This window comes from Neorickettsia findlayensis (assembly GCF_009856525.1).
GTDB lineage: Bacteria > Pseudomonadota > Alphaproteobacteria > Rickettsiales > Anaplasmataceae > Neorickettsia > Neorickettsia findlayensis.
Genome location: NZ_CP047224.1, coordinates 805,517 through 863,187 on the forward strand (window position 1 = coordinate 805,517; position 57,671 = coordinate 863,187).

The 57,671-nt window shown below is 39.3% G+C and carries 56 protein-coding genes and 1 tRNA gene (2 of these 57 running past the window's edge); 26 read left to right on the forward strand and 31 right to left on the reverse strand.

Annotated elements, in window-relative coordinates; all coding sequences use genetic code 11:
• The 4 genes from GP480_RS03675 to GP480_RS03690 form a co-directional block, all read left to right on the forward strand.
• A protein-coding gene (locus GP480_RS03675) for a DsbA family protein (RefSeq protein ID WP_160095935.1) crosses the window boundary here: on the forward strand, window positions 1-713 show its 3' portion. Its footprint begins 61 nt before the window's first position; 713 of the gene's 774 nt are visible here — the last part of the coding sequence; its start codon lies off the left edge, out of view; its stop codon occupies window positions 711-713.
• Between the two features lie 310 nt (window positions 714-1,023).
• The gene (locus GP480_RS03680) at window positions 1,024-1,446 is read left to right on the forward strand and encodes a hypothetical protein (protein WP_237111344.1); all 423 of its coding nucleotides are present in this window, start codon (window positions 1,024-1,026) and stop codon (window positions 1,444-1,446) included.
• A 249-nt stretch (window positions 1,447-1,695) separates the two neighbouring features.
• Window positions 1,696-3,117, forward strand: a complete 1,422-nt coding sequence (locus GP480_RS03685; protein WP_160095937.1) for a hypothetical protein — start codon at window positions 1,696-1,698, stop codon at window positions 3,115-3,117.
• Between the two features lie 94 nt (window positions 3,118-3,211).
• Window positions 3,212-4,675, forward strand: coding sequence for a hypothetical protein (locus GP480_RS03690; protein WP_160095941.1), 1,464 nt, complete (start codon window positions 3,212-3,214; stop codon window positions 4,673-4,675).
• A gap of 281 nt (window positions 4,676-4,956) precedes the next feature.
• Here GP480_RS03690 and GP480_RS03695 read toward each other — a convergent pair whose 3' ends face one another.
• Window positions 4,957-6,261, reverse strand: coding sequence for a hypothetical protein (locus tag GP480_RS03695; RefSeq protein ID WP_160095943.1), 1,305 nt, complete (start codon window positions 6,259-6,261; stop codon window positions 4,957-4,959).
• A 1,209-nt stretch (window positions 6,262-7,470) separates the two neighbouring features.
• Here GP480_RS03695 and ychF point away from each other — a divergent pair.
• Window positions 7,471-8,523, forward strand: coding sequence for a redox-regulated ATPase YchF (ychF, locus tag GP480_RS03700; RefSeq protein WP_160095945.1), 1,053 nt, complete (start codon window positions 7,471-7,473; stop codon window positions 8,521-8,523).
• A 214-nt stretch (window positions 8,524-8,737) separates the two neighbouring features.
• Here ychF and GP480_RS03705 read toward each other — a convergent pair.
• The 5 genes from GP480_RS03705 to GP480_RS03725 all read right to left on the reverse strand — a co-directional run bounded on the left by GP480_RS03705 (window position 8,738) and on the right by GP480_RS03725 (window position 13,546).
• A tRNA-Arg gene (locus GP480_RS03705) sits at window positions 8,738-8,811 on the reverse strand.
• A 129-nt stretch (window positions 8,812-8,940) separates the two neighbouring features.
• On the reverse strand, window positions 8,941-10,254 hold the full coding sequence (locus tag GP480_RS03710; RefSeq protein ID WP_237111345.1) for a M16 family metallopeptidase: 1,314 nt from the start codon (window positions 10,252-10,254) through the stop codon (window positions 8,941-8,943).
• Between the two features lie 35 nt (window positions 10,255-10,289).
• The gene (locus GP480_RS03715) at window positions 10,290-11,603 is read right to left on the reverse strand and encodes a M16 family metallopeptidase (protein WP_160095949.1); all 1,314 of its coding nucleotides are present in this window, start codon (window positions 11,601-11,603) and stop codon (window positions 10,290-10,292) included.
• 12 nt (window positions 11,604-11,615) lie between these two features.
• A complete protein-coding gene (lspA, locus tag GP480_RS03720; protein WP_336603230.1) occupies window positions 11,616-12,149 on the reverse strand; it encodes a signal peptidase II in 534 nt (177 codons plus the stop codon).
• Window positions 12,150-12,190: 41 nt separating this feature from the next.
• The gene (locus GP480_RS03725) at window positions 12,191-13,546 is read right to left on the reverse strand and encodes a gluzincin family metallopeptidase (protein ID WP_160095951.1); all 1,356 of its coding nucleotides are present in this window, start codon (window positions 13,544-13,546) and stop codon (window positions 12,191-12,193) included.
• A 282-nt stretch (window positions 13,547-13,828) separates the two neighbouring features.
• Here GP480_RS03725 and GP480_RS03730 point away from each other — a divergent pair, with 282 nt between their 5' ends.
• Window positions 13,829-14,518, forward strand: coding sequence for a hypothetical protein (locus GP480_RS03730; protein WP_160095953.1), 690 nt, complete (start codon window positions 13,829-13,831; stop codon window positions 14,516-14,518).
• 38 nt (window positions 14,519-14,556) lie between these two features.
• Here the strand turns inward: GP480_RS03730 and rnc are convergent, their stop codons facing one another.
• The 5 genes from rnc to GP480_RS03755 form a co-directional block, all read right to left on the reverse strand.
• Window positions 14,557-15,225, reverse strand: a complete 669-nt coding sequence (gene rnc / locus GP480_RS03735; protein ID WP_160095955.1) for a ribonuclease III — start codon at window positions 15,223-15,225, stop codon at window positions 14,557-14,559.
• On the reverse strand, window positions 15,216-15,518 hold the full coding sequence (gene rsfS, locus GP480_RS03740) for a ribosome silencing factor (protein WP_160095957.1): 303 nt from the start codon (window positions 15,516-15,518) through the stop codon (window positions 15,216-15,218). The genes rnc and rsfS overlap by 10 nt, the downstream gene beginning before the upstream one ends.
• A gap of 408 nt (window positions 15,519-15,926) precedes the next feature.
• The gene (gene rsmH / locus GP480_RS03745; protein ID WP_160095959.1) at window positions 15,927-16,817 is read right to left on the reverse strand and encodes a 16S rRNA (cytosine(1402)-N(4))-methyltransferase RsmH; all 891 of its coding nucleotides are present in this window, start codon (window positions 16,815-16,817) and stop codon (window positions 15,927-15,929) included.
• A 130-nt stretch (window positions 16,818-16,947) separates the two neighbouring features.
• Complete coding sequence (gene trmB / locus GP480_RS03750; RefSeq protein WP_160095961.1) at window positions 16,948-17,601, reverse strand: tRNA (guanosine(46)-N7)-methyltransferase TrmB; 654 nt, start codon at window positions 17,599-17,601, stop codon at window positions 16,948-16,950.
• 92 nt (window positions 17,602-17,693) lie between these two features.
• Window positions 17,694-18,377 carry an outer membrane protein assembly factor BamD gene (locus GP480_RS03755; RefSeq protein ID WP_160095963.1) on the reverse strand — a complete coding sequence of 228 codons (684 nt, stop codon included), beginning with the start codon at window positions 18,375-18,377 and terminating at the stop codon, window positions 17,694-17,696.
• A gap of 22 nt (window positions 18,378-18,399) precedes the next feature.
• Here GP480_RS03755 and purD point away from each other — a divergent pair, with 22 nt between their 5' ends.
• Window positions 18,400-19,689, forward strand: coding sequence for a phosphoribosylamine--glycine ligase (gene purD, locus GP480_RS03760; protein WP_160095965.1), 1,290 nt, complete (start codon window positions 18,400-18,402; stop codon window positions 19,687-19,689).
• A 153-nt stretch (window positions 19,690-19,842) separates the two neighbouring features.
• On the opposite strand, the gene GP480_RS03765 is transcribed toward purD, so the two are convergent.
• From GP480_RS03765 to GP480_RS03775, 3 genes are read right to left on the reverse strand one after another with little or no spacing between them, the layout of a single operon-like run.
• The gene (locus tag GP480_RS03765) at window positions 19,843-20,607 is read right to left on the reverse strand and encodes a hypothetical protein (RefSeq protein ID WP_160095967.1); all 765 of its coding nucleotides are present in this window, start codon (window positions 20,605-20,607) and stop codon (window positions 19,843-19,845) included.
• A 23-nt stretch (window positions 20,608-20,630) separates the two neighbouring features.
• On the reverse strand, window positions 20,631-21,377 hold the full coding sequence (locus tag GP480_RS03770) for a hypothetical protein (protein WP_160095969.1): 747 nt from the start codon (window positions 21,375-21,377) through the stop codon (window positions 20,631-20,633).
• 48 nt (window positions 21,378-21,425) lie between these two features.
• Complete coding sequence (locus tag GP480_RS03775; protein WP_011452297.1) at window positions 21,426-21,560, reverse strand: ribosomal protein bL36; 135 nt, start codon at window positions 21,558-21,560, stop codon at window positions 21,426-21,428.
• A gap of 240 nt (window positions 21,561-21,800) precedes the next feature.
• Between GP480_RS03775 and dapA the strand changes: the two genes are divergently transcribed.
• The 6 genes from dapA (at window position 21,801) to GP480_RS03805 (ending at window position 27,064) form a co-directional block, all read left to right on the forward strand.
• Window positions 21,801-22,727: a 4-hydroxy-tetrahydrodipicolinate synthase gene (gene dapA / locus GP480_RS03780; protein WP_160095971.1), complete on the forward strand. Its 927-nt coding sequence runs from the start codon at window positions 21,801-21,803 to the stop codon at window positions 22,725-22,727.
• A gap of 687 nt (window positions 22,728-23,414) precedes the next feature.
• Window positions 23,415-23,936, forward strand: a complete 522-nt coding sequence (locus GP480_RS03785; RefSeq protein WP_160095973.1) for a cytochrome b — start codon at window positions 23,415-23,417, stop codon at window positions 23,934-23,936.
• 293 nt (window positions 23,937-24,229) lie between these two features.
• A complete protein-coding gene (locus tag GP480_RS03790) occupies window positions 24,230-24,874 on the forward strand; it encodes an HAD family hydrolase (protein WP_160095975.1) in 645 nt (214 codons plus the stop codon).
• A 70-nt stretch (window positions 24,875-24,944) separates the two neighbouring features.
• Window positions 24,945-25,712 (forward strand): uracil-DNA glycosylase, encoded by a 768-nt coding sequence (locus GP480_RS03795; protein ID WP_160095977.1) that lies wholly within the window; start codon window positions 24,945-24,947, stop codon window positions 25,710-25,712.
• Window positions 25,702-26,472 carry an MlaA family lipoprotein gene (locus GP480_RS03800; RefSeq protein ID WP_160095979.1) on the forward strand — a complete coding sequence of 257 codons (771 nt, stop codon included), beginning with the start codon at window positions 25,702-25,704 and terminating at the stop codon, window positions 26,470-26,472. The genes GP480_RS03795 and GP480_RS03800 overlap by 11 nt, the downstream gene beginning before the upstream one ends.
• Window positions 26,456-27,064 (forward strand): Tgt2/MlaC family protein, encoded by a 609-nt coding sequence (locus tag GP480_RS03805; RefSeq protein WP_160095981.1) that lies wholly within the window; start codon window positions 26,456-26,458, stop codon window positions 27,062-27,064. Before GP480_RS03800 ends, GP480_RS03805 begins: the two co-directional genes overlap by 17 nt.
• 58 nt (window positions 27,065-27,122) lie before the next feature.
• Here the strand turns inward: GP480_RS03805 and GP480_RS03810 are convergent, their stop codons facing one another.
• Window positions 27,123-27,425, reverse strand: a complete 303-nt coding sequence (locus GP480_RS03810; RefSeq protein WP_160095983.1) for a DUF2610 domain-containing protein — start codon at window positions 27,423-27,425, stop codon at window positions 27,123-27,125.
• Between the two features lie 324 nt (window positions 27,426-27,749).
• On the opposite strand from GP480_RS03810, the gene GP480_RS03815 reads away from it, so the two are divergent.
• The 3 genes from GP480_RS03815 to GP480_RS03825 all read left to right on the forward strand — a co-directional run bounded on the left by GP480_RS03815 (window position 27,750) and on the right by GP480_RS03825 (window position 30,763).
• Window positions 27,750-29,234, forward strand: coding sequence for an HlyD family type I secretion periplasmic adaptor subunit (locus GP480_RS03815; protein ID WP_160095985.1), 1,485 nt, complete (start codon window positions 27,750-27,752; stop codon window positions 29,232-29,234).
• 145 nt (window positions 29,235-29,379) lie between these two features.
• Window positions 29,380-30,510 (forward strand): iron-containing alcohol dehydrogenase, encoded by a 1,131-nt coding sequence (locus tag GP480_RS03820; protein WP_160095987.1) that lies wholly within the window; start codon window positions 29,380-29,382, stop codon window positions 30,508-30,510.
• Between the two features lie 4 nt (window positions 30,511-30,514).
• A complete protein-coding gene (locus GP480_RS03825; protein WP_160095989.1) occupies window positions 30,515-30,763 on the forward strand; it encodes an FAD assembly factor SdhE in 249 nt (82 codons plus the stop codon).
• A 75-nt stretch (window positions 30,764-30,838) separates the two neighbouring features.
• Here GP480_RS03825 and GP480_RS03830 read toward each other — a convergent pair whose 3' ends face one another.
• From GP480_RS03830 to rpsB, 6 genes are all read right to left on the reverse strand, one after another.
• A complete protein-coding gene (locus tag GP480_RS03830) occupies window positions 30,839-31,456 on the reverse strand; it encodes a phosphatidate cytidylyltransferase (RefSeq protein WP_160095991.1) in 618 nt (205 codons plus the stop codon).
• Window positions 31,457-31,652: 196 nt separating this feature from the next.
• On the reverse strand, window positions 31,653-32,345 hold the full coding sequence (uppS, locus tag GP480_RS03835) for a polyprenyl diphosphate synthase (RefSeq protein WP_160095993.1): 693 nt from the start codon (window positions 32,343-32,345) through the stop codon (window positions 31,653-31,655).
• Window positions 32,342-32,899, reverse strand: coding sequence for a ribosome recycling factor (gene frr, locus GP480_RS03840; protein WP_160095995.1), 558 nt, complete (start codon window positions 32,897-32,899; stop codon window positions 32,342-32,344). The genes uppS and frr overlap by 4 nt, the downstream gene beginning before the upstream one ends.
• A gap of 19 nt (window positions 32,900-32,918) precedes the next feature.
• Window positions 32,919-33,620: a UMP kinase gene (gene pyrH / locus GP480_RS03845; protein ID WP_160095997.1), complete on the reverse strand. Its 702-nt coding sequence runs from the start codon at window positions 33,618-33,620 to the stop codon at window positions 32,919-32,921.
• A 6-nt stretch (window positions 33,621-33,626) separates the two neighbouring features.
• Window positions 33,627-34,499 (reverse strand): translation elongation factor Ts, encoded by an 873-nt coding sequence (gene tsf, locus GP480_RS03850; protein ID WP_160095999.1) that lies wholly within the window; start codon window positions 34,497-34,499, stop codon window positions 33,627-33,629.
• A gap of 23 nt (window positions 34,500-34,522) precedes the next feature.
• The gene (gene rpsB, locus GP480_RS03855; protein WP_160096001.1) at window positions 34,523-35,419 is read right to left on the reverse strand and encodes a 30S ribosomal protein S2; all 897 of its coding nucleotides are present in this window, start codon (window positions 35,417-35,419) and stop codon (window positions 34,523-34,525) included.
• 187 nt (window positions 35,420-35,606) lie between these two features.
• Between rpsB and ubiE the strand changes: the two genes are divergently transcribed.
• From ubiE to thiD, 3 genes are all read left to right on the forward strand, one after another.
• A complete protein-coding gene (ubiE, locus tag GP480_RS03860) occupies window positions 35,607-36,299 on the forward strand; it encodes a bifunctional demethylmenaquinone methyltransferase/2-methoxy-6-polyprenyl-1,4-benzoquinol methylase UbiE (protein ID WP_160096003.1) in 693 nt (230 codons plus the stop codon).
• A 546-nt stretch (window positions 36,300-36,845) separates the two neighbouring features.
• Window positions 36,846-38,057 carry a pyruvate dehydrogenase complex dihydrolipoamide acetyltransferase gene (locus GP480_RS03865; protein WP_160096005.1) on the forward strand — a complete coding sequence of 404 codons (1,212 nt, stop codon included), beginning with the start codon at window positions 36,846-36,848 and terminating at the stop codon, window positions 38,055-38,057.
• Between the two features lie 204 nt (window positions 38,058-38,261).
• Window positions 38,262-39,026, forward strand: a complete 765-nt coding sequence (thiD, locus tag GP480_RS03870) for a bifunctional hydroxymethylpyrimidine kinase/phosphomethylpyrimidine kinase (protein WP_160096007.1) — start codon at window positions 38,262-38,264, stop codon at window positions 39,024-39,026.
• On the opposite strand, the gene GP480_RS03875 is transcribed toward thiD, so the two are convergent.
• Complete coding sequence (locus tag GP480_RS03875) at window positions 39,023-39,541, reverse strand: crossover junction endodeoxyribonuclease RuvC (RefSeq protein ID WP_160096009.1); 519 nt, start codon at window positions 39,539-39,541, stop codon at window positions 39,023-39,025. The genes thiD and GP480_RS03875 overlap by 4 nt on opposite strands.
• A gap of 90 nt (window positions 39,542-39,631) precedes the next feature.
• Complete coding sequence (locus tag GP480_RS03880) at window positions 39,632-40,579, reverse strand: malate dehydrogenase (RefSeq protein ID WP_160096011.1); 948 nt, start codon at window positions 40,577-40,579, stop codon at window positions 39,632-39,634.
• Window positions 40,580-40,837: 258 nt separating this feature from the next.
• Here GP480_RS03880 and dut point away from each other — a divergent pair, with 258 nt between their 5' ends.
• Together dut and gyrA are read left to right on the forward strand one after the other, a co-directional pair.
• On the forward strand, window positions 40,838-41,287 hold the full coding sequence (gene dut / locus GP480_RS03885; protein WP_160096013.1) for a dUTP diphosphatase: 450 nt from the start codon (window positions 40,838-40,840) through the stop codon (window positions 41,285-41,287).
• Between the two features lie 293 nt (window positions 41,288-41,580).
• A complete protein-coding gene (gyrA, locus tag GP480_RS03890; protein WP_160096015.1) occupies window positions 41,581-44,190 on the forward strand; it encodes a DNA gyrase subunit A in 2,610 nt (869 codons plus the stop codon).
• A gap of 177 nt (window positions 44,191-44,367) precedes the next feature.
• On the opposite strand, the gene era is transcribed toward gyrA, so the two are convergent.
• The 4 genes from era to acpS form a co-directional block, all read right to left on the reverse strand.
• Window positions 44,368-45,294, reverse strand: a complete 927-nt coding sequence (era, locus tag GP480_RS03895; protein ID WP_160096017.1) for a GTPase Era — start codon at window positions 45,292-45,294, stop codon at window positions 44,368-44,370.
• A gap of 66 nt (window positions 45,295-45,360) precedes the next feature.
• Window positions 45,361-46,296: an ACP S-malonyltransferase gene (gene fabD / locus GP480_RS03900; protein ID WP_160096019.1), complete on the reverse strand. Its 936-nt coding sequence runs from the start codon at window positions 46,294-46,296 to the stop codon at window positions 45,361-45,363.
• 77 nt (window positions 46,297-46,373) lie between these two features.
• Complete coding sequence (gene dnaG / locus GP480_RS03905; RefSeq protein ID WP_160096021.1) at window positions 46,374-48,113, reverse strand: DNA primase; 1,740 nt, start codon at window positions 48,111-48,113, stop codon at window positions 46,374-46,376.
• Window positions 48,114-48,154: 41 nt separating this feature from the next.
• Entirely contained in the window at window positions 48,155-48,520 is a 366-nt protein-coding gene (acpS, locus tag GP480_RS03910) for a holo-ACP synthase (RefSeq protein ID WP_160096023.1), read from the reverse strand.
• Window positions 48,521-48,684: 164 nt separating this feature from the next.
• On the opposite strand from acpS, the gene GP480_RS03915 reads away from it, so the two are divergent.
• Window positions 48,685-49,857 carry a hypothetical protein gene (locus GP480_RS03915; protein ID WP_160096025.1) on the forward strand — a complete coding sequence of 391 codons (1,173 nt, stop codon included), beginning with the start codon at window positions 48,685-48,687 and terminating at the stop codon, window positions 49,855-49,857.
• Window positions 49,858-50,471: 614 nt separating this feature from the next.
• Here GP480_RS03915 and dcd read toward each other — a convergent pair.
• The gene (gene dcd / locus GP480_RS03920; RefSeq protein ID WP_160096027.1) at window positions 50,472-51,029 is read right to left on the reverse strand and encodes a dCTP deaminase; all 558 of its coding nucleotides are present in this window, start codon (window positions 51,027-51,029) and stop codon (window positions 50,472-50,474) included.
• 459 nt (window positions 51,030-51,488) lie between these two features.
• Between dcd and GP480_RS03925 the strand changes: the two genes are divergently transcribed.
• The gene (locus GP480_RS03925; protein WP_160096029.1) at window positions 51,489-52,517 is read left to right on the forward strand and encodes a 5-(carboxyamino)imidazole ribonucleotide synthase; all 1,029 of its coding nucleotides are present in this window, start codon (window positions 51,489-51,491) and stop codon (window positions 52,515-52,517) included.
• A gap of 75 nt (window positions 52,518-52,592) precedes the next feature.
• Here the strand turns inward: GP480_RS03925 and GP480_RS03930 are convergent, their stop codons facing one another.
• Window positions 52,593-53,228, reverse strand: a complete 636-nt coding sequence (locus GP480_RS03930; protein WP_160096031.1) for an SDR family NAD(P)-dependent oxidoreductase — start codon at window positions 53,226-53,228, stop codon at window positions 52,593-52,595.
• A gap of 78 nt (window positions 53,229-53,306) precedes the next feature.
• On the opposite strand from GP480_RS03930, the gene terL reads away from it, so the two are divergent.
• The 3 genes from terL (at window position 53,307) to nadA (ending at window position 57,082) form a co-directional block, all read left to right on the forward strand.
• Window positions 53,307-54,704, forward strand: a complete 1,398-nt coding sequence (gene terL, locus GP480_RS03935) for a phage terminase large subunit (RefSeq protein ID WP_160096033.1) — start codon at window positions 53,307-53,309, stop codon at window positions 54,702-54,704.
• Window positions 54,705-55,110: 406 nt separating this feature from the next.
• A complete protein-coding gene (gene hemE, locus GP480_RS03940) occupies window positions 55,111-56,085 on the forward strand; it encodes a uroporphyrinogen decarboxylase (RefSeq protein ID WP_160096035.1) in 975 nt (324 codons plus the stop codon).
• A 52-nt stretch (window positions 56,086-56,137) separates the two neighbouring features.
• A complete protein-coding gene (nadA, locus tag GP480_RS03945; protein ID WP_160096037.1) occupies window positions 56,138-57,082 on the forward strand; it encodes a quinolinate synthase NadA in 945 nt (314 codons plus the stop codon).
• 30 nt (window positions 57,083-57,112) lie between these two features.
• Here the strand turns inward: nadA and coaD are convergent, their stop codons facing one another.
• Complete coding sequence (coaD, locus tag GP480_RS03950; RefSeq protein WP_160096039.1) at window positions 57,113-57,595, reverse strand: pantetheine-phosphate adenylyltransferase; 483 nt, start codon at window positions 57,593-57,595, stop codon at window positions 57,113-57,115.
• 3 nt (window positions 57,596-57,598) lie between these two features.
• On the reverse strand, window positions 57,599-57,671 hold the end of the coding sequence (locus GP480_RS03955) for a hypothetical protein (protein ID WP_237111347.1). It continues 491 nt past the right edge of the window; only the last 73 of its 564 coding nucleotides appear in the window; the start codon falls outside the window, past its right edge; it ends in the stop codon at window positions 57,599-57,601.

Genomic DNA, 57,671 nt, shown 5'->3' on the forward strand with positions numbered 1-57,671 from the left:
ATTGGTATTACGGGCGTGTCAAGGATTCTTATGCGGTCTCGCAAACGGAGAAGATCGTAGAAGAGTACATACAAAGAAATCCGGAGAAAATACTAGAATCTGTAAATCAGTATCGTCTTGCACAGTTTGAGGAACAGCAAAAACAAAAAGAGCAAGAAACAAACAAGTTGATAGCTCAGCACAAAAGTGAGGTTTTTGATGCCAACTATCCGTCCTTTGTTGCCGAAAATGCAAAGACTGTCTTGGTTGAGTTTTTTGATGCTTCGTGTGGTTATTGCAAGCTTGCCTCACAAATTCTACTGAAGATAAAGCGTGATTATCCAAATGTTACTTACACTCTGAGAAATTTGCCGATTCTCGGCCAGAGCTCGTTGGTTGCCGCAAAGTACGACACCGGTGTTTTTCTTTTTATGAAAGAGAAGGACATCCAGCATTTAAAGTACTCTGACTTTCATTCCAGGCTGATGGCTCATGAGGGTGTTTACACACCGGAAGTCGTCACGAAGATCCTTTCTGAAATCAACCTTGATCCGCAGGAAGTGTTGAAATTTATCGAGCAGAATGAGAGTGAAATTTCCAGTATGATTGAGGCGACCATACAGCTTGCACAAAAACTACGATTAGATGGAACACCTGTGTTTATCGTTGGTGATAAGATAGTACAGGGTGTGAGCGAAGCTGGGCTTCGTGAGATGCTTGAAAAGGTATCATAAGCGACCATTTACTTCTAATTGCGGGTTTGAGGCATTTTTGAACAATGCCGCGCCGCTCTTTAGGTCGAGCTTGCAGTTCTCTTTGTTTAAGCTTCGCTTGTGGCTTTCTTCATAAGCTTTTTACCATCTTGAATGCCACTAGGAGCTAGTTTGCACTGTTTCTCGCTCTCACGGAAGTCGCCGTTTCATGGGATCACTCCACAATAAACTTATAATTGAATAGTTATAGAGAATAAGTTTTTATATTTTTTCTGAAATAATTAACAGAATGTTCAACTTTCCGAGCTAGACTCTGGCCAGACAATTCTGCGTGGCAGGCAAAATTCAGCTGTTGGGCGGACTTTCAAGACAAAAAAGCAACTTCAGAAATAATAAATTGGAAAGGAGTACAAACATGATGTCATTAGAATTTCCTTTACATGACGATGATGCATTTGTTCACGTTGAGGGTAATATAGGAGAATTTAGTCTCATTTGTGACGGCAAAGAACTATCGCGTGAGCTTTCAAATCTGCAAAGAAAAGACGAAGTCTCATATGTTATAGACCATGATCCTAGATACAATGCGACTCTGATAGAAACAATAAAAGTTCTTGAACATGATAAAAAAGATGGCACGCTTCCAGAGGACAAAGACAGAACCGAAAACAAGGCAATCATGAATGTCTTGAAGCGTCTGGATGAAGAAGCAAGGAATGAAAAAGCAAAGTCTGCACAACCACAAAAGAAATAAATTAAAACTTAAGACCACCGACTGTATTTGTCAGATACAGTCGGGACCGAATTGAGCAGCGGATCATCACATCCTAACCGGTTTGCAATAATGCATACTGTATGATTCACATTTTCAGCATAAGAGGAATAAAATATTAAGTTTTATGATTTTTCGCAATAAAAATAGATATAAAATTCAGTAGCTTTAGATATTTTTCATAACCAAAGACTATCATCCTTGCATAAAATTCTTAAGACGAAAATTATTATGCCAGGCGATACACTTTTGAGCGTACTTTCCAATGACACATATTTTAATAGCTTAACTGATGAACTCCTCCTCAGCCTAATTAAGGACACAGTTTTCAATGGAATGATAAAAGGCGATGGAAAGATAGAATTAAAAGACATTCTTACAGATAACACCGGCAAATTTAGAGAGCTTGTAGAAAGTAGCAGTAAAGATATATTAAAAAGCATACTTACCGACAGCACAGGTAACTTTAAAGGGCTTATAGAAAGCGCAGGTAAAGAGAAAGTAAAAGCACTTCTCACAGATGAGAACTTTAAAAAATTATTTGAGGACGATACGAAAGCAAATCATGTAAAAGAGGTACTTACAGACACAAATGCTAAGGAAATCCTTACGGATCAAACAGGCAAAGAAGTCCTAAAAAACAGCACAGCTAAAGATATATTAAAAAGCACAAATGCAGCCGAGGTACTAAAAGACGCCAATGCTAAGGAAATCCTTACGGATCAAACGGGCAAAGAAGTCCTAAAAAACAGCACAGCTAAAGATATATTAAAAAGCACAAATGCAGCCGAGGTACTAAAAGACGCCAATGCTAAGGAAATCCTTACGGATCAAACGGGCAAAGAAGTCCTAAAAAACAGCACAGCTAAAGATATATTAAAAGACACAAATGCAGCCGAGGTACTAAAAGACGACACAGCTAAGGAAGTATTAAAAAACAGTAAATTTAAAGAAGCAATAACAGGTGCAGGTAAAGACATACTAAAAGACATTCTTACAGACAGCACCGGTAAATTTAAAGAGCTTATAGAAAGCGCAGGTAAAGAGAAAGTAAAAGCGCTTCTCACAGATGAGAACTTTAAAAAATTATTTGAGGACGATACGAAAGCAAACCATGTAAAAGAGGTACTTACAGACATAAATGCTAAGGAAATCCTTACGGATCAAACAGCTAAAGAAGTACTAAAAGACAGCACAGCCAAAGAAGTACTAAAACACACTAAGTTTAAAGAAGCAATAACAGGTGCAGGTAAAGACATACTAAAAGACATTCTTACAGACAGCACAGGTAAATTGAAAGGGCTTATAGAAAGTACAGGTAAAAACGAATTCAAAGATCTCCTTACTAATGACAGCTTTAAAAGCTTATTTGACAGCACAAATAGCGCCCAAGCTGTTAAAGCAATTTTTACCAAGAGTGAGCTTAAACCCCTACTTGAAACATGTAAGCAAAACGCAAACAAAGTGCAAGCACTCGAAGGAGCCTTGGAAAGCCTAAAAGGTTTACTTACAGAGAGCGACAGCAGCAAGTATGCTGAGAAATTACAAGCGTTTGGAAAGGAGCTTTGCACGAAAAGAAAGGAGTGTGATGGTGCTAGCAATTTAAGCTGCAGTAACCTTACAGTAAGTTGCTCTAGTACGTCTAGTAGTTGAGTATAGGGTGGGGTAAAACAACTCGGCCCAAGTGAAATTACATAGGAACCCTTCCCTCTTTCACTGAGGTTTTGGGATTTATTTTCACATTGTTATGACAGACGATACACTTTTAAGCGTACTTTCCAATGAAACGCATTTTAGCAACTTAATTGATGAATCCCTCCTAAGCTTAGTTAAGGACGCAATGTTCAACCAAGTAATAAAAGGTGAGGGAAAAACAGAATTAAAAGACATACTTACGGATAGCACTGGTAAGTTTAAGGAGCTTATAGAAGGCACAGGTAAGGATATACTAAAAAGCATACTCACAGACGGCTCAGGCAACTTTAAAGGACTTGTGGAAAGCAATGGTAGGACAGAGGCAAAAGAGGTACTCACCCATGGGAAATTCAAGGAATTATTCAGTACTTCTGACAGAGCTGGTGTTACCAAAGAAGTCTTAACCGCAGAACAATTTGAAAAGCTACTTGAAGGCAGCGGTAAGACTCAAGCAAAAGAGGTGCTCACAAACAAGAACTTTAAAAAATTATTTGATACTGCCGACAGTGCTAAAATTGCTAAAGAAGTGCTTACGGCAGAACAATTTGAAAAGTTACTTGAAGGTAGCGGTAAGACTCAAGCAAAAGAGGTACTCACAAACGAGAACTTTAAAAAATTATTTGATACTGCCGACAGCGCTGGTATTGTTAAAGAAGTGCTTACCGCACAACAATTTAAACAATTGCTCAAAGGTAGCGGCAAGACTCAAGCAAAAGAGGTGCTCATAAACGAGAACTTTAGTAAGTTATTTGATACTGCTGATAGAGCTGGTATTGCTAAAGAAGTTCTCACTGCAGAACAATTTGAAAAGCTACTTGAAGGCAGCGGTAAGACTCAAGTAAAAGAGGTTCTCATAAGCGAGAACTTTAAAAATTTATTTGAAAACGGCGCTAAAGATAAGGTAAAAGACCTCCTTGTCGACAAGAAGTTTAAAGAGCTGTTTGCCGATGCAACAAAAGCTGACTATGTAAAAGAAATACTCACAGACAGCACAGCTAAGGAGATACTTACAAACCAAACAGCAAAAGAGGTACTGAAGAATGATACAGCTAAGGAAGTACTAAAATGCGATAAATTTAAAGAAGCAATAGCAGGTACAGGTAAAGACATACTAAAAGACATTCTTACAGACAGCACGGGTAACTTTAAAAGGCTTATAGAAGGCACTGGTAAGGAGAAAGTAAAAGAACTTCTTACTGATGAGAAGTTTAAAAAACTTATGGAAAGTACAGCCAAGGATGCGGTAAAAGAAGTTCTTACAAATGAGAATTTTCAAAAATTATTTAACCAAGTTATCAAAGCTGGACATGTTAAGAACGCACTAATAAACGAAAACTTCTGGAATTTATTTGTAAAGGGTGAAAAAGAATGGAGTAATGAATCATCATTTGTAAAAACCATAAGTGAACTGAAAGATCTAATCCACTGCGAAGATAGTCAGCATGAAGAAAAACTAAAAGCCTTTGGAGATAAGCTGAAGAAGGCAAAAAATCCCAACCAAAAGAAAGAAAAGTAGCAGAAAGTAAAGTATCCTACTCTACTCACACTAAACAACAAGAAAGATTTATATAAACTCTTTTTCCTGCTGCTAGAATATAGTACCTACCCTCACCGGAACTGCTCTGAAGCCAACTCCTGTCGCATAGGGACAACATCTAGCCGTCATTATGATTTGTGTTATGGCACGTCCTCACATTTGAAACTTGTCCCTCTATCTTCCGGACTTGTTGCACCAACTTCGGTTCGAGCGTAGGCTAAGCTCTAGTTTGTTTTGTCGGTGGTGCCTCAATGGGGTGTTTATTTTATTCGTGCTATTATTCCTAGCTCCACAAGTTTCTTGGCGAAGCTAGTTGCGTCTTCCAGATTGTCATTGCTAAATAGCTCTCTTAGTGCTGAATTAGTGAGTAATTTTTTCAAATTAGCAACTGCTTCATTATTTTCAAGAGATGCTTTGAAGTGAGGAGAAGTTAAGATTTCGGTTGCGTGTCCGGCTGTTGTTTCGTTTTTGAACAGATTGGTAAAATGTTGATTGTTTACCAAGTCATTTAATTTGCCGTGTTGAAGAAGTTCTATAAAGTTATCATTAGTAAACAGATCTCCCACACGTTCAGCCTTTACTGGATCGCTAAATAGTTCTTTAATGATTGGCCTAGTGAGAGTCTCTTTCAATTTTTCGGCGCTTTTTTTATTCTCGAACGATAACTCAAAATTTTCGTTAGTAAGTATATCTTTTATTTCTTCATTACCTGGACTTTCGAACAACTTTTTGAAAGTCTGATTTGTGAGCACATTTTCCACTTTATCTTTTCCCGCACATTCAACGAGTTCTTTGAAAGTGCCGGTGCTATCTGTGAGGATGTTTTTTATTGTGTCTTTGCCTGCACCTTTTAGAATTTCTTTAAACTTGCTGCTTTTTAGTACTTCCTTTGTCGTCTCATCTTTTAGTATTTCAGCCACAGTGCTGTCCTTGAGTAACTCAGCTGAATTCGCGTTCTTTAGAACTTCTTTAGCGGTATCATTCATTATAACAGCACTGGCCGTACCATTGGTAAGAACACCTATTGCATTTTGGTTAGTCAGTATGGTTTTTGCGCTGCTGGCTTTAGCTTGATCTTCAAATAGTCCCTTAAAATTTTCATTGGTTAGTAGATCTTGCAACTCAGCTTTACCTTGTGTCTGAAGCAGTGCCTTGAATTTATCACTTTCCAGTACTGCCTTTGCTGCTGAGTCTTTCAGTACTGCAGCTACATTTTGTGCTTTAGCTTGATCTTCAAACAGTCCCTTAAAATTTTCATTGGTTAGTAGATCTTGCAACTCAGCTTTACCTTGTGTCTGAAGCAGTGCCTTGAATTTATCACTTTCCAGTACTGCCTTTGCTGCTGAGTCTTTCAGTACTGCAGCTACATTTTGTGCTTTAGCTTGATCTTCAAATAGTCCCTTAAAGTTTTCGCTAGTGAGTACATCTTTCAATTCTACCTTACTCACGCCTTTTGATGCACTGGCAAAATTCGGATCTTTAACCAAGCTGAGGAAGATTCCATCTATTAGATTTTCAAAGTGTGTTTCATCGGAAAGTACGCTTAAAAGTGTATCACCTACCATAAAAATTATTTATCTTAAAAGATTTATTAAGGGATGGTAGCCTTAAGTTATAAAAAATATATAAAATTATAATGTTTAAAATTGCTAAGTTTTACATCTATTTTTTGTTGTAGAAAATTGCATAAAGCCTTATTTTTTCTCTTTCATGCTAGAAGATTCAAAGTTTGCATATAGATTGCCTAATGTAAAATTAGGATATAGCAACTCACAGGAATTATCGGAGCGCAGCGGTGTCAATTTACGTACGTTTTGATTATTGACACTTCCGACCTATCTTCTACGTTGTTGTGCTAAGGATGAGTATTTTTGTCTGGGACTCTATAGGGTATAAGTTATTTTGGACTGTTCCTTTGATGTGTGTTATCAAAACTAGAGCTTAGCCTACGCTCGAACCGAAGTTGGTGCAACAGTCCGGAAGATAGAAGGACAAATTCCAAATGTGAGGACGTGCCATAATACAAATCATAATGACGGCTGAGCATTCATAAACATATTTAGTGCAAGCGCATTACCACAATAAGATTACTATCCATATCAGACCTTTAGAAAAGGATTATCCGCATACCTGAATACTAACGATATATGTTGTCCCTATGAGATTAAAGGAATTTCGTGGGCTAACACAAAACTCACGAAAAAACTATCCCTGTCAATACAGGACCATAGTGAAGTACTTGTAGCATACCTTTGCACCTGTTTAGATCAAGAGAAGCTTATAATCGATGGCAAATCAAACGTTCAGCATTAAGTATACAAACAAATTGACACAAAGAACTGTGGATGACATATCGCTACAGCAACTACACAAACCCACCCGACACAGTAAACTGAAAAACGGTGCAGAAAATCTACTATCAGAAGTCTAGCAAACATAAAAAAGTACAACGGCTGCAGGGACATTTATCCTATACAAACCACATAATAAACTACAGACCACCACAGTCAGCACTAGTGAGTCTCAAAAACACCAGATTAAAACAAAGTAACACCCGCAATATGTATAAATATCTTCTAGAATGGGATAAATTCCCCGGGTTTCCAGTAGATAAAAACCTTACTAGAGTAATTTCTCATTAGAAACACGGCTATTTACACAAAAAACTTATGAAGGTTTTTTTAGGATAAAGCAATTCACTATGTCTTTCATTGCTAAAAGTTGCGTAAAAACAGCAAAAAGTGTAGACTCCCACCAGGTGGTGAATTCTAGATATGGGCTTAAAGTGCGGAATCGTCGGACTTCCAAATGTCGGAAAGTCGACTCTATTTAATGCGATGACGCAAACGCAAGCAGCCGAAGCTGCAAACTATCCTTTTTGTACAATAGAACCAAATATTGCTAAAGTACCAGAATATGATGAACGCCTCGTTCAAATAGCCAAGATTTCGGCGGCACAAAAAATTGTATTCAGCCAATTAGAAATCGTTGATATTGCGGGGCTAGTTAAGGGAGCGAACAAAGGTGAGGGGTTAGGTAATAAGTTCCTTTCCCACATAAGAGAAGTAGATCTTATAATACACGTTCTGAGATGTTTTCCGGATGACAGTATAAGGCACGTCCATGGGAAGGTAGACCCAGTGTACGATGCAGAAATCATAAGAACTGAGTTGCTCCTCGCAGACATTCAGAGTCTAGAAAATCGTCTTAAAAAAAGCAAAACCTCTAGTCAGATGATAGAACAAGCGCTGGAGATATTAAATAAAAAAAATCCTCTCCCATGTGATCTAATGGATCAAACGTTTAGAGAACTGCATCTATTAAGTGCAAAACCGGTTCTATATGTGTGTAATGTTCCACAAGAAGATGTCATCTCAGGAAACGATTTCAGCAAACAGGCAGAAAAATTCGCACAGGACAATATGTCCGAAGCAGTTAAGGTTTCCGCAGCAATAGAAGCGGAAATCTCTCTGTTAGACTCACCAGAGGATCGCAAACTTTTTTTGAATGAACTTGGCTTAGAAGAATCACAACTAAATAAGGTGATCCAGACAAGTTCAAGGCTTCTTGACCTTGTTGTCTTTTTCACTGCAGGAGAAAAAGAAGCAAGAGCTTGGCCTATAAAAAGAGGTTCTACAGCTCCTCAAGCAGCCGGAGTCATTCATACAGACTTCGAAAAGAAGTTCATTAAGGCCGATATAATAAGCTTCACAGACTATATCACTTTCGGTGGTGAGCAAAAATGTAAAGCACTCGGCAAGATTCGTTCAGAGGGCCGCGAATACATAATACAAGACGGAGATGTAATCGTTTTTAAACACGGGTAATGCTATGTCAAAGATTAGTAAGGACGTCTTAGCAAAGAGACTTAGGGAAAACATACGGAGACGGAAAAAACACAAAGACAGCGTGTCATCTAAAGCTAGCCGCCTCAACTCCCAGCAAGAAGCAAACCCACCTACAAATACCGCCTTAGAGCACAAAAAAACCGGACTACCAGCCTGTACTGAAAATCAGCACCCAAAAAACCAAGGTTACACAAGCACCCTAGAGGATTCGAACCCCTGACCTTCTGATCCGTAGTCAAACGCTCTATCCAGCTGAGCTAAGGGTGCACACAAAGCCAAATTTTACACTGGAATTAAAAAAAAGCTAGAACCGCCACCGAGTTAACGTGACTAACACATTATGTATAGTAAGAATCACGTTTATTTGTACAGCAAAAGCCTATAAATATATTTTTATTACTTTGGACAAACCTTTGCACCGGTAGTTGATGAAACATTTGCGCCAACACTAACAAAGAGTACAGACTGAGGATTCAAAAAATCTTTTATAAATAGGTTTAGATTTTCGACTTTCACCTTGCGTATTCCTTCTAAGTATTTTTCCATGTAATCAATTTCCAAACCTTCCTGTTGCATTTGCACAAGCATATCCAACATACTAGCCGACTTATCCATTTTCAGGACAAAAGTATCCAGTAAATGGCTTTTAGCTTTCTCAACCCTAGCAGAGGTTAACCCAGAACGTTTTAACTCATTCAACACGTTTAATATTTCCTCTCTCACCTGAGGAGCACTATCATTGCTTGTTGTAGCAAAACCGAACAACAAGTTAACCGCCGAATGCATTATCTGCGTGTATATACCATAAGTATGGCCTCTGCGTTCACGAATTTCTTGCATCAACAACGACTCAAGCCCACGACCTCCAAGAATGTGATTTAATACCACCAGGTTGTAGAAGTCCTTGTCTGTTGGACTCATTCCGCTGTGCCCGAACAAAATAATATTCTGAGGGATGCTTTTTTCGACTGAAATACACTCACCTGAGGTGCGGAAAACAGGCTGTTCAGGCTTTTTGACCTCCATCATCGTTAAAGGGAACTCTATGAGATAATCGTCTAACACGGACTTAATATCATCAGCGTGCGTGTTTCCAAGGACTGCAATCCTCATGTTGATTCTGTTGAAAACGTTGACGATTTTCGTCTTTATATCCTCCGCCTTTATTGCCCTAATCGTTTCAACGCGTCCCCAACGGACATTTGAATAGCCTGAATCTGGGAACGCAATCTTGAAAAATTCTGTCTTAGCAATAGACACCGGATCACCTTCATCTCTCTTAAGTTGTGAAATTTGTCTTTCTTTCACTTTTGAAAGAGTTTCATCGTCCAATTTTGGTTTTGCTATTGATGCACAAAAAAGCTCAATTGCCTGCCTTATAGATTCCTTTGGAGCACTCACAGTTACTACAAGATCATTTGTTCCAAGGTCATATACTATTTTACCACCTATTTTTTCGAGACTTTTTACAAAATCTCTGTTGGTTGTACCACTTATACCTTCGTTAAGAACCTCCACAACAAGGGCTGCCAACCCGAGTTTTATTTTTGGATCATATGCATAGCCCCCACCTTTGAACACAAAACTGTAAAAGACCAATGGAACATCATCTTTATGAACAAACCACGCTCTCACACCATACTTACTCTCAACTTCACTAATCTTGAATAAGGTCTGAGAATCAACTGCATGGGAAAATCCACACATCATAAAAAATAAAACAAGGACAAGACCTCTAAGCATATCTATTTATCTAAGTACCCGATTACTTTCTTCGCATTCACCAATTGCATAATTGCATCGTTAATTTGTTCCGGTGTTACAGCTGAGATACGTTCTGCCAATCTCTGAAAGTGGTCAAAATCAGCACCTACAGACAAGGCAACAACGTGACTAATGCCGCGAGCATTGAAACCGTCTAAAGCTTTCATTAAGGAGACTTTCAGCGTCATTTTTGCAGCTTCAATATCTTCAATATTGACACCATTCTTGATAACCTGTGACATGATACCCGAAACACCCTTCTCAAGAACTTCTAACTTCACGTCGGGATTCAGCGGAGTAATAACTATTTCGACAATCCCCTTACGAAGAGTGAAATAATCATAATCCACCGAGACATTGAGTGCGAGCCCGAGATTGTGAACAAGCTCCATACCCAATATACTTGTCTTGCCACCCGCTAATACCTGAGAAGCCACTAACATCGCAGCATGTTCTTCAGTTGAAACATTAGGCGCCGGAAAAAAGTATATTAGAGCCCTGTCTTCTGTTTTATGATTAACCATTCTGACATTTATGTCCGAATGATGTGCTGGTTCTACAAACTTACCAAAACACGAACGCCACCGAGAAGATGAATTTTTCAAGACACCATAATACTTCTCTATATATCCCTTTACTTCAGCAACATCGATATCTCCAAGAATAAGAAGTACCGCATTTGACGGCCGGTAGCATGCATTATACATTCTTTGCGCCAGCGCAGCATCAAAAAGTACAAGCTCTTCCTCCCAACCTATAACATTCCAACCTGTTTCATTTCGATAAAAGGCCGCCATCATCTCTTCCTCGAGTTTTACAACTGGGTTGTTGTCTACTCTCATTTTGCGCTCTTCTATCACGATTTTGCGTTCCAACCCCGCAGCCTCATCACTGATCACAAGATTCTGCATTCTTTCAGCCTCAAGACGAACGACTTTCTCCAACTTGTCTTTATGAAAAAGTTGATGGTAAACCGTGTGATAATCTGAGGTAAATGCGTTGTACAAAGAATGCAATCCATCTATCTCCTTACTAATACTTGGAATATTCTTCGACCTTCTGAACATTAGGTGCTCCAGATAATGGGCAAGCCCAGAACCACCCCTAGGATCGCTTGCACCTCCAACTTTATAAAGTAGAACATGTGAAACAATGGGCAGGGAAGTATCCTTTATCAGATAAACATCCAACCCGTTACTCAATGTATAGTGAACACGCTCATCTTCTTTTGAATGCCCCAGACTCAAAAAGAGAAACAAAAAAACACAGAGCAAACAAGATAAAAACTCCTTCATAATATTTCTCATCTAATTGATGCTACGATCTCCCTCAGACAAAGAGATCCTACTGCTGGTTGAATAAAAGAGCACAAACACAACACCAAGAAAAATCGCCGCATCAGCAACATTGAAAACCGGCCAATGAAAATCTAAAAAATGAAAGTCAATAAAATCACGCACAGCACCAAAACGCACCCTGTCAGCAAAGTTAGCAATGGCACCTCCAAGAATAAAACCCCACGCTACACAAGCAACCAGTCTTCTTTCACGAAGAGAAAAGAACAAGACAAACGCTACTGCGGGCACACTGACAAGAAGGAAAAAAAGGTTCGAGAACTGATACCCACCAAAAAGTCCAAAACTCACACCAGTATTATATACCCTGACAAAATTAAGGACGGGAAAAAGTTTTACCTCTGTAACACCTTCCAGCATTAAAGCGCACAGGCGCTTCGTATACAAGTCTAAGGAGGTCACACAGCACCCAACCAGAATCACTAAAACCTGTCGAAAGAAAACGGACCCCCTCAAACAACTTCTTTCGCAATACACAACCCACACCCTGTAAAGCGCACCCTAAAAAGAAAGAACTGAGGAACAACCTACTGGTCAAATTTCTTGAAAAATCTGCAGTCAAGCGGCTCGCCAGTAAGCTTAGTGATTAACTCGTCCATGGAACAACGCGCTCCCTTAGTATACACATTAGAACTTAACCACGCAACTAGTTTCCTTATTAACGATTTTTCCTCTTTTAACCCAGGACATTCGGACTTCAACACGTGGAATATCTGGCCAGACGCAATTATGCCCTTCAAGTAAGAAGGATAATAGCAAAATTCACCAAAAAACCAATGATGATTATCAAGAATACTTGCGTGCGGATCGTTTAAACCGAAATAATACGAAAGATCCTCAACAAAAAGCTTCTGAATATCATCAACAGAAACGTCACCATTTATGAGCGACTTCTCGATTGAGAATAGTATCATCAAGTGTGTAAGCGCAACAAACTTGTTCGCACCCATAATTGAACTCGAATACTCAGACTTCTCTTCTACACCAAGAAACTGAGCAAAGTTTTTCTCTTCAAAAAGAAAATGAGAGAACAGAAAACCCTGAACCGCATACATAGAGATACTGGTTGGATTGCATATCGGCTGCGTCCTCCATTTGTCGTATGGAAGATTCCTTATGTACAGTCCCTGCCCTAAAAGGAACAATAATGTCGGAAAGAATGCGCTCCCACCTTCTTGCATAATCAACTTGAGCCCATTTTCTCCACCTGAGAGGTGAAAATGATCCGAGTAAAAAACTCTAACCACATTCTTTGGAAAAAATTTCTCAACGACGCGTTTATGATTACACTTAGCATCTCCTTTCTCTTGAGGCTTATTCAAGGAAATTTCTCCTAAACCCTGGACTTTTCCTTTCAACAGCGGACTTACACCTATACAGAGCTGTTCAAGATGGTCCGGGTCGATCTGATAAGCCTTCAACAGAGCTGAATATCTATCCACACTAGAATCTTTTGCATACAAAGCCGCTATCTGCGCAACCACCTCAATGAGTTTTTTAAACTCCTCCTTTACGAGAGAAAAATCCTTTGCCTTTCTCGCTGCTGCATAAGCCGACCTACAAGCAAACGAGGCCTCTGTGAAACTTTCTACAACGTCAAATGGTATTCCCCTTCTCCTAGCACAGAAATCCTGCATAAACCCAAAGTTGACTCTCTGCCAATCGTTCAAGTCTTTTGCCTTAAGCTTTGCCTGCTCAATCAGGAAATACACCTCGTCACTTGTCGCAACATCGTGAATAATCTCCTTCAGCGTGATTACTTGGGTTAACTTCTCATTCGCAGATTCACTATGGAGCCTTACATCGAAATCAAGAAAACACAAAGTCTTTTGCAGGCTGTCAATTCTTGCAAATATTTTTTCTAACTTTTCATACTCTTCCATTGTTTTGTGAGCCTCTCTCCTTGGTTACGGCACGTCATGCCGGCAGACCAAGCCACCCGGCAATTGTATACGATACGGTAGCACCATTTCCACCCCAATTGTACAAAATATTCACTATGGCTTAACGAGCTTTACAAAAAAGTGATCAACTTATTGATTTTACCACACTAAGCATTATAGTTGCTTACATAGTTATGGCATGCGAACTTCTAAACTGGAAGTATACCAACTGCCAGTACTTCTCCGTTGAGTTTTGTTTTTTATTGTTCTCTTGAGTGTCATATGAAGAAATCGTTTATCGCGTCGATCCTGTTGTTGCAGATGTTTATTCAGCCATCTTATGCTGATGAGTCGGATGGTCTATCTGGTGATCTTTCCAACGCTTCTGTCACCTTGTCTTATAGGTCAGCTGTTGCAGGAAACCACGATTCTCTTAGCAAGTATAGCGCCTTTAATCACGGTGGGAGCCTAGGGGTCTACTACCCAATACCCGGACTTGCAGATATAGGTGTAGAAGTTGACGTATTAAACCCAAAAGATCTTTTTTTGGATCGTGAGAAAACAGAAGCTGATATGCTCACTTCCCCAATTTTATATTCCGGAATCTTGAAATTGCAGAAAAGAGTTGCCTTGGCAGATGATCTTGGGTTGGTTGGTGGAATCGGCTTGGGCCCCACATATGTTGTATTTGATACACCAACAAGCAAAGATAAAAAACCTTTTGAAAAAAGGGAACTCTCCTCTAAGTGGAGCCTTGCTGCTGTCGGTGATTTATCGCTCTCTATCGCGCTTACTGAATATGTCTACGGTACCATTGGGTACTCATTGCAATATTCTCCACTTGGTAAAGTTGCATTTGAAGAAACTGATAGCAAGGGAAAACCAGCAAAAGTGGAAGTGGATGCTTCGGCTCTTTTTGCCCATGCACTTAAAGTTGGTATTTCAACTACCTTCGGGGCATTCCTCGCGTGAGGATAGTGATGGAAACTCGGGTTTGGAACATTTTGTTCCTACCGGGTTTCCGCTGTTAGATCCTCAAGCATTTGCTTTGCCGCGTTTTCCTCGGCTGCTTTTTTGCTTGTGCCGGTGGCCGTGTTTCTTTTTCCGTCTGCGCAGATTTCTACTTCAAAAATGGGTGAGTGTGCTGGGCCCAGTTTATTGATGATACTGTAAGTAGGTGGCTTCATTCCTTTTGCTTGAAGCAGCTCCTGAAGCGCACTTTTTGGGTTTGCCTTAATGGAGTCCGATTGGACAGCTAGACCGTACCAATGTTTCTCAATGAAGCAGGCAGCTGTTTCAAAACCCGCCTCCAGGAAAATGGCTCCTATAAGGGCTTCTAAAACATTCTCTAGATTGCTTATCTTCTCACGTCCACCACAGGCTTCCTCGGAATTTGAAAGGTAAATGTAACTACCCAAATTCATCTGGCGAGCAAGCATCGCGAGAGTGTTCTTACAAACAAGTGCACTCTGTCTTTGAGAGAGTCTACCTTCAGGATCACCGGGGAAAAGAGAGTAGAGCATCGAAGCAACAACCAAATTTAGCACTGCATCTCCAAGAAATTCTAATCTCTCGTAAGACGGACATTTTTCAACACTTGGATGCGTTAAAGCCTCGATAAGTAACTCTTTATTTCTAAAATGTACTCCAATTGAAGATTGCAGTTCTTCTAGTTCCATAGAGCGTCTACTTCATAATATTCCCTGACATCATCCTTGAAGATATGTACTATCACTTCACCCATGTCGATAAGCACCCAGTTACCTAAGTCGTAGCCTTCGGTCTTCACAGATATTCCTTTTTCTTTGCTTAGCTTCACGACAAAGTCAGCCAGAGTTTTTACATGCTTGTGTGAATCAGAAGAAGCAACAACCATGCAACCTGTTATACCTCTTCCACCATAAATCTTAATATCTCTCCCCTTATGGACAGACAAACTTTCCAGGATTAAAGAAACTATTTGGGATTCCATTCTTGTATACGTAGAGAGGGTACTAATCATTTTACAGAAAGCTGTCACAATGCGAAACCCTGAAAAACTTATTCATTCAGGAGTGATTCTGACTGATGAGATTCCTGGTAACATAAAAGTATTGATAATTGGACGATCGTGGAACATATTCCACTGATCCATGCATCTGTTCGCCGTCGAGGAGATAACTTCCACTACCCGGAATTGAGCGAGTAAAATTCGAGGTCCCTATGCAGGTTTCTGTGTATAAATTGAATTACGCTGTTAGTGTTAACATACTACGCATAGCACCGTCCTGTTCAATTTATGCGCGATTTACAATACTGAAAACCAAGAGCTAGTACAAAAACAATTTTAATACGCACATAAGATCTGAAATTGTACTTCATGAGCACAATGTGAGCTCTTTTATACCTTTTCTATCACCCTCATTCTTGCAGAACGGGAGCTTGGATTCTCTCTTACTTCTTCCCTACTTGGAACAACAATCTTCTTCGTGAGCAGATTAAACCCGTGTCCATGAACACTTCTAAACAAATGTTTGACTATTCTATCTTCAAGAGAATGGAAGCTAACAACAACTATCCTACCTCCAACCTTCAGCATCGTCAGCGCTGCTCTCAGTCCGCATGCGAGAGCACCCAATTCATCATTTATGAAAATTCTTAGAGCCTGGAAAGTTTTTGTTGCTGGGTCTATCTTATAGTGCCTTCTTGGAAAACAAGATCGCACGATTTCTGCTAGACCGTTAGTCGTCGTGATTCTCTTTTTGCGTCTTGCATTAACAATTGCATGAGCTATCTTTCTCGACATTCTCTCCTCACCAAATTCGTAGATAATGGAGGCGATTTTCACTTCGGTGTAACTGTTAACAACTGTCTCAGCTGTTAATAGAGTACTTCTATCCATACGCATATCTAAAGGACCCTCGTGAAGAAAAGAGAACCCTCTATCAGCAACCTTCAATTGCATTGTTGAAACACCTAAGTCAAACACAATCCCGTCCACCTTCACTTCGCCTAGTAGAGCCTCAATATTCATGAAATTATCATTTATAAAGTTCGTACGTCCGGCAAAATCATTCTCTATGACCTGGAAGAATCGTTTTACTGTCTCATCACGATCGATGGCATACACGAAACAGTCGACACTACTCAAAATAGCCCTAGTGTAGCCCCCTGCACCAAATGTTGCATCTACATAAAGACCACCATTCTTTGGAGCAAGAAATTTTATAGCTTCGCTCAAAAGCACCGGCTTGTGTAATATCTCATCTTTCAAGCTATCAGTAACACTCATTTAACCACTTAAGGACGCTCTATCCAGTTGATAATGCAGCAAAAAGTCTTGGGAAGTGCTCCCCTAGCTCCGAAATACAACTAGTGCGCGTTCTACTCACAAATCAGAGAACAGAGCTAAACGAAAAAACTCATGCATCAGTTGCATTATATACCATCCTGTAACCGAATATTCTGTTACTTGCTTTCGAGGCGAAGCGTGTAGCACTCTTTGGTACCTCAGTATCTTCAACTTTAGAAAAGACTTTCAAAGCAGATTGATATATTTGCTGAGCATAATCTTGGTCGTCAGTCGCGATAACAACTTCAGCTAATGTGTGCAAACTACGACCTAAGAGCTGCAAAAACGATACATCTACAATTCTCCGTTTCTTGTGCTTTTTTTTAGGCCAGGGATCAGGAAAGAGTATGTATACCTCACGAAAAACTTTACAACGTAACTTTTCCAAAAGAAGACGAACATCGTTATTCCAAATTAGAACATTTGATAGTTCATGAAGCTTCACTTGCTCCAGGAGCTTGGCGACACCATTTACGTACACTTCAGCGCCGACAAATACTTTATCCGGGTGATCTATAGCCTTTTTTAGTATGTGTTCACCAAAACCAAAGCCAACCTCCAACACGATCTCACTCTTGAGATTTTCAAGTTTCTCACTAGACGCAAGAAAGCTTTCTAAGTCGATGAGCTTATTCTCGCTAAAATTTCGACCACGACGCCTCCCATAAGATCTGAGAAACTGTTTTTTTTCCAGCCCTAGATTTAGTGTATTGTGCTCAGACACATCAACCCAAAGATCAGCCAAAAAACGAAAGGGCAATATCCAAAAAGAAGTGTAATGTTCATACAATCCATCATTATTCCGTCCAAAATCTCCTACGATGAGGAGATATCTATGCCGAGCATTTTATATGCTTCAGCTCTCTTCGAGAGAGCTGAAGCATAGAGTTTTGTCCCAGAATAATCACGAACCAATTCATCGAATCTAGCTATGGCAGCATGGTAATTCATTTCTCTGAAATAGAAGGACCCTATAGAAAAGATTTTTTCTGCCATGATTTCATTTATCTCGAGTAGTTTCTGATGTGCGTCAGTAACGTAGTCAGAGGTAGGAAACGTATCAACTAAAACCGCAAAAGCATTTCTAGCTTTATCCGCGAACTCACCACTATTGCTACGACCCTTTGACATCTGAAAGTAAGCATTCCCCTTTATGCTGAGAACTTGATCCATCCTAGCACCGCCTGGATAGTTTAAAAGATATCCTTCGGCACTACCCGCTGCAGCAGCAAACTTTCCCTCATCGTAAAGTATCTTAGTGTAAGATGCCTTTGCTTCTTCCCCTATGGAAGAAAAAGGCGCAATGTCAGCTACCTTTTCGAAAAGTTCCTTTGCAGTCTTGTAGTTTTTTTTCTTAAGTGCCAGAACCGCATTGTTATACATCGACAGTTCACTTTCTCGCATTTTACTGCTCAAAACTTTCTTTGATTGCCCAACATCACAGCTAGAAAAAACACAAAGAAAACAGATAAGCAAAAAGTTACACAGCTTTCTTCTCATTCGGGCGATAACAAACTACAATATGACCGTTGATTATAATCTGACAATGCAATTAAAAAAAGTTCTTGTCGTCGGAAACGGCGCTAGGGAGCACGCTTTGATCACGAAAATTAAGGAATCGCCAATGCTTGGCAAGATTTACACTACAAACTTGAACTTTAGTCGGTTCGCAGAATATCTTGATATCAACTTGGAAAACTACTTGTACACGTCGTCTACTTGTAAGGCGGAAGGAATAGATCTGGTAGTTATAGGACCAGAAGAACATTTGGCAAGGGGTATAACGGATGCTCTTATGGCTGAAAGCATTTCTGTTTTTGGACCCACAAAAAATGCAGCAAAATTGGAATCATCAAAGTTTTTTGCCAAAGAAATAGCAGAAATGAATGGTGTACCCGTGGCTAAGTACAGTTTTTGTTCATCCATCAACAACTTAAAAAAGCAAATTGAAAACGTTGGAAGCTTCCCTTTAGTTATTAAGGCTGATGGACTTGCATCTGGAAAAGGTGTCATAGTGTGCAAAACCATGGGAGAAGCACTAGAGGCAGGTGAGGCAATGCTGAATGGTTTGTTTGGCGAAGCAGGCAGAAATATAATAATGGAAGAGTTCTTATATGGACAGGAATTAAGTTATTTTGTCCTGGTTGATGGGCAGACAATCCTTCCAATTGGCCATGCAAGGGACCACAAACAGATTTCATACAATGGGAAAAAGTACAATACTGGTGGTATGGGTGCTTACTCGCCTGTTCCGCTCCACAAAAAAACTGAACAAGAAATACTCGGGAAGATTATATATCCAACTATCAATGCGTTGTCAGCAATTAACGTTCAGTACAAGGGGGTCCTTTTTGCGGGACTCATGCTAACCAACTCTGGACCTAAGTTATTGGAATATAATGTCCGATTTGGTGATCCAGAAACCCAAGCAATACTACCACGCCTAAACGCTGATCTACTTGATCTTATGCTCAAAACATTAAATGGAGATCTTGATAGAGCTACAATCTCTTTCAAGAAAGAAGTATGTCTGTCTGTCGTCCTTGCTACCCGCGGGTATCCAGTCTCTTATGAAACCGGATACCCGATAGATAATGTAGAGAAGGCACTACAAAACGTTGAAGGGCTACAGATTCTCAACGCTGCTGTAAGGTACGATGCAGAAGGACAGATGATTTCCAACGGTGGTCGGGTCCTCAACTTAGTGGTGGGTGCCCCGACTTTATCAGAGTGCAAACATAAAATTAGACGTGGTTTAGAATTAATAGACTGGAAAGAAGGGGTCTATTTAGATGAATTAGTCTTAGGGTAAACCTGGAGTGTTTTCCCACGGCAACGTTTAAGCAAAACCTCTACAGCATGCTTTCTACGAAATTCTTGAGGTCGTTCCCCCACCGACACAATCAGAAATTCCAGCAATAAAGGAGCCTGCTAACCCAGTTGCTTTGTCGAGCAAACCATTATCTTAAGAGTGAAAAACAGCTTCGAATGCAAACATTGTAAGGAGGGTCACAAGCGTGAACATGGCTATTTGGATCACCCTTATTATAGTACCGTACAGCAGATATTTCGCATCCTCTTTACCAAGAAACACCGCCCAAACACATGCTAGGACTCCATGTCTCACATGAGCACCACAATTCCTGGTTGCTACTACGTCAAGAGGTATAGAGAGTAACGCAGCAAATATCCCAAAAATAAGACCGACAGCTGTTCCGCTCAACAGGCTCATGTGATACGCAATTGAAATCTCATACGAGACCACAGAAGCAGACCAGAAGATCATGTTACGCACAAGTATTGGTAACGCGACACCTCTAAGAGTTGCTTTATTTTCCATCAGTGTTCCCTTATTTCTGCTGATTTCACATATTTCCGCCCATATAGAAAATAGTGTTTCCAAAAGCCCTCCAAGCATGGAACGAAAAAGTACAACGAAAAGTATAGTAGGATGAAAAAATGATTTCAGTGCAATAGCGGATATAGCCTCCGAAATCCCAAAAGACATGGAACTCAGAAAATTCATTACTGCATATGGAAGCGCACCTCTAAAAAAGGGAGCCAAACCCCCATCAGATAAAGTATCTAAAGCTATCTTCCGATACGAAGATCTTGTCTGTTGCCTCATTATTTTTAGGAACTGTAATGGAGACATCAGCACAGCTGCAACTGCAGAAAATGAACCGAAAAATACTCCGCCTAAAATAACATCATAAAGTTGCAGGAACATATACTATTTCGAATGCGTCCAAATTAAATACCAAAATATCTTAGAACAAACGTCGTCGAAACGGTCACAGCAGTGTAGATACTAATTTGTAATATCCTGATCGTACTGCCCAAAAAAAACTTACTACTAGAATCGGTTGCCATTAGAAGGACGCGTCTTATCAACGTCAATTCTTCTCTGGCAGCACAATTCTGTGTTACCAGTACATCTAACGGAATAGAAATGACGCCGAAAACAAGGCCTAGAACAACTGATAAAAAGAGGGACTTATCCAGGCTCAGAAACAGCCTGGTCGAAATTTCATAGGACGAAGTCGCACCTAACCACGCAACTGAGTTCCTCAAGAAAGCTGGAAAAAGTATACTCAATACCCGACCTTTACCAGAAGCAAGATGTCCTTTGTTCCTGACAATTTCACGCACCTCAGGATATATAGTAAATAAAGTCTCTATTGCTCCTCCGAGGAATGCTCTAACGAAGATGCCGACCAGAATACCGTACTGGACTGGAAGGACGATCTCGGAAATCCTGTCACTCAAACCAAACGAAAGATTAGCAAGAAAGTTCATCGTAACGTAGGGAAGCGCACCCCCGAAAAAAATCCCTAGCGCTGCTCCGCCTTTTTCAAATGCACAAAAAAAAATGGAAGTGTAAGAAGATGCAGTTTCCTGACGAATGATCTTCAAGTACTGCAACGGTGCAATAGCGAATGCAACGATAGCTGCAAAAGACGCATACACAAGGGGAACCAAAAAGAAAGACAGCAACATAAGTCAATGCCAGAGACCAACTAAAGGCTACAGCAAACTCAAACGGAGCTACTTGGACCCTTGTCTCACATTACAACGCGGATTTTTTCTATTGTACACGTATATACGCTTACCCCTTTTGGCAACATACGAATTGCGAGCATCACGTTTTTTCGCTGACTTCAAAGAACCTATTACTTTCATAAAACACCCACTTAGCCCGCAAATGGTTTACAACCTCAGGCAGGAGATTGTACCTTAAAAAAAGTCTACGAACAACCTCAACTGGTAAACATATATAAAGCGAGTACAAGTCTCCCTAAAACTAGCACCAAGGCTTAATTCAATATTCTGGGACATATCCCCTTTTCATTAATGAAAGTTAAAATTTTATTTTTTCAAGTAAGATGATACTAATAATTTAGTTGCGAATTCATCTCGGGAATGCAGGGATCCAGATCAACCATAAAAGGAATTTTTACAGCAATAATCACGCCTTTTAAACGCAACGCAATAGATATAGAAAGTCTAGAACAATTAATCGAGGTTCAAATAGTGAGTGCCGTAAATGGCATTGTAATAGCTGACTCAACTGGAGAAGGACACTCATTATCTCAATCAGAATATTACGCCCTGGTAAAAAATGTAGCAGCCGTGCTTAAAAATAGGATACCTCTGGTTGTAAGTGTGCCACATTGCTCTACAACACAGGTTATCGATGTAATAACTCGCCTAAAAAACAAAACAATTGAAGCATTCCTTGTTGCAGCACCATACTACCTGCGCCCACAACAAGAAGGAATCTTTGAGCATTATAGGCAGATTACAAACAAAACAAAGGCAAACATTGTCATGTGCAACATACCATATAGGTGCTCTATCAATATAGAAAACGCAACAACACTCAGAATTATGGATCTGCCGGGTATATCAGCGGTTGTTGATTTATCTGGAGATCTTGAATATCCAACAATACTGCGTGACGGAAATGACCACGTACCTATACTCACAGGGAATGATACAACGTATGCAGCCCACAGACTCAATGGAGGAGATGGAATAGTATCTACACTGAGTAACCTGATTCCAAAAGAAATGGTCGCGTTAGAAAGAGCAATCTGTGAAGGTGACTATAAAAATACCAAAAAGTTACATAAACTCATTTTCCCACTTGCCAAATCTATGTCCTGCGAGACTAACCCAGTACCTTTAAAATACGCCATCAGTTGCATCTACAAATACGTCACACCAAATGTTAGGCTCCCACTGACAGATGCAACTACGTCAACTAGGCAGTTAATACATACTCTTCTCAGGAAGTTTGAAAGGGAAAAGCAAGAACACGAAATTTTATCCATAACACAAACTTGATTAGATAAAACAATTCGATTCTGACAAATACTGAAATACTCTCCGGACAAGATCTTCGCATCTATCCGCTTTCCCAGCCAGGTATCTTCCTCTATCTGGTAATTTTGCTCAGGAGAGTCTGTTTATCCTGCACTTACCAGGACGAAATCGGTAAGTATTCCAATTCAGCGTTTAGCTTTCTAAATACACGGACAATTGAAATGACCACATACAATAACCAGAATTGTCACATCGTATCTGATTGCTAGGAAAAGAAAACAAAGCCATAACGAACTAGACTCAATTGCAAAAGGGCAATCGACTGCAACGCAGGAATCTAATGAAGGAGTACTTCTTTAACAGAACTGAACACACCGGTATTTAAAAGTTTGTATAGGGAAATCAATTATAGATTAGACTGTACATACAACTTGGTGGATTAATAGGAATACGGTTTCCCCAAAACAGAATAAAATTAACAGTATCACGAGATGTGATAAAACAGTTTAAACAGACCGAAAATTCATATTTATTCTTGTGACATAAGCAACTTCAAAGCAGATAGTGTAAGAAATATCTGTGAAAACAGCGAAGTATCCGCACTGCAAGAGTCTCAGGAACAAAATATAAGAGTACAACTCAATGCTCGGTAGACAATGACATAGGATTATTTTACTATGGCATTAGTTCATTCTGAGTTTGATAAATATGCATAATCCGGGAAAGTATAATTTATCCCTGAGGATCTTACATTGGGTTTTGGCCTTTGCGATAGTCGGCGCACTTATAAGCGGCTTCGTTATGACCAGTTATCTGGTTCCACCTTTGAAGTTCGTCGTTTATGGAAAGCACAAGGCGATTGGCATGACTATCGGTGCTTTGATGCTCATAAGGCTGGTAATTCGCATGTTTTTTGGCGCCCCAAAAAGCCAGTTTTCCAGACTAGAGACTATCTTGTTGCATGTTGTACATTCTTTACTTTATGTTTTGACTATTGGAGCTGCTTTCTCAGGGTACTTAATGTCTTGCAGTGGAGGTAAAGCTGTTTCCTGGTTTGGGATCTTCGAATTCCCATTGTTGTTTCCACAAAACCCAGATATCGCGAAAACAGCACATGACGCACATCAGGTCATCATATATTTACTCGCTTGCCTGATTGCACTTCATATTTTAGCAACCCTAAAGCATCTAATTATTGATAGGGAGAACATTTTCAGACGAATATTTTAGCATGGGTCCCGGGTCTTATGCATATTGTGAGATTTTTTGTGTGCTAGGCTTTTTGTTGATTGGTTTGTTTTTCGTCAGGTATCAAGACGGAGATCTTTTCCCCGGATCACATTTCTTCCTTCACATCCGTACTCCGGAGTCCTGTTAGACCAGCGTGTGACATCAAATGAGTGATCACAAATATATCTGTGTCGCTGTGACAAATAGCGTAGCCAAAACTTTAATAAGTTGTGATGAAATGTTAGCAAGGAATCATGTGAGAGCACATAATATCAACAGTCGCACCCAGTGTAATGAATGAAAAATCGAACACCAAAGCAACGGTAACTCCTAAGGCAATATTATTTGATTGGGATGATACTATTGTCGATACACGACTCATGATTCTAAATGCAGTCAACAAAACACTGAGTTACTTTGGCAAACCAGTCCTCGACAAGGACATGAATGCACCAGAAAGAATGGATTTCTTCAAACAGATTTTCGGAGAAGAGTGGGTCTTCGCTTATTCAATATTTAGGGATCACCTTAAATCTGAGAATCCAGAACCGTTACGGATATTTCCAGGATTCACATCGTTTTTGAATTTAATAGCTGAAAAGGGTATATTCACGGGTGTAGTCAGCAATAAATATAACGAATTACTTAAAAAAGAGGTAGATTCTCTTGGATTAACGGATCGATTCAATGTCGTGGTTGGCTCGGGCGATACAGATCAGGATAAACCTTCTGCAACACCGCTACTGTACGCTCTCTCGAGAGGCAATATTATCCCCTCGAAAGAAACTGTTCTTTTTATCGGTAACAGCGCAACAGACATGGAATGCGCAAGAAATGCGGCCGTACGTGGTATTGCATATCGAGCAACCCCAATAGCAGGATTCGAGAATATACCAATAATACGGCATTACGACCAAGCAAGGACTTTAATATTCTAAGGATATACCCGGTCCTATTGACAAGGACCACTTTAATGTAATCAAATGGCACTAGTTTTATCTTATCCGCATGCATATCAAGTCGAGTCGTCTTATGATCCTTAAATTCTACGATAGACTCGGAATAGAGACTACGACCACTGATATTCCTTCGTCTAACCAAGCATCTATCACACAAGTTGGCGCAATGCACATTGATACGAAAGAGTTTGCTGAAAACACAACCTGTAAGTACCAAACTCTAGAAAGAGATCTGACATTCGTAACAACTCTCGACGAACTCAGGACACTCCTCTTCAGTTTTGAAGGCTGTCAGCTTAAAAAGGGCGCTAAAAACACAGTTTTCTGTGATGGCAATCCGAACGCAAAAATTATGCTGATTGGCGAGGCACCTGGAGAACAAGAGGATAAGCTTGGGATTCCTTTTTGTGGCAGGAGCGGTAACTTACTGGACAAAATGCTTCAAGCCATAGGACTGGATCGAACCAAAGTATATATAACAAACGCAGTTTTTTGGAGACCACCCGGAAATAGACGACCAACACCCGAGGAGATACAGATTTGTAAACCATTCTTGGAACACCATATACGACTTGTATCACCCAAGTTGATCGTGCTACTTGGTTCCACAGCTGCTTCTTCGGTTTTAAAAAGCCAAGACAGAATTTCTATGTTGAGAAATAAATTTTACGAATATAAAAACCAGTTCATTCACGAAGGGATTAGTACGACCGTAATGTTCCACCCATCGTATCTCTTGAGGCAGCCTGCTCAGAAAAAATTAGCCTGGGAAGATTTAAAACTCATTCGTTCATATATCGATGCCCATGGTCTTTAAATTCGGTAGGATGAATAGGTTCTTTCTCACTTTTTTTGCACTCGTGTCTCTAACTCTTCTTACACCGTGTCTGGGAAAAACAACAGAAGAGCTCGACACACTATTCTCTTACCCCAAAACAACGGGCACAGCGGTAACGAAAGTCTACGATCCTATGGAGAAACTTAATAGGAGGATATTCAAAATGAATAGCCTACTTTTCAAATACCTAAAATCTTCTGCTAATAAAAAACTTTTCCAAGGAACAAGTCCAAGAAAGTCTCAGACAGGTCAGAAAAGTGCGAACTCTGCAAAACATTTATTTCTTAACATTGTAGATAACCTTTCTGAACCAAGTTATGTTATTAACCATCTTTTACAAGGTAATCCAAAAAAGGCTGTAATAGAATTCTGGCGGTTTTTTATTAATTCTACGCTTGGTATACTCGGAACATTCGATATAGCGCAAACTCTAGGTCTAGAGAAAAAAGCAACTTCCTATAGAAAGACACTTACCATATATGGAATGAAAAATGGCCCATTCATAATGTTTCCATTGTTCGGTGCAACATCACTCAGGAACAGTATTGCTGCTTTGCTTGAGATTCTTACAAATCCATTGAATCTCGTGACACAACACAAATTTATACCATTTATAGTATACAACTATTCCCGAATTGCGAGAGAAATTGATTATTACAGCATAGTTTTTGAAAACAGCATTGACCCATATGTAAAATCACGCACATTCCTAATAAATTACGATGCTACGTCCGAATAAAACAAAGTGGCTAATCTGGCTGCTGTTTGTAACGCTCCTTTCTTCTTCAAAGACTTTTGCAGAAGACTCTACAGGCGAGTTTATCTCGTCTCTATACACAAATGTGACAACTATCAACAGCTCTAATATCTCAGAGCTAGATAAATTACAGCATATGACGAAGCTAATTGAGGAAAACATTGACTTCCAGAAGGTTGTGAGCTTCGTACTGGGGAGAAACATAAGTAAGCTATCACCCGAAGAGCTACAAGCGTTCACCGAAGGCTATAAGAAGATTACTTCCCTCAAATACGCAAAACTCATGACTAAAAAGCTTAAATATTATAAAATTCTGCGCGAAGAGGACTTAGGCAATCAAAGACATCTAGTCCAAACGGTCCTACAAGAAAAACTTGAGAGCAGCAGTGTACCGCTAAGAGTAGACTACCTAGTTACAGTGGAAGATAGAAAGTACAAAATTCTCGACATAATTGTTTCCGGAAGTATAAGTATGGCAATGGCAGACCGAGAAGAAATAGACACCTTTCTCCAAGACAATACGCCAAAAGGACTTTTAGCAATCGTAAAAACGCGACCATACAACGAAGCATAGGAAGGTCCATAAAAAAACCCCGCTGGCCTTGTTTCAGAAGCGATTATGCCTCGTGGAGTTACTCGTCGGACTGTTTATCGTTAAAGGAGAATTCTTCTTCCTTATGCTGGGTTTCTTCTTGCTCAGCTACTTTCAGTGCATAAACACATAAATCCTCAAAGGAAACGTTGTTCTCCTCGGCAAGTTCTCTTAATTTTGAGAGACTATCCATGACCTTCTGAGGGACAACTCCACCACGTTCTTTTGACAACCATGTAGCCTGATTGTAAATGGGATGCGTATCCCGCCTGGGAGAACCAATATATATGGTAAAAGGAGCCGTCTGAGGGCCAAACTGGCAAGGTACTGTAAACTTCTTCATGTCTTATGGATATGATCTCCACAGAGTGTACCACCGGACATTAAAAAAAAGCCATATAAGAATAACTCACAACTACAAATTAACCTAAGGTCGCTAAATCAATACTAAACCGGTATAAAAGCATAAATGTGAAGTGTACTTGGATGGCTGGATACGGTCAAAAGTAATTTTAGAAAATTATCTCTTTGTAGTGATCACGTTAAAGCAGCTACATTCTTGATATAAAGAAAAGGAAATTAAAATAATTTAAGCTTACTGACCTACAAAGTAGAGTGATTGTGTAATAGGATTAGCCAACTGGGGCAACGTCTGTGTATCAGAAAAATGATAAAAAAAATTACTGATTCTGCAAAGTCCGGAAAGTTGAAAATGTTAGAATTTCTTACCTCTGGGATCAGGAAAACGCTTCACAGCAGTGTGAAAATTGTTGATCAGGGTATTTCATTTTTTCAAAACAAGGAAACCGATAAACTCAAAGAACTCACCAAAAACGCGCGAATTGCTGGTACAGTCGTTCTTATAGGCTTCTTTGGAATCTTTGGAATGTGGGCGATCTTTGCACCAATTGACGGTGCAAGTCTTGCAATGGGGGAAATTGTTATCAGCTCTGATAAGAAGTCTATTCAACATCTTGAAGGTGGAATAATAGATGAGATCTTTGTTCACGAAGGAGATCGTGTTACAGAGGGACAGATACTCATGACCCTCAAAAACGTCGGCAATAAGGCACAACTTTCAATACTCGAGGAGAATCAAATTTCGCTTCTGGCAACCGAAAAGAGACTCTTAGCACATATAGGCAGAAACACAAATATGGAACTCCCTAGTATAGAAAAATTGGAGTACGTGACTGAAGAGAAGAAAAACGACACCATCAAAAATCAACTGTTACTATTTGAATCCAATAAAGAATCTTTTGCTAATCAGGTTAGAATCATAGACAAAAAAATTGGCCAGATACAAAATGAGGTCCTTGCATTGAGCGCACAACTGGAATCAGCTGAAAAAAGTGTCCAGCTTCTCGAAGAAGAACTTGAAGCAAAGAGATCTCTGTACGATGAACACGTCATAGACAAAACCAAGATCGTATCTTTAGAAAGGGAAAGAATCTCCTGGAACGGCAAAATTGCTGAATATAAAGCTCTGATAGCTAGAGGGGAACAACGCGTCACAGAAGCCGAGCTGGAGAAAATTCAGGCGGAAAATAGGTTCAATAGTGAACTTGCAGCACAACTCAAAGAGGTTTCGCATGCTATTCATGAAAATACGCAGAAACTCAACACAGCGCGTGATTTAATGCTAAGGACAATTATAAGGGCTCCACAATCAGGTGTTGTGACCGGTCTTCGCTCATTGAGTATCGGTGGCGTGATACCTCCAGCTATATCGCTAATGGAAATTGTCCCTGAAAATGAAGATATGTTTATAGAAGCAAGGGTTGCACCAAATAATATTGAGGCAATAGCATCTGCGAGACTCGTCAAGAAAAATCTTAGCGAAGTTGACGGTTATATAGGGGTAAAGACGAGAGTAAAAATCACAGCATTTAACTCGAAGAAAGTAGGAATATTAAAAGGTGTAATGACATATATTTCCGCAAACACAATTTTGGATCCACGAACAGGAATGCATTATTACCTTGCACACATAAGGATTCCAAAATCGGAAATAGCTATGATAAATGCCAGAACCAAGCTTTATCCGGGAATGCCAGCTATTGTTTTTATTACAACTGAGTCTAGAAGTTTTCTTTCGTATCTACTGGCACCCATTATAGGAACCTTTGATACAGCCTTTAGAGAACGTTGAAAAACAAAAAGTTTTGTTCAGTGGGAGTGTCTAGTACAAGCTTTCCAGAGAAACTTCGTTATCAAGGGATCTGGTTCGAAAAATTGCATGCGACAGTGAGTTACATGTGATACCATTCGTTCTTACCTGATTAGGTTTGATACCTTTGAATTATAAACTTGCTGGTATAAAGGAAATCGTATCTGGGGATCGCCTTATAACGAATTTGCAAGACCTTATACAATTTCGCGAGGCACTAGTTGTATGTGATCAAAACACGTTTTGTTTTTTCCCACCGTGGGTAAAGGGCGAAAAAAACTTCAAATTAATAGTCCTACCAAAAAATGTGAGGCCTTACGAGGCACTGGTGAGAAAACTAGTTGTACAGGCAAGAAATTGTGAACTAATAGTCGCATTGGGTTCGGGGACAATAACCGACATATGTAAATATCTTGCACACTTAACTACAAAAGAACTCGTTATTTTCCCATCAGCACCTTCTGTCAATGCGTACACATCACCCACGGCTTCAATTATAGCTCTAAAGACGACACGTAAGGTCTCCTTGAAGGCAAAAATACCTAGATACCTATACTTAGACCATACAATTTTAAAAAGTACCCCACCACGAATGATTTTAAGCGGCCTCTATGATTTAGTATGTTCAAGGACTGCTAAAGTGGACTACTTTATCGCGTCAGTAGCCTTAAAACATTCTTATATTGGCGAAATCTTCGAGGAATTGCTTCCATATGAGGAAATCCTATTAAAACACAGTAAACTTCTCATGAAAGGTGATACTACACTGGTGAACATGCTCATGCATGCTTTAAATCTTTCTGGCCTTGGAATGTGGCTTAATGGTGATAGTAGAAGCGCGAGTCAGGCAGAACACATGTTAGCTCATCTTTTAGAAAAAGTGTCCGGAAAATATTTTTTACACGGAGAAATGGTAGCTTCAGGTATGCTGGTAACCTCGCTGTTGCAGGAGAGACTTTTCAAAAAAGAACGAAAAATTAAGCTCAATGTACAGGTGCTCAACAAATATGTAATGTTAAAGGGATTATATCCATCACAAATTGATGACTTTGCAGAAGCTTTTCAAAAATTACACCCGTTATCACCGATATTGAGTTTCATGGTTAGTGAACATACACAACTAAGAAAGCACATTGGCAATACTGCCATAAACTTACCAAAAATACGTGAGCTGCTCCATGAAACAATATCCTTAAAACGTAATTTCACCTGCCTTGATATAGCATATTTAGCTGGCTACCACACAATTACTTTGTAAGAAAATGAATATTGACCTAAGAAAAAAAAGAATCCTATACAGAAGTACACATCGCGGCTGTAAAGAAATGGATATCTTACTTGGAAGTTTTATAACGAAAAATCTAAGTAGATTAACCGAACAAGAAATAGAACAAGTGGAACGCATCTTAGAATTGTCGGATTCTTTTATTTTTGACTGTTACCAACACAAGTCAGAACCACCTGAAGAACTCCCTGTATTAAAACAGATGGTGCGGGAAGAAGACAAATAAAAAACAGAAGTTCCAGACCAACACAATGCGTGGCATTACTCTGTACAAATAAAGGCACTAGAAGCTATACACACTTCAAAGACAAAAAAACAAGAAAGGTGCTGAAAAAATAAACCCGTCAACACGGTCTAGTATACCTCCGTGCCCTGGTAGCAGCGTTCCACTGTCTTTAACTGAGCACGTACGCTTTATAAACGATTCGAATAGATCACCTAGAGTCGCTAGAATAGCAATTGGAATGGTCAAAAGAACAAAATTCATACTCAGTCCAAGAACTATGGCAAAAGTCGAACCACAAACAAAGGTAGACAGAAGTCCTCCAAGAAAACCACTCACAGTTTTATTTGGACTGATACTCTTGCAAAGTCTGACACCACCTATAACGCGTCCGATAAAATAGGCACCCACGTCATTACTAACAACACAGACTATCAACCAAATAAGAATCTCTACATCTTCAACATGTATACCTATGAGCGCTGCATTAGGCAGAATTGCTACAAATAAACCAAGATATCTCAACACAACCCCTCTATCTGCCGTCATATCACGCCATTCCTGATACGAAAGTACCGCTAAAAGCAACACAACTGAGCATACAGCATAACTACCACCGTAGATTGCTAAGGTGCATAAAAGAAGCAGTAATACTGCAGAGAGAACCCTGACCTTCAAATCGCAATAATGTTTCATAGAACTCCCATTAGATAGGCAAACCGCAGCCAAAGGTTAACATAAAAAATACCTGGAACACATACCCAGCTCTGAAACCCCGGTTTAGGTATAAGAACAGAACACCTATGCAAAAACAACACCCCAGAAGTACAGGAAAAGTGTTCCGCGCAGTAGACACACCAACTCTAGATCATGAGAAATAAAATGTAAAAATCTATTTCCCATATTTGCGACACCTAGCTTGATAGGCTTCTATAGCCATCTCCAAATCTTTTTCCGCAAAATCCGGCCAAAGCGTATCACAGAAGTACAACTCCGAATATGAACTCTGCCATAAAAGAAAGTTGCTAAGTCGTTTTTCACCAGCTGTCCTGATAATCAAATCTGGATCAGGCATTCCACCTGTATATAAATAGCTCGCAAATTTCTGTACACTCACTTCCTCAGCTCTGAGGCCATCATTTATCATCCTTGAAGCCGCACTTACGATCTCAGATCTGCCACCATAGTTTATGGCAAGACATAAATGCATACCACTATTATCTGCTGTTCCGGCCTCCAGGTTTTTTATCACCTTCCTTGCGCTTTGATCCAAACCTGTCCGCTCCCCAATGACTTTCACTTTTATATTGGCATCACATAGTTCGTTCAACGCGCTAACACTAGCTTTTTCAAAAATGCTAAAGACAAGACGCACATCATTCGGATTTCTATTCCAATTCTCAGTCGAAAAAAGGAAAAGCGTAAGGTAAGGAATTCCGACATTACAAGACGCTCTTACAATTGAGAATGCCGCCTCGACACCCATCTTATATCCATCGGAGTTACATAAACCTTTTGCCCTAGCCCATCTTACGTTCCCATCCATTATTATGGCAACGTGACCGGGAAGCCCTTTTCCAATCATACCTTTAAAATGTCGGCTTCCTTTTTGCTCACAGCCTCATCAATTCTGGCATCTTCTTCGGAAATAATTTTATCTATTTTCTTGAGCAGAGCATGCATATCATCTTCTGATATCTCCTTCGCTTTTTCCAAAACTTTCACCTTGGAAACAGCATCGCGCCTTATATTTCTAACGGCTACCTTAGCTCTATCACCATACTTTCTGAGGACTTTAACTAGCTCCTTACGACGCTCCTCCGTAAGGTCAGGAACAGGCAAACGCAAGACTGATCCTTCAACTATCGGATTCATGCCGAGATTAGAAGCCAAAATCGCATCTTTTACAGCACCAACTATGGATTTGTCCCATACTTGAACAGACAGCATCTTATTATTGACTACTGAGAGACCAGCAACTTGATTCAAGCGCAGCTTACCCATGTGGGTTGATACGATCACGCCATCCAAAATACTTACACTAAGAGACCCTGACCTAATACCTTTCAAATCAGAGAGAAACACCTCATGCGAAGAACGGAGCCTGTCATTCGTTTCCTTGATTACATCTTCCATCATATCCAAAAAACATCTTAACTCATTCACCTTCTATGGTACTGTAGCCACGCTGTTTATTGATCACCTCATAAAACGCCATTTCGCTATCCAATGAAAAGATTACCACCGGCATGTTATTATCTCGCGCAATTGAGACAGCTGAAGAATCCAATACCCTCAGCTTTTTAGAAAGCACATCTGTGTAGGAAAGACTAGTTATTCTCTGCGCATTAGTGTTTGTTTTGGGATCATCAGAATATATTCCATCCACAAGTGTACCTTTAAGCATTACTTCACATCCCATTTCGACAGAACGGAGTACCGCAGCTGTATCGGTTGTGAAAAATGGATTGCCTGTTCCCGCTGCAAATATTACGATCCGGTTTTTCTCCATGTGACTGATTGCTTTCTGACGTATATAGGGTTCACATATAGACCTCATAGGAATAGCAGACTGCACCCTCGAAACTACACCCAAGTTATTTATTGCACCTTGTAAAGCAAGGGCATTAATAACAGTTGCAAGCATCCCCATATAGTCACCAGTAGCTCTGTCTATATTCGGAAGACCACTACTTCCTCTGTAAATATTTCCACCACCAACAACAAGGCACACCTGTATACCCATCTCATGCACTCTCTTTATGCCTCTAGCAAGCATATCGATGACCTCACCATCATGAACAGAAAGACCACGTGCAGCTAATCTCTCCCCCGAGATTTTTAGCAGAACCCTCCGCATAAAAGCTCAACCAGCATCTCCAAGAACAAACACTTCATACCAGACAACACTAATCTTAGTTGAAGATTCCATTTCTTTGTCAGAAATATATTGCCTTACGGACCTCTCAGGATCTGAAAATAGAGGCTGTTCTAGAAGGACAACTTTCTTATAGAATTTACTCACTTTGCCAGCAACAATTTTTTCAGCAATCGAAGCGGGCTTTCCCTCGACCTCCACGTTGTATTTTTGCTTTTCAGATTCAAGAAGCTCCGCTGGTATACCAGCAACATCGATTGCCTGTGGGCACTCGGACATTACCTGAATAGCGATATCCTTTGCGACAGAAGAAAGAAAAGAAGGGTCGGCCTCCGATGCCAGCGCAACTGCAACACCTATCTTACCAAGATTTTCGACATACTTGTTGTGAACATAAACACCCAACAAACCATTCTGGGGGACCTCGTAAGCAACGCATCTGGAGAGAATTATGTTCTCCCTAAAAACTGCAATTTGCTCCACTATTGCGTCGCGGACTTTCTGACCTCCTGGTAACAAAACATCAAGACACTCATCAACAGACTTGGCTTTAGCAGCACACGCAGCTTCAAGCACCGACTGTGCAAATTGCTGAAATTTCTCATTACGTGCAACAAAGTCTGTCTCGCAATTCATCTCAAGCATTATCCCAAACTTTCCAGAAGAAAGGGCCCCAACGACACCATCTCGAGCACCTCTATCGGCCTTCTTCGCAGAAACCGCATGCCCCAATTCCTTTAGAATTTCCTTTGCTTTAACAAGATCACCCTGCGCTTCGGTCAGAGCCTGCTTGCAATGAACCAATCCAGCAGAAGTCTCCTTTGACAAACTCTTCAGATCTTCCAAGCTTATCTTACCCATTTGAAATTACACCGTCCTATACATCAACCTTTATTTTCGGAAAGCTTAGGTGCATCCACACTGTCCTGTTTCTCTAATTCTGTAGAAACCCTTCGTTTCTGCAAAGCCCCTTTATCAGCACCTATACGGATAGAAGCTCCTTTTTTCTGCTCATCCGAGTGAGAAACCTTAGCAGCTTTTTCATCTGTTTTATCATCTAACTCCTTACTTTGTTTCCTTTGAAGCTCGCTTTCTATACCCACCAGAACCGCATCAGCAACCAAGCTGCAATAGTATTCTATGCACCTTAAAGAATCATCATTTCCAGGAATCGAGTAAGTTATCTTGCTCGGATCGCAGTTGGTATCAACAACCGCAACCACAGGAATACCAAGTTTCCACGCTTCTTCGACTGCTATGTGTTCTTTTTTCGGGTCGATTACAAAAACAATACTAGGTAAACCACCCATTTTCCTTACACCACCAAGATACTTTTCTATCCTCTCTCTCTTTCTGTTGATGCTGAGTCGCTCTTTTTTGCTTAACACATCACCTTCTTGCTCAAGCAGTTTCTCATAGTGAACAAGCTTTTTTACGGACTTAGAAACGGTATTCCAATTGGTGAACATTCCACTAGGCCACCTAAGATTAACATAATGCTGACCACACCTCGTCGCTTCTTCTTTGATTATTTCGCAGGCCTGCATTTTTGTTCCGACGAATAACACCCTACCTGAATTCGCAGCGACATCACTTATTGCCTTAAGAGCTGCCCTAAGCATTGGCACAGTCTTTTGCAAATCCACTATATGGGTCTTGGCATTGCTTGTACCGTATATGTAGGAAACCATCTTCGGATTCCAAAAGCGCGTCTTATGGCCCAAGTGCGCACCAACCTCAAAAAGGTTTTTTACCGTTACTCTGTCAAATATAGACTGCATTCTATTCCGGTTCTCAAATGTCCAACTAGTTTATTCCTGGAGTTAAGGTTAGTATAGAAAAATTCCCTTATCAAGAGAAGGAACCCACAAACCAGTAGATAGAACAAGAAATGCAAAAAAGAATCTTCAACGTCCTTTTTGGAGTACTTGAGTTTTGGCATTCCCATGTTTTCTAAATTAAATCGTAATGGAAAAAGATTTTGTAAACGAAATATTTTCTTCAGTATCACAAAGATATGACCTGATGAATGATATAATGAGTGTCGGTATACACAGACAGTGGAAACGCAACTTCGTGAAATCGATTGGCTTACTCCCGAATCAGCGTGTACTCGATATGGCTGCTGGAACGGGAGATATCACACTACGTCTCTTAAAGACACACATTGCTGCCAAAATAGTACTGTGTGACAAAAATCATGAGATGCTAGAAATAGCAAAGGACCGCTTACTTGATGAAGGTTATGTGAGCTTAGAGGTAGTCTCAGCGGACGCAGCGCAGTTACCGTTTGAAGATTGCAGTTTCGACCATTACGTTGTTGCATTTGGTGTGCGCAACTTCTCTGATATTGAGAAATCTCTAGCAGAAGCTTATAGGGTCCTAAAACCAGGTGGAAAGTTTTCCTGTTTAGAGTTCAGTAAGGTAGAGAACAAGTGTATGAATTTATTATACAATTTTTACTCACGTACCTTTATTCCATGGATAGGAGAAAAAGTAACGCAAAATAAGCAAGCTTATACATACCTGATCGATAGTATTAAAGAATTTCCCGACGCGGAAGGCTTTCGTGAAATTATTCGTGGTACAGGATTCGGAAGAATCAAATACAGGAAAGAAACGTTTGGAGTAGTAGCAATTCACACAGCAACAAAACTGTAAGGTCCTAAGCAAGTTTCCTAAGTATGTAATTGGAAAAGACATCAACACAAATGCTAATAATGGTTTGATAACATTGTTCTACAGTGGAAATACTTGTCTTGTTTATTTGAGATTAGAAACGTCTGCAACTACAAATCAGGTAGTTACTTACCTGTTGATTTCTTTTCCTGAATCTATCCATACATTATTGCCAGAGGCAGCATAAGCTAGCTAATTCACACGGGGAGTTTCCAGATTCATCCACAAGATTGAGTATTATCTTAACCGTGTCAGAAATCTCCTGTAGGATAGACAAACTTCCTTCTCAGGTTGCGACTATGCATTTTACCTAGAAAAACACACATTTTTTCAGAAATTTTAGAAAAGCTTATATCAGCTCACTAAAATTCTAGAAACTTCTGCAAACGCATAGATCTATCCCGACGTTTGCAGAAGTACACCGTTACACCATTCGTAGATCCTCTGAAAACCCCATCAGCTTGCCAAAATTTTGACAAATTCTGCAAAAGGATAGATAATTCCCGGTGTTTTCAAAAGCACGTCTTTATGCCAGTAAAGATACTAATGCCGGCGCTCTCGCCAACAATGAAGGAAGGTACACTTGCAAAATGGCTAGTGAGTGAGGGTGCAAAAGTAGAAGCAGGACAGGTAATAGCGGAAATAGAAACTGATAAAGCCACTATGGAGTTTGAAGCTGTAGACGAGGGAGTTCTAGGCAAAATACTCATCCCGGCAAAGACTGCAGGCGTAAAGGTAAATGAGCCAATAGCTGTTCTGCTAGACGATGGTGAGGGCAATAAAGAACTGGAGGAGTTTCTATCCGAAATAGACAAACCCACTGTCACCGACGATAAACCAAAAACACCAAATGAAGATAAAATAGAAAATAATCTCGCTAGTCCGCCAGATGCGAGGCAACAGGATAGGATAGTTGCAACTCCGCTTGCAAAAAAGATTGCATCCATCAATAGTATTGACTTATCACTTGTCGGAAGCGGGAGCGGCCCTAACGGTAGAATCGTAAAAAACGACTTGCTCAAGTTACTCGATAATAGTCCACAAGCTGAAATGCGCGGACATTGCACCGAAACCAGTATACCTGTTTCTCCGATGCGGCGTGTGATAGCACAAAGACTCGTGGAATCAAAGCAAAATGTTCCTCATTTTTACCTTTCCGTAACTTGCTATTTGCAGCATCTGCTATCAGCCAAGAAAAAATTCGAGGACTGTTTGGAAAAAAGAGTCACAGTTAACGATTTCGTTATAAAGGCGTGTGCCTTTGCTTTGCATAAGAATCCGGCGATGAATGTGTCGTGGGAAGGGGATTTTATTAGGCAGAATCAAACTATTGATATATCAGTTGCTGTTGCCATCGCGGACGGGCTTATTACACCTATAATCTTCTCGGCAGATAAGCTTTCGCTTGCATCTATTTCAGAGAAAGTTAAGGAATTAGTAGGTAAAGCAAAGATGGGTACGCTCCAACCGCGGGAATTCCAGGGTGGATCTTTCACTGTTTCCAACCTCGGCATGTATGGCATAGATGAGTTTACAGCGATAATCAATCCACCTCAGGCAGCAATCCTTGCCGTAGGTACAGCACGAAAGGTTCCAACTGTTTTTGGTGATGAGATTGTAGTTAGTGATGTCGTGACGCTAACATTATCTTGTGATCATAGGGTTGTCGATGGAGCAGTGGCAGCAAGGTTTATGCAATCCCTTAAAAAGGCAATAGAAGATCCTGTAATAATGTTATAATACCGCCTTGTAACCATAGAATTCCAAGTGAAACGTTTGCAGCAGGATTTACACAGTTTCTTACAAATCAAGCGAGGGTCACGTGGTTGGATATCGTTGTGCTGGTCTGTAGACGCAGGATCTGCCCATAGCAAGTGAGCCTTATGCAATCAAAAAAGGAACTAAAAGAAAAAGAATATAGAAACGATATTTTTCACAGAATACATGCATAAGATAGCAGAGGTCTGCATCATCGCAGGTTCAGATTCTATAGGTGGGGCCGGACTACAGGCGGACCTTAGAGTCGCTGCATTACTGGGATGTAGTGCATCGAATGTTGTCACGTGTATTACAGCTCAAGACTTGAAGGGCGTACATGCAATTCAGCATTTATCTGGGGAAATCGTGTCAAAGCAATTAGCTTGTGCACTCTCTAGAAAACCAAAGACAGTAAAAATAGGAATGTTGGGTAACAGTGAAATAGCACTGGCCATCTATGATATTTTGAAAGATACTGGGATCCCAATTGTACTGGATCCTGTTTTGATATCTACTTCAAATTCCAAGCTCGCTGATGAAGGTGCAATCGAGGTGTTACTCAGAAAGCTTCTCTCTATCTCATACTTGGTTACTCCCAATCTCTTTGAAGCCGGTACCCTATCGGGAAGTAAAGTCTTTGATTCTGAATCCGCAAAAATTGCCGCGTCGAGAATCCTTGAACTAGGTGCAAAAAACGTCCTTGTAAAAGGAATTCACGTCAAGAAAGGTAAGATCATGGATTTACTCATTTCACAGGAGGGAACTACCACGGAATTTCAGAACGAAGTAATAGGGGTAAATATAACTCACGGCTCGGGGTGTAGGTTATCCTCAGCGATTGCATGTTACATGTCAATCGGTAAATCCTTAAGAGAATCAATTCATCTTGCTTCAGATCTTCTGAGAAACGAGATTGCTCGCATGAAGATTTTATACAGCACTGATACTTAATCGGAGAAGTGCGCTCGCATGCTTTTTGCCTCCATGATGTCGTGTCTGGTCACCGAAGCTGCCAATGCTAGCGCATCGTACAAATCTGAGTATTTTGATAAGCAAGAATCCAACCCAAGCAGTTGTTCTACCATGTACTTAACCTGAGCTTTAGTAGCACGACCATTCCCCGTCACACGTTTTTTGAGAACACTGGGAGCGAATTCGATTATACAGAGACCCTTCAGGGCTAGTGTAAGTATCAGAGCACCTCGACAATAAGCCAAGTTAAGCGAAGAATACGGGTTGCTGTTAACAAATACCTTCTCTAAAACCGCAATAGATGGACCCGCTTTCTCAATCACGTCACTGATACCATGATGAATCTTTTCCAACCTGGAAGAAAGCTTCTCATGAGAAGCTGTTTCTACTACTCCAGAGTCAATATAACGCATATTACACGGACCATCGTACTCCACTAGAGCCCAACCCGTACGAATGAGACCCGGATCAACACCTAATGCTACATAGCTCATCGAACAGGAAAATTCTTTTCAAATACCATAAAACACTTACAAGGAGACACGCATACAATAACCTCATGCTAAAAAGAAAACAGGCAACTTTTAAAAGTATTTTTGCGCTTCCACGACTAATTTTCTTGTTGCAGCAAGCGAATTTTCGAACATCCTTCTCTCATCAGGATCTAAATCAAGCTCGATCACACGCTCTACACCACTTGATCCTATAATAACTGGTATACCAGAAAAGACATCATCCTCTACTCCATACCTACCCTTCATCGTTACAGAGCACACGAGTGTTTTTTTCTGATCCAACAAATATGCTTCTGCCATTTCCAGTGCAGACGCAGCGGGAGTATAGTAGGCTGAACCAGTCTTCAAGAGGGCAACTATCTCGGCACCACCACTACGAGTACGTTCAATAATTGAGTCCACCTTATCCTTCGTTAGAAAACCCGCACTGACCAACTCAGGTAGACTCATACCAGAAACCGTAGAGTGTCTAAACAGGGGAACCATAGAATCACCGTGACTACCTAACACTAGTGATTTAACATCCGCTACTGAAACATCTAGCTCTTGCGCAAGAAAAAAATTCATTCTGCTCGAATCGAGGACGCCAGCCATACCAACGATCCTATCAGGATTAATTTCGGCTGCCTTGTAAAGGACCCAAACCATTACATCTAGTGGGTTAGTCACAACTATTACAAATGCCTTCGGGGCAAGCTTTTTTATTTTTTCCCCTACTTCTTTCATAACGACAGCATTTACATCAACTAGTTCTTCACGTGTCATGCCAGGCTTCCGTGGAATACCAGCAGTTATGATAATTACTGAGGAACCTTTGATTCTTTCCATATTGGCACTGCCATTAATCTTCATTGTGTAGCCAATGAGTGGAAGAGCCTGTGAAACATCTAATGCTTTACCCCTTGCGAGGTCTCCGTTAACATCAATTAATTCGATCTCTGAAGCTAACTTCTTCGAGGCTATCAAATACGCCAAGGTCCCACCAATATTGCCAGCACCAATTAAACTCACTTTCATTTGAACCCACTCCTATCACCCAACTACACCAATTCTAAAACAGAAGTCCATCAATACATAGTTCCCATACACAGCCTCTATTTGATGACATTCTCATTGTGTCGGTCTCCTAATGAAACTTACGCTCGGCGCCATATTTACGCGTTATCATAAACGGATTTTTTCAGTAGTACTTCAATCACGTTCATTTCACTGCGAAATTTACATTCAGTGACATACTTGTTAGAGTGAAGGAAAGCTCAAAGTGAAGGATCCTACATGCAAAAATACGCAAAGATACTTCTGTTACCACACGGCAAAGATTTAGAACTACCAAAATATGCAAGCAAGGGAAGTTCAGGATTAGATCTTCGTGCAGCTATAGAAAAGAGCATGGTCTTGAAACCTGGAATGTTTGAGCTAGTCCCTACAGGCATTTGCATCGAACTACCCGAGGGATTAGAAGCGCAGATAAGACCACGCTCAGGTCTCGCAGCAAAGTTTGGTGTAACGGTTCTTAATAGTCCCGGCACTGTAGATCAGGACTATAGGGGAGAAATAAAAGTCTGTTTAGTAAACCTGTCTAAGAATGAATTTACTATCAACAGGGGCGATAGGGTAGCTCAAATGGTAATAGCAAAAGTACAACAAATACTGCTAATAGAAGCAGGAGAAATCGGGGAAACAGAAAGGGCTTCCGGGGGTTTTGGATCAACTGGGACTCAGTAAGGTTGTGGTGACCAAACTGGCATTGAGTCTAGATTAGTTCAAAGGCCAGATGGAGTCGTTAAGTAAGCAACTTAAAAGAGAGGCTGGTCGAATTCGAAGGTTTCATCTGAAACAAATAAGGATGGTAATATGGATATTTCTATTCCGGTCATCTATGATCATTTAGCGCCCTTCTGTATGATCCCACCTGTTAAACATCTCGGCGAAAGCTATGTCATCTCCCAAATACTCCAAGATGGAGTGACTATAAATATCGGACGAATTAATTTATCATTTCCCTGGGAGTAGTGCGTATGTCGACCATAATACCGGTAAATCTAGAGCAGGAACTGAAATCCTCTTACCTTTCTTACGCAATGAGCGTAATTATAAACAGGGCCATTCCCGATGTACGAGACGGACTGAAGCCTGTACATAGGAGAATTCTGTATTCTATGAATGAGCTTTCTTTCTATTGGAACAAGCCCTATAGAAAGTCGGCTAGGGTAATCGGTGAGGTTATTGGTAAATACCACCCGCACGGTGATAGTGCTATATATGATGCTCTGGTTCGTATGGCACAGAACTTTTCCCTACTCGTACCGTTGATAGATGGGCAGGGAAACTTTGGTTCTGTAGATGGCGATCCAGCTGCAGCAATGCGCTACACAGAAGTACGTCTGGAGTACATATCTAAGTTTCTACTCGACGATCTATATGAAAACAGCGTGGACTTCCGTTCAAACTATGATAATTCAGAAACGGAGCCTGTTGTTCTGCCAGCAAAATTCCCAAATATCCTGGTCAATGGAACAGCCGGGGTAGCAGTCGGAATGGCAACGAATGTACCAACTCATAATCTATCCGAAGTAATAGAGGCATGTAAGTTGTACTTAGAAGACAATAACGTAACAACTGACGAACTCCTAAAAGTTATAAAAGGCCCTGACTTCCCTACAGGGGGATTGATTATCGGCGAGGAAGGAATAAAAGCATCTTTTGAAACCGGTAGAGGCTCCATTATCATACGGAGCAAGACACATTTCGAAGAAACTGAAACAAGAAAAGCAATTATCGTCGATGAGCTCCCGTACCAGGTTAATAAAGCAAAGTTAATAGAAAACATAGCTCTTTTGGTGAAGGAAAAGAGACTTGATTCAATCAGTGATCTGAGAGACGAGTCAAACAAGGAAGGAATACGGGTCGTAATAGAACTAAAAAGGGGTGCTTCATTTGAAGTGGTTCTGAACCAACTTTTCCAGATGACGCAGCTTCAGACATCGTACAGCACGAATATGATGCTTCTTGACAACATGAAGCCTACTCTGATGTCTCTTAGGGACATCTTGGCAGCCTTCATTGCTCACAGAAAGGAAGTAATCTCGAGACGAACAGAGTTTAGACTCGCCAAGGCTAGAGAAAAGGCTAACGTTCTGGTCGCGCTGTATGTAGCAATTCTCAACATTGATGAAGTCGTACGTATTTTAAAATCCTCCGGAGATAACGAGACTGCAATAAAAGCACTTTGCGCTAAACACTGGGCTATAGACGAAGAACTTGAGCTACTTGTAGAAACTATCTCAAACATTAAGCTTCTGAACAGAGAATACAAACTCAGCACAGCGCAGTCTAAGGCAATCTTGGAAATGAAAATGCAACGTATAACCAACACTGAGAAAGGTCAATTGGTTGCCGAGATTCATGCCGAAATGAACATCGTCAAAGAATGTGCTTCAATACTGGGAAATGAGGCTGTTTTGATAAATGTAATAGTGCAGGAACTGAATGAAATAAAGGCGAAGTACCCGCAAGCACGGAAGAGTGTTATTTTAAAAAATGTCAATGCCGTGTATGCAGAAGAGGACCTTATCGAACGCGAGCAAGTCGTTGTCACAGCAACATATTCTGGGTATATAAAGCGTGTCCAAATCTCAAATTACAGGGTTCAGAGAAGAGGAGGAAAGGGCCGTATCGCACAAAACATAAAATCTGAGGATCAGTTGGCACAGATTTTTGTTCTCAGTACGCACGATGAAATACTCTTCTTCTCCAGTAAAGGTAAAGTCTATAAGTTAAAGGCTTACAAGTTGCCTATAGGCGAACCTCAATCGCGTGGAAGAGCTTTGGTGAACATTTTTGATCTTGCTGATGATGAATCTATTACAAGTATTCTTCCTTTGAAAAATTCCGATGCTGAGAACTTAATATTCTTGACTGCCCAAGGAAAGGTCAAACGCAACTCTATGAGTGACTTTGCCTATGTCCCAGCAAATGGAAAGGTAGCTATCAAACTCAACGATAACGACGCGTTAATATCTGTCAAAACTGCTCAGAATGAAGATTGTATTTTTATTTCTACCAAGGACGGAAAATGCATAAGGTTCTTGGTTGAAGATTTGAGAGTCCTTAAGAGTAGGAGTTCCGAAGGTGTAAAAGCTATAACTTTGGGAAAAGATGATAACGCTATCTCCCTTTCAATACTGAATAAGCGGATTCTTTCACCGGAAAACAAAGCTGAGTACATGAAAACGAAGTTCCTCGAGAGAATCCAAAATCCCGAAAATCATGAAGAACAGTTTGTTCTTACAGTTACTGAAAATGGTTATGGCAAAATCACATCAAGTTATGAATATAGGATAACAAACCGAGGAGGCGTCGGGATAATTAACATATCGACTTCTGAACGCAACGGTAAGGTTGTCTCGAGCTTCAAGGTAACGCTTAGTAACCATATAATGCTTGTTACAAACAGAGGACAAGTCATAAGAATAGAAGCAAGCAACATCCCGGTTCTTGGGCGTAATACACAGGGTGTACGCCTATTCTCAATAAGGGCTGAGGAAAGAGTTGCTTCGGTAACAGAGGTAGAAGAGGTGGAAGAGGAAGATTCCGAAATAAATGAAAATTGTCAAAATGATAGTTAACACGAAATCCTTATTTCACTAGGTAGGTACGGAAATTGAGGGTCAAAAGATAGATAGGAGTTATTGAAACACGTGAAGGGCTTATATTGTCTCATAGGTCTGTACAGAAAAAATGGAAGGTAAAGATCTACGGGATTGCTGAAATGTATGAAAGCTTTGTTCGATGATTAGGTCTGACTAGATGTAATTTATTGTATTTAGGATATCAGACTTTTCCCCCCAATTTGGACTCACCCTCACAAATACTGATAGGTGCACCTTCTTTCCGGGAAAAAGGTTAGCCATCTCTCTCTCGGAAGATTTTCTGATAGTACCAATTGTCTTCCCGCAAGAGCCTATTACGATCATTTTATGTGATTCACTCATTACATGGAGTACTTGCTTGATCTTTACAGTTTTATCAAGAATTTCAATATTTTCCGTTTCTACAGTCAGTGAGTAAGGAAGTTCTTGATGTAGTCTGATAAATAACTTCTCCCGGAGAATTTCAGAAAGATTAAACTCAAGAGGCATATCGGTCTCATCTTCTTCATCAAAATACCAAGGTCCTGGCTGAGCCGATCTAAGAAGGTAGTCCATGAGATCATCAATTCCACTACCTTTGAGAGCAGAAATCATGAATGTCTTATCAAAATGGCCCAAGCTGTTTAGTTCTTGTGCAACTGCTAGTAACCTTGGTTTTTCCACAAGATCTATTTTATTCATTACCAGTACCAACTTGCCATTAGCTTTCCTGAGTATATCCTTTGTACTATCCGAGACGGGGCGCCTTGGATCGATTATCAAACAAAAAATATCTGTCCCAGCGAATGCTCTCCAGGCGTTTTTCACTATGACCCTTTCGAGCTGACATCGCGGAATAAAAATCCCAGGAGTATCAACGAAAACCAATTGAACATCACCTTTTGTGTATATACCTCTGATTCTCGTTCTTGTAGTCTGTACTTTATGTGTAACCGCAGATATCTTGCTTCCAACCATGGCATTCAATAATGTGGACTTACCAACATTACTGTTCCCAATGAGAGAGACAAAAGCAGAGCGAGTACGAAAATTTTCTCCCATCTGAGGACAATCGCTGCTATTACATTCGGAACTACTCATTGGGAATTTTCGAAAAGGGAACCTCTATAACAGAATACATGCAAGCCGGCAGAAATCCGACCTAACTCACCCAATTGTAGCAATAATTCTGTCTAGATCATCTACCCCTTCGAGATTCAATGTTGTCACATGTGGGTTCATTCGAGATAGCATTCTGCTCAAAACGTTGCCTGATCCTACTTCTATGAAAGTTTTTACACCTGTTTCTATTGAAAAAAGCATGCTCTCCCTCCATCGTACGCAGCTTGTGATTTGCTGCACTAGAAGCTCCTTTATTTTTTGAACCTCTGTTACTGGACTCGCTGTAACATTCGACACGATTGGAACAGAAGGTGTAACAATTTCTACATTATCTAGGGCAGCTCTTACTGGCATAACGGCACGCTGCATCAACTTACAGTGAAACGGCGCACTCACCTTCAACCGCACCACACGCTTTATACCTTTTTGTTTTGCATACTCTTCGATCTTTTCTATCTCAGTAGTCAAACCGCTAACAACAACCTGTTCATTACTGTTGTCATTCGAAATTTCACAGTTTACTTTTGACTCCACTATGAGATTCTGTGCCTCCTCAAAAGTTACCTTAATCAGAGCAAGCATGCCACCTTCACCCATGGGCACAGCTTCTTGCATCGACTTTCCTCTAATTTTTAAAACTTTGGCAACTTGAGAAATCGTAATAGCACCAGACGCACACAATGCAGTATATTCGCCAAGTGAATGTCCAGCTAAGTACTCGGACAACTCCGAAACACTTTTTCCAGACTCCGACAAAAGAACCTTAAGTGCCGCCATAGAAGTCGCCATAAGTGCGGGTTGAGCGTTCTCGGTATTCGAAAGTATATGTTCCGGTCCCTCAAACATTACTTTTGATAACTTCATACCCAGAGATTCATCGACTTCAGAAAAAACCTCACGGGCAACTGAGAAATTCTCATATAAACTTTTGCCCATACCGACACGCTGAGAACCTTGTCCGGGAAACAAAAACATCTTCATAGAGACTTTAAATAGGATCTGATTTGCAATACCAAAACTTATACCCTCCAGAAATGGCAGTCAAATTTAGATGAACTTCATTCTTTTTCTGCCTCCCGAATCTTTGCCAAGATTCTTTGAGCTTCTTCCATTTTGTTCTCATCTAGATCAGAAGAATGAATCATTCGTCGATACTCTTCTCGGAGTTCGTCGCGCCATAATTGTTTCTGCAGTCTATCCCATAAAAAGATTGCTTTTTCTATGTTATCCGGAAGTGAAGCTAAATCACTCAGAAGCTTATAAGATGCTTCTGTCTCTCTGTCTGCAAGCAACGCATTTTTAAGAGATGCACCACTAATATCACCTGAGGTGTTGATCAACTGCACTATGAAAGATTGGAGTTTCACATGTTGCGGGTCGCTTAGTTTTAACAAAGAAAAATATTCTTCACGATCACCGCTCCGAAGAACTTCTGGAAATTTTATAACTATTTTTAGCAATAAGACTTTCTTATCTACGTGTGTACTAGCCGAAGAAGAAAGTTTTTTAATATCTACAAAACGCGTGGCGTCTTCGCTATCCCTACATGGGGAAATAAAATTACGCTGACGAAGACTCCTTTTAAGTAAAAAGATTTGCTGCTGAAAAAAATCTTGAAAATGTTTTCTAATTTTATAGTCCTTTACGTTTATCAGATATTTTTCTAAGATCTTTTCCAACTCTATAAAGTCCTCTGGCGAACTGCATTGCCTCCCGTATTTAGCTAAAAAGAATATTGTATCAGATAAACTTCTGGCACCATCTAAAACACGCTGAAATGCAGCTCTATCACTTCTCACAAGATCATCGGGATCTTTACCTATGGGTAAGAAAGAGAAAGTAGTTTTTATCTCTAGAGAATTTATGAACTCATCCATGATGAGCTCTACTACCCTACCAGCAGCTTTTATTCCAGCATTGTCACCATCAAAACAAAATATTAGGTTTCTCTTTAATCGGTTTAGTAGTTTAAGATGATGTGACGTTATAGACGTTCCTAAAATACCCAAAACACTCTTATACCCAAATTGATAGAGAGATATAACATCCATATATCCCTCTACTAGTATAATGGGTTCTTCAGAATTCTTCGGGATTTTATCAATGTTATAAAGCACTTCACTCTTTTTGAAAAAGTCCGTTTCACAAGAGTTTATGTACTTCGGTAAAATACCCTCTTTTACAACCCTACTTCCAAATCCAATTACTTTTCCCTGTATATTGTTTATTGGAAAAACCAGTCTATCTCTGAAGTAACATCTACCCAGTTTATCAAGGACTCCAGAACTTTTAATCACAGTGCTAGGAAAATTCTTGGTTTTGTTGATGAAGGAGGTCAAATTAGAAGGACAATAACCCAACTTAAATTCAGAAATCACATCATCATCTAGACGGTTCCTTATGTAATAACTCGCTTCTTGAGCGACTTTAGAGTTCAAATTATTACAAAACCAATCCCTTAACTCTTCTAGAAATTGAAATACTTGGATAAATTTTTCCGTCCCAGAATTTTTCTTGTCTATTTTTATTCCTATGCTAGAAGCCAACTCTTCAACAGCTTCATTCAGATCTAATCGCTTTGTTAGGGAAACAAAATCTATAACGTCGCCACTTTTACCACAACCAAAACAATAAAAGAATCTACCTTTATCATTCACCGAGAACGAAGGTGTCTTTTCCTGATGGAATGGACATTTTCCAACAAGTCTAGATCCAACCCTTTTGAGTTTAACTGTCCTACTGACAACCTCGGAAACAGGAATCCTTTCTTTAATTAGTTCTATGTATTTTTTTAACACAGAGACAAAACACTCAACCTAAGAAACAAATAGGAAGTTCCTCATATTCTATCACCAAGAACAACAAAGGCTATTGCATAGTCACCATCATCACTAAGAGAAATTTGGGAATTCCGAAGCATCCTGTCTTTAAAGTAAATGAACGGTTTTCCTTTACAATTATTCCTTACCGAGATCTGTTTAATTGCTAGGCCTATACCGTGCCCTCGGGCTTTTATTATTGCTTCTTTTGCAGCAAAACGTTTTGCCAAATATGAGATCATACCCTTCCCACGGTGCGCTTCGGCTTCTTTTATTTCGTTCATGTCGAAAAATCTCAAAAGAAATTTTTGTTGATAAAGTTCTAGCACTTTCTCGATGCGAGATAGTTTTACAATATCGACTCCTATGCTAGTTTTTTTCTTCATCTATTGAGAATTGCCCGAATCCATAATATTTTTTGTTTTGACCATACTGTTGTGCTTAAGACATGAAAATGAAAAACCCGATAGTTGGTAAAAAAAAGGACGAATGTTCTGGCATTTTGCAGATTTAAGACTCTCTGTTAGACTTAGCCAAAATACTAACACGCATGAAAAAGTTGATAAATGATGAACTAGAAGACAAAACTGATGAAAGTTCTTCGGATGCCCGTTATAGGGCAAGGATAACAGAACAGCAACAGAGTCATTTAGAAGAGTTAAAAAAGTTACAGGAAAGTTTCAAAGAGAAGACTGAGTCCGTAAATGGCTTCAGATGTCACGAAGACTTCGTCTCTGGTGTAAGTGAAGAAGACGAATTAAAGATTGAAGAAAAAGTAGAAGTATCTAGAAAGAAGGGAATTTTCAGAATAGTTGCTGATAAGTTCTCTCTTGCTGTTCGTCCATCCACTTGGGCGAAAGTCATATCAGGTCTTAGGAGTTTGTTTGGTGGAAAATCCGTCGACGAACTTCTCTTAGAAATAAAGACTGGAAACAAGACGATTAAGTCTCTTCTTGCTCTTCTGAAACACAAGGAGAAACTTTCTTTGCAAATTAGGATAGCATCTCTATTAAGAGAAATCACGCTTGGTAGGAGCATAGGTAGAGAGCCACTGAATAGAATTTTGGCTATCCAAAGTAGCCTGATTTCAAACCTCAGTGCAGCAGTTAGAGAAAGTTCTGGAAGAGCAGACGTACAATCGCTTTTGGTCTATCAGCACCAGGCTTTATCACAATCCAGGTTCCTTGCTACGCAAGTTGTCAAAGATATACAAGTTTCGCATTCGGCTATCCAAAGCCAAGTCAAATCGTATGACCCAAGAAGTGAGTGTCCTCCTAGTTTATTTCCCGCGTATTACGTGTTTAATAGTACTTACTCTAGTACATGGGTAAACGACCTACAGATTCTAAAAGGTGTAAATATATCGGCCACCCTAAAGAATCTCCTATCCGAAGTCAAGAACAGAATAATTGCAATTTTTCGCATGGAGGTTTTAGGCTCGACCACGGTTGGCATGCAGATGCAAACAATAATAGCTTCTGGTACCGGAGGATCAGGAAATTCTTTAAACCAAGATCATACTATTCAACACAGGCACATTTTTGAGCAACAGTCCCACAGTCATGGAAAGGGATGCCCTTGTTGCAGTTCTGTACTCGAGACGAGTCAATCACTACGATTCTCCTACTCAGCGTCTGCTGTAGCGTTAGGAGGACCAGCTTGTATTCTCTCTTCAGCGCAGTGCAACCTAGCTACGGGAGCAGGCACACAGATACAGGTCTAGCAATTTTTTAAGCAACTACATGAGTATAAGTCTAGTGAAATCTTCCGTATTTGGAGATAAAACGCCGGTGGATATTATCAAAAAACATCCTAAATGCTCTTCCCATAGGCTTAGCGGTCTCAGATTTTAAATCCTACTGTGATCAGTAAATGGTTTACACCAGCATCATGACAACATAGCAAGGACAGGAATGGCTCTTTTAATTTTCCCCTATGACACACAAGCAAGATAAAAGGAACCAATGCTGAGTTATCTACACCCCTAATCACACCAAAACAAGCATAGAAACGGTACTATTTTTCTACATCGAAATAAAGTTAGGTTTAAAATCTATCCTCAAATAGGAGAACGTATAAATCCAGCTTTTCAGACTTAGTCGATTACAGAAATTACATCCCCTCATATGTAGGTAATGCAAATGCTAATTGAAACTTTCCTGTGAAAGAAATATGATTTACCAGCCCTAAATGGGCTCGATCCTGTATTTCCCCGTGCAGAAATGATACAAACACCAATTCTAACTCCTCTCTCTATAAGAAGAATATCCAACTATAGTTATAGGACTCTCTTAGCTCTCGAAAAGAAACACATACATGAATCAAAAATAATGAGGACTACTTTACGATTGGAAGAGTAATACCAGCTTGACCCATATATTTACCTTTCGCATCTTTATATGAAATGTCACAATCGGCGCTACCCTTTAGAAAAATCATCTGACACACACCTTCGTTTGAGTAAATTTTTGCCGGTAATGGTGTTGTATTGGAGAACTCAAGTGTAACATGACCTTCCCATTCGGGTTCAAGTGGTGTTACATTTACTATTATTCCACATCTAGCATACGTAGACTTCCCCAAACAGATTACTATAACATCACGTGGAATTCTAAAATATTCGACCGTGCACCCAAGTGCAAAACTGTTTGGTGGGATGATACAGAAATCTCCTGTTTTTTCTATAAGTGCCGATTCATCAAAGTTTTTTGGATCAACTTGCGAAACTGAAAGATTCGTAAAGATCTTGAATCTATTCGATACTCTCGCGTCATATCCATACGAAGAAAGCCCGTAGGAAATTACACCGCTGGAGATTTTAGACGATACAAACGGTTCTATCATCCTAGATTCTAAGGCCTTGGACTTTATCCATCGATCATGCATTACGGGCATTTTAAGGCTTGAAGCTCCCAGAACTAACTTAACACTTATACATCAATATAAGTAAAACCTCTATATAAAACTGGATTTATGCAGCTCACACAAATTCTACATTGAATAGCAGCTCTCTTTTTATCAAGATCAACTCCAAGCACTAGCAGGAAAATCGTTTTCAACAGCAAAATACTGAACCTGTAACTTCAGAACGTTGAATTTACACCTTCAGAAGATTGAAGCTGTGACTTTTTTCAAAAAATGTTTCTGATATGCTAGCAAAAAAAATCACCTTACATAACTTATGAAACCCAGGTACTCAAAAAAACAGTATCTTTTCCACACACGTTTATCAAAATTCTGAATTAGTAAGTTTTAATAACCTGAAAACAAGTAGCTATTCTTTAGCACTAAGGTAGTTCATTTTTAGGTCAGTTTTGGTGTAACTATAAAGACGGACCTTTGTAATAGAAAAAAATGCAACGCATTGGGATAGTAGGAGGCGGACAGCTAGGAAAAATGATAGCTATAGCTGCATATAATCTGGGTTTTAAAGTTTGCGTCTTAGCAGAGGAAGAGAACTCCCCAGCTATAGATGTGGCAAGGGATTATGTTGTTGCACCTTTTCTCGATAAGTCAGCGATTCTTCACTTTGCAGAACACGTAGACTCTATAACGTTTGAGACCGAAAACATACCGTTAGATACACTTGATCTACTTCACGATAAATTCAACGTTCCAAATACTAAAGCGATTAAGGTGGCACAAAATAGATTCTTGGAAAAAGAATTCTTAAAAAAAAATGGAATACCAACAACCGAGTATTGGCACATTCAAAAGAAAGAGGATCTTAATAGTCTGGATTTTCCGGTATTATTAAAAACAATTGAGGGTGGTTATGACGGAAAAGGGCAATTCTTACTAGAGAGTCATGATCATTTAAAAAGAGAAGTTGAAAACCTCGAATTCCCTCTAATAGGAGAAAAGTTATTTAGGATAAGTAAGGAATTTTCCATAATAATTTCAAGAAATGAAACTGGGAATGTATGTTTTCCAATAGCAGAGAATGTTCATGTCAATGGAATACTCAGAACATCAAGCGTTCCAGCTGTACTTCCTCATCATGTTGCACTTGAAGTAGAAAACATAGGATTTCAAATAGCAGATCTATTAGAAATAAAGGGTCTCTTGTGTGTAGAATTTTTTCTCGATGAAGATAACAAGTTAGTTGTAAATGAAATCGCTCCTAGACCACACAATTCCGGTCACTGGAGCATGGATTGCTGCGATATTGATCAATTTGAAGAATTAGTTCTTTCAATTACAGGAAATAAACTTAAAAAGCCCAATCTCATAGTTCCGTGCACGATGAAGAATATTCTTGGCGATGAAATAAATACTTGGAAGGATTTATTCCTACAAAAAAACGTCAAACTCTATAACTATGGAAAAAAACAACCTAAAACTCTAAGGAAGATGGGTCATGTAAACATTCTGCATCCATAAGGCATCCAGGGCATTGGTTCTAACCTAAATGGAGTAGAACAACCAAGAATCACAAAAATAGCCCCTAAAAACGTTCTACATCTGTAAGATATTTTCAATGTCGGCTTTAAATTTTGCTAGATTTTCATTTTCGAAATTTCCATCGTCCTTTATTACGACCTCTGGGTTCACTGAGTGGAAACTGATCTCACAATTTTTAATTGAATTCTCGATCATAAGTGTAAGTTCATATAGACACTTTTTCGAAAATAAATAGGAAAAATACTTTTTGCTTCCGCGTTTCTTTACTAGTGCATCGACAATGTTAATGACCTTTCCGCCTTTAGGGTTATGAGAAATGAATCTTTGCATCAAAATAAATGGTGCAAGAACATGTATCCGATAATAGCTATCAAACATAGCTTGACTAGATGTCTCTATACTGTCTTGCACAAAAAACGACGCATTATTTACAAGTAGGTTAAGATGCGGAAATATGGCAAACGATTTATCCATTATCTTTCCGACATGATCTAAAAGAATCAGATCTTTTTGATACACATAAGTTTGTATCTTATATGTTTTTTCCAATCTGTCTTTTAATAAAACTACGTCATCATGCGACCTGTTGTAGTGTAGGATCAGATCATATCCATAACTTGCAAGAATTTCAGAAATAAATGCTCCTAATCTTCTCGCTGAACCTGTTATTAAAGCTGCTTTTCTTTTCAAGACGAGTAAATTTTGCTTCTTTAAAAGACGAAATACAAATAGAATTTTCTACTTTCTAATACTCTACAAAACGTGTAGGTGAAAAGACAATATTCCACGGAGGAGTTTTTAGCGTTCTTTAAAGACTCATTTAAAACTCTTTTTCCTGCCAAAAAGTTCGTAAAGTGTGGATACATAAATGTCATATCAGACAGATTGATTGCCTGTTTAAATGGAAAAATAAACAGATTAATAATCAACATTCCTCCTAGACACATGAAATCCACCCTAGTCAGTGTTGCATTTCCAGCGTTTGTTCTTTCAAGAGAACCTTCAAAAGGAATAATAGTAGCAAGCTATTCAAGCCTACTAAGCACTAAACATTCACTCGAAACAAAACTCATTATGTCTTCTGAGTGGTACAGGAACAAGTTCAAGGACACGGTCATATCAAAGCATCACAATACAAAAAATAAATTTTTAACTACTAAGTTGGGATTCCGACTTGCGACCTCAATTTCAGGAACACTTACTGGAGAAGGAGCAGACATAATAGTAGCTGATGATCCAATAAATGCACTACAGGCGAATAGTAATACATTTAGAGAAAGAACAAAGAATTGGTTTCTAAATACATTTATGACACGCCTCAATCATAGCAAAAAGAGCATAGCAATCATTGTTATGCAGAGACTTCATTACGATGATATATGTGGTTATTTAACAAGAACTTCTGGCAAGTGGCACATTATATCGCTTCCACTTATTGCAGAGAGGAAAGAAAAAATTACTTCCATAAATTCAAAAAAGACTCTTCTAAAAAGGAAAGAAGGTGAAGTTTTGAATAGAAACTATTTAAAACACGAAAATATATCAAAACTGAAAGCAGAGATTGGCACGTATGTTTTTGCTTCGCAGTACCAACAAAACCCTCTTTCAAATATAAACTCAATTATAAGGAGAGAGTGGATAAAGCGTTACTTAGAAAAAGAAGAAATAAGCGAAATATTATATATATCTCAAAGCTGGGATACAGCAGCTTTTGGTACTCAGCAAAGTGATTATACAGTTTGCATTACATTTGCAAGGTCAAGAACAGCATTTTATGTTTTAGACGTATACAGAAAAAAATTAGATTATCCTGAAATAAAAAAAGCAATTGTTGAAAACGCAGAGAAATGGAAAGCAAATTACATTCTTATTGAGAACAAATCAAGCGGACAAGCTCTAGTACAAGAGCTTAGAAGATCAACAGCTCTACCAATAATTTCTATTACTCCAGTTAGAAAAAAAATAGAAAGACTCTACAGTGTCGTTTCAATATTTGAATCAGGAAAGCTCTATTTACCGTATTCCGGTGAATGGCTAGAAAATTTTGAGATGGAACTTTTTAGCTTTCCAGGATCAGTTTATGATGACCAAATAGATAGCCTTACGCAGTATTTGAACTACGAGATTACCAAGTGTTATCCCCAACTGAATATAAAATTCCTCTAGAACCGTAATGTTAACAAGTATGTGTAAAATCTGTTTATACGGGGTTTATTATTTATTGAAATCTTTGATAGATTTGATTTTCTCAAAAATCACACAAGACTTTAAAGATAATTTTAACAAATCTATGTAATCGAAGGCCTCAGTTCTTTTTTAGTTGAAATCTCCTTTATTAACAAGAACCGTTAACATATTACTACACCTAAGATACGCCACTCTACCCAATAGTGGAGCTTATGTTTTTACTATAATTAATAAGATTTGATTTTGTTCAAAAGGGTGTGCAAAAGATTTGATAAACACTTTTTCCTAAAACTACATTAACAATAAAATATATATTCATAAAGTAAGTATGTAGTAGAATTGGGACTCACGTTGCAGTAAGTTGTCTGTAGGTTTTTGAGTAATTATGTCATTGCTAGATAAAAAAATATCCACATGGTTTATGAGACAAGCAGGGAGATACCTTCCTGAATATCTTGAAATATCCAAAAAAATGACCTTTTTTCAGATGTGCGAATCACCTGAAGTAGCATTAGAAATAACTTTACAGCCAATCAAAAGATTCGATCTTGATGCCGCAGTAATTTTTTCTGATATTCTGGTTCTACCAAGAGCTCTTGGTTGTAACATAGATATAAAAAAAGATGTTGGTCCTATAATAGAAAGAATTAGTAACCCAAATGAATTAGTGTATGATGTGTTTGAGGAGAAAATTTCTCCAACACTAGATGCAATTGCTCTAACAAGAAAACATCTTCCACAGAATAAGAGCCTAATAGGTTTCGCTGGAGGACCATGGACTATAGCACTCTATATAATTGAAGGTGGGTGGGATAAGACATTTTTAAGGACAAAAAAATTCATTAACAAAAGGCACGATGAATTCAAAGAAATAATATCGATTTTGACTGATGCAACAATCCAATACCTGAAAAAACAAGTCAAACATGGCGCAGACTTTATACAAGTTTTTGAAAGTTTTGCTTGGGCAGCGTCATCAAATGAATTCAAAGAGTTCATTATAGAACCAACTAGAAGAATAGTTTCATCACTTGATGTTCCAGTTATAGGATTTCCTAAGGGAGCCGGAGTTTCATATTTTCAATATGTAAAAGAAACTTCAGTAGATGTAATAAGTACTGATCACTCTCTTCCACTTGATTGGATAGTAGATAATCTTCAAACTCATGCTTTTATACAGGGGAACCTGGATCCTTATCTTCTAGCATTTAATAAAGAAGAGGCACTTCTTCAAACAGAAAGAATAATAGATGCTTTTTCAGGAAAGAATTTTATTTTCAATCTGGGTCACGGCATTTACAAAGAAACTCCGCTTTCTTCAGTGGAAGCAGTTTTAGATTTTATAAGATCTAGGAACTAATAAGTAAATTTGTTACAACTATAGTTGTATCTCTTATGATGTCTTTGAAGTGATGTTCCTTGAAAATCTTGAAAGAGAGATTTTGGAGCTGAAGAAAAGAAAAAATGCTATAATACTCGCTCACTATTACCAAGATGATGAGTTACAGGATATAGCTGATTTTGTTGGTGATTCTCTTGATTTATCTAAAAAGGCTTCAAGTACAGATGCTAAGATCATCGCTTTCTGTGGTGTTACGTTCATGGGTGAAGTTGCAAAGCTTCTAAGTCCAGGAAAAAAGGTTATTGTCCCAGATATTAAAGCTGGCTGTTCTTTAGAGGATTCTTGCAAAGTTGAACATTTGAAAAAATTTATAAGTTCTGTTGAGAATCCGTTTGTTTTGGCATATATAAATTCCTCAGTTCACGTTAAAGCAATATCAGATTCGATATGTACATCGTCTAGTGCTGAGAAAATAATAAACAATATACCAAAAGATAAAAATATAGTTTTTGTTCCAGACAAGTTTTTGGGTAACTATTTACAAAAAAAAACCGGTAGAGAAATGAAAATTTGGCAAGGAACTTGCATAGTGCACGAAAATTTCTCCGAGAAACATGTTATTTCCCTTAAATTAGAAAATCCAGATGCAAAAGTTGTTGCTCACCCGGAATGTCCTGCTACGCTTCTCAAATATGCAGACTTTGTTGGATCAACATCACAAATACTTTCATATATAGAAAAATCAGGCTTTTTCAAGTTCATAGTCCTTACCGAGCCAGGAATAATACACCAGGCAAGAAAAATTCTTCCATCTGGTATTTTTCTCCCAGTGGAATCAGTTAATTCATCTGGTACGTGTACTATGTGTAGCAAGTGTCCCTACATGAGACTGAACACAATGGAGAAATTGTATCACTGCTTAGATAAAGAGGAACCATCAATAGAAATAGATCCATCAATTTTCCATGATGCAAAGTCTGCTGTTGAGAATATGTTCTTTTACCTGGATAAATAGAAGGTACAAGAATCAAATTACTCGTACTTATTACTTAAGTAGGTGCGATTTTACCTCATCTATTATTTGATGTGGTAAAAATTGTGAAAGATCTCCACCAAGGATTGCTACTTGTTTGACGAAAGTTGATGAGAGAAATTGTGTTTCGTGTGACGCAGGAAGAAATATCGTTATTATTTTATCGTCCAGTTTATGATTTACCCAACTCATTTGAAACTCATATTCAAAATCTGATACGGCACGTAATCCACGTAATATAATATTGCTTTTTTCCTGTCTGACAAAATCAACTAAAAGACCTCTGAAAGTTTTTATCTCGATCTCTCCTGGAATTTCTTCTACAGAATTTTGAATGAAGATTTTTCTTTTTGCACTTGAAAATGTTGGAGTTTTTGATGTGCACTCTGCAATAGCTATTATCAACTTGTCTACCACTAATAGTGCTTTTTTTATTATATCTAAATGACCTAGTGTTACTGGATCAAATGTTCCAGCATATATTCCGATCCTCATGTATTATTTAATTAATCCTATTACTAAGATTTTTAATTCATCGTCCAGTTTCTTATCTAGAAAACTACCCCTTGTT

What these genes read in the sequence shown, in the direction of transcription:
- GP480_RS03685 (WP_160095937.1), top strand. Translation starts at nt 1,696, where the DNA reads ATGCCAGGCGATACACTTTTGAGCGTACTTTCCAATGACACATATTTT.
- GP480_RS03690 (WP_160095941.1), top strand. Translation starts at nt 3,212, where the DNA reads ATGACAGACGATACACTTTTAAGCGTACTTTCCAATGAAACGCATTTT.
- GP480_RS03695 (WP_160095943.1), bottom strand. Translation starts at nt 6,261, where the DNA reads ATGGTAGGTGATACACTTTTAAGCGTACTTTCCGATGAAACACACTTT.
- ychF (WP_160095945.1), top strand. Translation starts at nt 7,471, where the DNA reads ATGGGCTTAAAGTGCGGAATCGTCGGACTTCCAAATGTCGGAAAGTCG.
- GP480_RS03710 (WP_237111345.1), bottom strand. Translation starts at nt 10,254, where the DNA reads ATGATGTGTGGATTTTCCCATGCAGTTGATTCTCAGACCTTATTCAAG.
- GP480_RS03715 (WP_160095949.1), bottom strand. Translation starts at nt 11,603, where the DNA reads ATGAAGGAGTTTTTATCTTGTTTGCTCTGTGTTTTTTTGTTTCTCTTT.
- GP480_RS03725 (WP_160095951.1), bottom strand. Translation starts at nt 13,546, where the DNA reads ATGGAAGAGTATGAAAAGTTAGAAAAAATATTTGCAAGAATTGACAGC.
- GP480_RS03730 (WP_160095953.1), top strand. Translation starts at nt 13,829, where the DNA reads ATGAAGAAATCGTTTATCGCGTCGATCCTGTTGTTGCAGATGTTTATT.
- rnc (WP_160095955.1), bottom strand. Translation starts at nt 15,225, where the DNA reads ATGGAACTAGAAGAACTGCAATCTTCAATTGGAGTACATTTTAGAAAT.
- rsfS (WP_160095957.1), bottom strand. Translation starts at nt 15,518, where the DNA reads ATGGAATCCCAAATAGTTTCTTTAATCCTGGAAAGTTTGTCTGTCCAT.
- rsmH (WP_160095959.1), bottom strand. Translation starts at nt 16,817, where the DNA reads ATGAGTGTTACTGATAGCTTGAAAGATGAGATATTACACAAGCCGGTG.
- GP480_RS03755 (WP_160095963.1), bottom strand. Translation starts at nt 18,377, where the DNA reads ATGAGAAGAAAGCTGTGTAACTTTTTGCTTATCTGTTTTCTTTGTGTT.
- purD (WP_160095965.1), top strand. Translation starts at nt 18,400, where the DNA reads ATGACCGTTGATTATAATCTGACAATGCAATTAAAAAAAGTTCTTGTC.
- GP480_RS03765 (WP_160095967.1), bottom strand. Translation starts at nt 20,607, where the DNA reads ATGTTCCTGCAACTTTATGATGTTATTTTAGGCGGAGTATTTTTCGGT.
- GP480_RS03770 (WP_160095969.1), bottom strand. Translation starts at nt 21,377, where the DNA reads ATGTTGCTGTCTTTCTTTTTGGTTCCCCTTGTGTATGCGTCTTTTGCA.
- GP480_RS03775 (WP_011452297.1), bottom strand. Translation starts at nt 21,560, where the DNA reads ATGAAAGTAATAGGTTCTTTGAAGTCAGCGAAAAAACGTGATGCTCGC.
- dapA (WP_160095971.1), top strand. Translation starts at nt 21,801, where the DNA reads ATGCAGGGATCCAGATCAACCATAAAAGGAATTTTTACAGCAATAATC.
- GP480_RS03785 (WP_160095973.1), top strand. Translation starts at nt 23,415, where the DNA reads ATGCATAATCCGGGAAAGTATAATTTATCCCTGAGGATCTTACATTGG.
- GP480_RS03790 (WP_160095975.1), top strand. Translation starts at nt 24,230, where the DNA reads ATGAATGAAAAATCGAACACCAAAGCAACGGTAACTCCTAAGGCAATA.
- GP480_RS03795 (WP_160095977.1), top strand. Translation starts at nt 24,945, where the DNA reads ATGCATATCAAGTCGAGTCGTCTTATGATCCTTAAATTCTACGATAGA.
- GP480_RS03800 (WP_160095979.1), top strand. Translation starts at nt 25,702, where the DNA reads ATGGTCTTTAAATTCGGTAGGATGAATAGGTTCTTTCTCACTTTTTTT.
- GP480_RS03805 (WP_160095981.1), top strand. Translation starts at nt 26,456, where the DNA reads ATGCTACGTCCGAATAAAACAAAGTGGCTAATCTGGCTGCTGTTTGTA.
- GP480_RS03810 (WP_160095983.1), bottom strand. Translation starts at nt 27,425, where the DNA reads ATGAAGAAGTTTACAGTACCTTGCCAGTTTGGCCCTCAGACGGCTCCT.
- GP480_RS03815 (WP_160095985.1), top strand. Translation starts at nt 27,750, where the DNA reads ATGATAAAAAAAATTACTGATTCTGCAAAGTCCGGAAAGTTGAAAATG.
- GP480_RS03825 (WP_160095989.1), top strand. Translation starts at nt 30,515, where the DNA reads ATGAATATTGACCTAAGAAAAAAAAGAATCCTATACAGAAGTACACAT.
- GP480_RS03830 (WP_160095991.1), bottom strand. Translation starts at nt 31,456, where the DNA reads ATGAAACATTATTGCGATTTGAAGGTCAGGGTTCTCTCTGCAGTATTA.
- uppS (WP_160095993.1), bottom strand. Translation starts at nt 32,345, where the DNA reads ATGATTGGAAAAGGGCTTCCCGGTCACGTTGCCATAATAATGGATGGG.
- frr (WP_160095995.1), bottom strand. Translation starts at nt 32,899, where the DNA reads ATGATGGAAGATGTAATCAAGGAAACGAATGACAGGCTCCGTTCTTCG.
- pyrH (WP_160095997.1), bottom strand. Translation starts at nt 33,620, where the DNA reads ATGCGGAGGGTTCTGCTAAAAATCTCGGGGGAGAGATTAGCTGCACGT.
- tsf (WP_160095999.1), bottom strand. Translation starts at nt 34,499, where the DNA reads ATGGGTAAGATAAGCTTGGAAGATCTGAAGAGTTTGTCAAAGGAGACT.
- rpsB (WP_160096001.1), bottom strand. Translation starts at nt 35,419, where the DNA reads ATGCAGTCTATATTTGACAGAGTAACGGTAAAAAACCTTTTTGAGGTT.
- ubiE (WP_160096003.1), top strand. Translation starts at nt 35,607, where the DNA reads ATGGAAAAAGATTTTGTAAACGAAATATTTTCTTCAGTATCACAAAGA.
- GP480_RS03865 (WP_160096005.1), top strand. Translation starts at nt 36,846, where the DNA reads ATGCCAGTAAAGATACTAATGCCGGCGCTCTCGCCAACAATGAAGGAA.
- thiD (WP_160096007.1), top strand. Translation starts at nt 38,262, where the DNA reads ATGCATAAGATAGCAGAGGTCTGCATCATCGCAGGTTCAGATTCTATA.
- GP480_RS03875 (WP_160096009.1), bottom strand. Translation starts at nt 39,541, where the DNA reads ATGAGCTATGTAGCATTAGGTGTTGATCCGGGTCTCATTCGTACGGGT.
- GP480_RS03880 (WP_160096011.1), bottom strand. Translation starts at nt 40,579, where the DNA reads ATGAAAGTGAGTTTAATTGGTGCTGGCAATATTGGTGGGACCTTGGCG.
- dut (WP_160096013.1), top strand. Translation starts at nt 40,838, where the DNA reads ATGCAAAAATACGCAAAGATACTTCTGTTACCACACGGCAAAGATTTA.
- gyrA (WP_160096015.1), top strand. Translation starts at nt 41,581, where the DNA reads ATGTCGACCATAATACCGGTAAATCTAGAGCAGGAACTGAAATCCTCT.
- era (WP_160096017.1), bottom strand. Translation starts at nt 45,294, where the DNA reads ATGAGTAGTTCCGAATGTAATAGCAGCGATTGTCCTCAGATGGGAGAA.
- fabD (WP_160096019.1), bottom strand. Translation starts at nt 46,296, where the DNA reads ATGAAGATGTTTTTGTTTCCCGGACAAGGTTCTCAGCGTGTCGGTATG.
- acpS (WP_160096023.1), bottom strand. Translation starts at nt 48,520, where the DNA reads ATGAAGAAAAAAACTAGCATAGGAGTCGATATTGTAAAACTATCTCGC.
- GP480_RS03915 (WP_160096025.1), top strand. Translation starts at nt 48,685, where the DNA reads ATGAAAAAGTTGATAAATGATGAACTAGAAGACAAAACTGATGAAAGT.
- dcd (WP_160096027.1), bottom strand. Translation starts at nt 51,029, where the DNA reads ATGCCCGTAATGCATGATCGATGGATAAAGTCCAAGGCCTTAGAATCT.
- GP480_RS03925 (WP_160096029.1), top strand. Translation starts at nt 51,489, where the DNA reads ATGCAACGCATTGGGATAGTAGGAGGCGGACAGCTAGGAAAAATGATA.
- hemE (WP_160096035.1), top strand. Translation starts at nt 55,111, where the DNA reads ATGTCATTGCTAGATAAAAAAATATCCACATGGTTTATGAGACAAGCA.
- nadA (WP_160096037.1), top strand. Translation starts at nt 56,138, where the DNA reads ATGTTCCTTGAAAATCTTGAAAGAGAGATTTTGGAGCTGAAGAAAAGA.
- coaD (WP_160096039.1), bottom strand. Translation starts at nt 57,595, where the DNA reads ATGAGGATCGGAATATATGCTGGAACATTTGATCCAGTAACACTAGGT.